Here is a 57,671-nt window from a genome sequence, read left to right as displayed (position 1 = left end):
GCTGCTGCCGAAGCTCTCGCCGCGCCGGGCGGCGATCGTGCATCCGGGCTTCACCGAGCCCGAAGTGGCGTTCCGCGACGCCGGAATTCCGGTGGACCACGTGCTGCTCGACGGCGACTTCCAGCTGCGCGACGTGCAGACGGACGCTGATCTCACCGTCATCGGCAACCCCACGAACCCCACGTCGGTGCTGCACGCGGCCGCCAGGATCAAGCAGTTGCCCGGCCGGCTGGTCGTCGACGAGGCGTTCATGGACGCCGTGCCCGGTGAGCCGGAGTCGCTCGCGCGGGACCCCGATGTGCTCGTGCTGCGCAGTCTCACCAAGACGTGGGGGCTGGCCGGGCTGCGGGCCGGCTACTTCCTCGGCGATCCGGAGACTCTCGAACGGCTGGCGCACGGCCGTCCGCACTGGCCCGTCGGCAGCCTGACGCTCGAGGCGATCACGGCGTGCTGTGAGCCGGAGGCGCTGGAGGCCTCGAAACGGTTCGCCGAGGAGGCCGAGGCGCACGCCGCGTACGCCTTGGAGCAGCTCCAAGATCTGGTCGTGGTACCGCCGAAAGCGCCGTTCCTGCTGATCAGGGCACCGAAGGGCGCGCGGGAGGCGTTGCGGGACAAAGGGATCGCGGTACGCCGCTGCGACACGTTCCCCGGACTCGACGACACGTACCTGCGCGTGGCGATCAGGCCGCCCCGGGAGTTCGCGGTGTTCCTGGACGCGCTGCGGGTAGTGATGGAGGAACTGGCTTGAAGCTCGCCGACGTGATCGCGGTGCTGGAGTCCGCGTATCCGCCGAAGACCGCCGAGAAGTGGGACGCGGTCGGCCTGGTCTGCGGAGACCCGGACGACGACGTCACCAGGGTCCTGGTCTGCGTCGACCCGACGAAGTCCACTGTGGACGAGGCGGTGGCCGCGGGAGCACAGCTCGTGCTGGCCCATCACCCGTTGCTTCTCAAAGGCGTCAACGGTGTTCCGGCCAACGAACCCAAGGGCGCGTTGGTGCACAAGCTGATCCGGAACCGCTCCGCCTTGTATTGCGCGCACACCAACGCGGACAGCGCGTTGCCGGGAGTCTCGGACGCGCTCGCGAAGGCCATCGGACTCACCATCACCGGACCACTCGACGCCGCGCCACGCACCCCGGCGGACGTGCTGACGACCTCAGTGCGAGGAGACGGCGAGCGCGTGATCAAGGCGCTGACCGACGCGGGTGCGAACGTGATCAGCCTCGACGGCACGCGCCTCGAACTGGCCCTGCCGCGCTCATGCCGCAACGCCGTCCTCAACGCCCTGGAAGCAGCCCGCCCGGACGAGGAGACCGGTTTCACCCTGCACGAGATGGCGGACCTGCCGAGCGCCACCGGTCTGGGCCGCATCGGCGAGCTGCCGGCACCCGAACCGCTGAGGGTCTTCGCCCAGCGCGTGGCCGACGCACTGCCCGCCACGATCCAGGGCGTGCGGGCAGCGGGCGACCCGGAACGCCTGATCAAACGGGTCGCGGTGTGCGGCGGCGCGGGCGACAGCTTCCTGGGCGCGGTGCGGCGCGCGGGCGTCGACGCCTACGTCACGGCCGACCTGCGCCACCACCCGGCGAGCGAGCACGTCGAGTCCGGTGGGCCCGCGTTGGTGGACGTGGCGCACTGGGCCAGCGAGTGGCCGTGGTGCGAGCAGGCGGCGGAGATCCTGCGGGATGCCTTCGGCGGTAGGGTCGACGTACTCGTCTCCACCCGCCGGACCGACCCGTGGACCGTCGGTGCGACGAGCTCAGCAGTAGGAGGACATGCGTGAAAGCCGATCCCGCAGTGCAGCGCAGGCTGCTCGACCTGGCGCAGGTCGACGCCGAACTGGCGCGTGTCACCCACCGTCGCCGCACGCTGCCCGAAATCGCGGAGATCGCCGAGGCCGAGCAGCAGCTGCGCGCGAAGCAGGACGCGCTGGTGGCCGTCGAGACGACGCTCACCGACCTCGACCGCGACGTGAAGCGCGCAGAGACCGAGATCGACCAGGTGCGGGCTCGCGGGGAGCGCGATCGCAAGCTCATGCAGTCCGGCTCGGTCGGTGCCAAGCAGCTCACCGAGCTCGAGCACGAACTCGCCACCATCCAGCGTCGTCAGGGCATCCTCGAGGACGACCTGCTGGAGCTGATGGAACGCCGTGAGGCCGTGGACGCCGATGCCTCGTTCGCCCGCGTCGAGCTCGACAAGGCCCGCGAAACCCTCGAGGACGCGAGCCGCCGGCGTGACACGGCCCTCGCCGACCTCGAGACGACCGAGACCAGGCGCGTCGCCGACCGTGCGACGATGGCCAAGGGCTTCCCGGACGACCTGCTGAAGGCCTACGACCGCCAGCGCGAGCAGCGCGGCATCGGTGCGGCCCTGATCCAGTCCCGCCGCTGTGGCGCGTGCCGGATCGAGCTGGACCGCAGCGCGGTGTCGAAGCTGAAGGAAGCCGCGGCGGACGAGGTCGTGCGCTGCGAGGAGTGCGGCGCCATCCTGGTCCGGACCACGGAGTCCGGCCTGTAGTTCTCAACGAGAAAGGGGCTGCCCAGAACGGGCAGCCCCTTTCTCGTCAGTGCAGTGTTACCGGTACCAGAGACCGATCACGCTCGCCTTGAGCGGAACAGCCCAATGGCAGTCGTAGTCCCGGGGATGAATCTTCTCGTTGTAGAACGCCACCAGTCCACACGCCGCTGCGCCGGTCGTGTTGTTGGGCCAGGTGTCACCGGTGAACGTCCAGCCGCCGTCCTGCGCCGTGGCCGCGGACGCGGCCGTCGGTGCCAGCACACCGAGCGCAAGCGCACCCGCGGTCAGCATGCCCGTCAATACACGTTTGGTCATTTCCCCCAGCTTTCTTTCAGCTCGACAATGCGTTTTACCTGTACCAGAGACCGACGACGCCGAGCTTGAGCGGAACAGCCCAGTGGCAGTCGTAGTCCCGGGGAAAATAGATCTCCTCGCGAGCGACGGCCACGGACTGGCACTTCGCTCGACCGAGGATGTCGTCGTTGTAGGTGTCGCCGGTGAACGTCCAGCCGCCGTCCTGCACCGTGACCGCGGATGCGGCCGTCGGTGCCAGCACGCCGAACGCAAGGACACTCGCGGCCACCACTCCGGTCAAAAGCGCGCGTTTGTTCATTTCCCCCAGCTTCCCTTCTGTTTCGAATGTTCAGCCGAACTGTTTTCGGCTCACTGCCAGGACCAGCGGCCCGGCCGGCGGTTGTGGCGGCCGCGGATCAGCAGCACGACGCTGACCGGGACCATCGCGATCAACGGCAGCAGTCCCAGTACCCAGGCCACCTCGATCGGCGGTCCTGGGCGCGGGCCGACCGCGATGTCGACCTCACCGCTGCCAGGGCCCTGCGGACCGTCGAGGGTGAACTGGAACTTCCAGGTGCCCTCGTCCTCCAGCAGGAACGTGTCCATGCCCCAGCGGTCGCGCTGGCGGGGGTAGCGCGCCAGGTCGTCGCCGGGGGAGTTGGTGGCCTCGCCGGCGGGGTTGACCATGAGCAGCTTGCCCTGGTGGCCGGTGATGCCGTCAGCGGGCAGGAAGGTGAAGTCCAGGGACTTGCCCGCCGACAGCGGCCAGTCGCTGAACGAGACCTGCATCGTGTACGGACCGATGACCGCGGTCTCGGAGTGCACCACCGGAACCGGGTCCACCGCGAACGCCGGAGTCGCCGACAGCGTGACCGCGACCATCGCGGCCAGCAGGGCGCCGATGCGTTGGGAGAGACGCATGGTCAGTTCACCTCCGCGCGGGGACCCAGGTTGCGCAACGGGTGCGCGAACCACCAGCCGAGCCAGGCGGCCAGCGCCGCCAGCAGCACGCCGATCGCACCGGCGAGCAGGCCGGGGCTGCGGGTCATGTCGAACATGTGGTCCTGCATGAGGTAGCTGAGCAGCAGTACGACCCCCGCCGCCGCGCCACCGGCGGGCATGACCAGTTGGGGAGACAGCTTTCCCTTGCGGCCCAACATCAGCACCGCGTCGAGTAGGAGAGCGGCCACCGGCAGCAGCATCGGGTACATGATGGCCATCCGGGGGAAGCCGTCCACGCCGTCGCGCAACGGCAGGCCGACGCTGGTCGCGTAGGCCTCCGCGGCCCAGGGTCCGAAGTACCAGTCCACGACGTGCAGCACGCCGAAGCACAGGCCGGTCAGGGTGACCCAGCCAGGACGGCGCACCACCCCGGCCACCAGCACCAGCGACAGCACGTCGACGAAGGTGATGGTCACCGACCTGGGCTGGGCCCAGAACAGCGCGAAGATCACCGTGGCCATGCTGATGGCCACGCTCATGGCGAGGCCCCAGCGCCCGAAGGTGTGATCCCGCTGGGCGGTGAAGGCGAGGATGGTGCCCACGCAGATGCCGACGCCGCCGAGGGCCAGGCCGACGTGCGGGGGCGAGTTCAGGGTCACGTCGAAGCCGTAGATGGAGTGCCACCACAGGTCGCCGAGGCCGTAGAGCAGTTCGATGGCCGAGCCGATCCCGGCGACCAGGAAGCCGACGGGGGCACGGAAGGTGCCGAGCACGGTCACGGCGGCCGCTGCGGTTTCGGAGTCCTCGGTGCCGCGGCGTCTGTCCGCTGTGCGCCGCAGCACGACGTAGAGGCTGGTCAGCCCGGCGATGACCGGGGCCAAGTAGATCAGCAGGTGGGAGGCTGTGAAGAAGGTGTCGGGGCCGACGTCGTCGTGCCACTGCACATCCCACACCACCCCCAGGTTCTCGCAGAGGATCGCGACCAGCAGGATCCAGCTGCCGATCGCCTCCGTCCGGTCTGGGCGGTCGGCCCCGGTGGTGTTCTCTTGCGCCATCACTCGTTCCCTCGGTAGGCGCCGGGCAGGGTTCAGCTCGGTGAAGCGGCCGCGGTCAGGACGCGGCCTGCTGCTCCATCCGCTTGCGCAGGCTCAGCGGGCGCATGTCGGTCCACACCTCGCCGATGTGGTCCAGGCACTCCTGCTTGGTGCCGCGCTTGCCCTCGGCGCGCCAGCCGGCGGGCAGCTCGCGGTGCTCGAGCCAGATCGAGTACTGCTCCTCGTCGTTGAGCACGACCAGGTAGGTGAAGGGGTCGTTCTCGGCAGTCATCTTCTAACCTCCACAGTGGACGGTGTTGTTACTTTCTCGCGGCGGTCTATAGGGGATCTATACAGCGGCGCGCTCGGTCAGTCGTTTCCGCAGCAGTGCGGTGAGCGCGTCGACGGTGGGGTGGTCCCAGGCGAGCGTGGGCTCCAGTTCGAGGCCGTACTCGTCCTCGATCGCGCCGCACAACGTCAGCGCGTACATCGAGTCGAGGCCGTACTCGACCAGCTTCACGTCCGGCTTGATCTCCTCCACCGGGCGTTCCAGGTAGAAGGCGACCTTGTCCAGCAACCAGCCGCGCAGTGCGGCCTCGTCCGGGTTCGGGGTGCTCATGGCAGGTCCTTTCAGCTGAGGTGGCGGCCGGTGAGGTCGAATGCCGTGCCGGACTCCTGGCGGGCCAGCAGTTCGGCGAACAGCCCGGCCGGGGGTTCCGCGGGTTCGTGGCCGAGGCGGGTGGCGATGCGGCCGAGGGCGGCGGGCAGCCAGTCCGTGCCGCCGGGGTGGTGCCGGTGCACGCCCAGGCATGCCGCGGCGGCCAGCAGCAGGGCGTACCGGCGGGCCACGTCGAACGCGACCGGTTCGGCCAGCGGGGTCCGGTTGCGCGGGGACAGCGCCAGGCAGTCCGCGTGCAGCAGGTGCAGCTGTTCCACCAGGAAACCGGCCAGCTCTTCGTCCACATCGGACAGGTAAGCGGGCAGCGTCGCCAGCAGTGGGTCCTCCGGTCCTGCCAGGATCTCCAGGCCGGTGAAGTCCAGTTCTGGCAACGCCTCGCCCAGCCGGAACAGCGCGGCAGGCGCGGGTTCGGCGTCCAGCCAGCCGCGCCGGGCCAGCCGGGGCAGTTGCGGGATGATCGTCGCCTGGCAGACCGTGGCACCGGAGTGCGCCAGCGAGGCCAGCGGCAGGTCGCGCAGGTGCTTCTGGAAGATCGCGTACGGGCCTTCGCGCAGGAACGACCGCGCGCCCAGCACCACGGACAGGTCGTTCAGCAGGTCCTGGGTGAGTTCGGGCACCAGGAACTTGGCCGCCGCGGTGTACACGCTGGTCTGCCGGGGCAGCAGGTGCAGGGCGCGGCAGGCCACGGTGCTCAGGCAGTCCGCCACGAGCAGGTCCGCGAAGGCGTTGGCCAGCGTGGTCCTGGCGTGCGGGAGATCGGCGACCCGGCGGCCGTAGAGCTTGCGCTCCAGGGCGAACCGGGTGACCGTGCGCAGCTGGGTGTCCAGGGCCCCGACGACCGCGCTGGTGAGCGTGGCCTTGGTGACCTGGAAGGCGCGCAGCACGGTTTCCAGTGCGCCGCCGGGATCGCCGAGCACGGTGGACTCCGGCAGCGGGCAGTCGTGGAACTCCACTCCGCCGAGCCGGATCGCGCGCATCCCGCTGGTGCGGTAGCGCGGCAGGAACCGCACGTGTTCACGGGGCAGCGCGGCCATGTCGACCAGCAGAAGGGAATGGCTGCGGCTGCCGGGTTCCGCGCTGGTGCGGGCGAGCACGGTGGCCGCGTGCGCGGCGGAGATGTTGTTGATGACCTCCTTGCGCCCGTTGAGCACCAGCCCGTGGCCGGTCTGCTCAGCGCGCAGTGCCGAGCGGACCAGGTCGTGCCCGGTGGCCAGTTCGGTGTAGGCGCCCGCGCTCTGCCCGCCGCGCAACAGCACCTCGGCCAGCCACTTCTGCTGCGCCGCCGACCCGGAGGTCCACACCGGCACCGAGGCGATCAGGTTGATCGCGCCGTGTCCCAGGCCCAGCGCGGCATCCCGGCGGAACACCGGCCGCAGCGCCAGGGCGAGTTCGTCGGCCTGAGTCAGCCTGCCGCCGAGCGACTTGGGCACGAACTCCGCGCCGAAGCCGGTGTTCTCCAGCAGTGCGACCCCGGCGGGCAGCAGCTCGCCGCGTTCGTCGGCGTCCAGGAAAGCGCGGTGGCCCAGCGGGTTGTCGGGGTCGTCGGGGTTGCCGAGGAGGTGTTCGAGGTCGTTCACGAGGGCTCCTCGGACAGCAGGGAGAACGGCGTTCCGGCGGCGTGCTGCTCGAACAGCAGCCGGGCCAGCCGCTCGTACACCTCGTCGGCGCCGACGGGTTCTGGCCGGGCGGGGCGCAGGCGATGCAGAACGCGCAGCAGCACGGCCTCCAGCCACAGCGTGTCCGTCCACAGTGCACTGTTGGCCAGGAACAGCTGCACGGCGGCGGCACCGGCGTAGCAGGCGGCGTAGTGCTCGGCCAGGGTGAACGCGGCGGCGGGCACCTCGACCGCGGTGGGCCGGTGCGCGGCCATGCCGGCCACCACCCGCTCCAGCGCGGTTAGCAGCTCGCCGGCCAGTTCGGCGGCGGGGCCGGTGAGCCGGTCGAGTGCGGAGGGCAGCGCCTGGACGGGGCTGGCACCGGTGCGGGACAACAGGGTCAGCCGGTCCCGGTCGAACGACGGCAGTGCGGCCGTGAGGTCGGCGGCGGTGGCCAGACCCTCCGCGTTCACCCGGCCGGTGCGGTGGCCGCGGACCAGGTTGGGGAACTGGTTGATCAGCGAGTGCAGGTTGACCACGGTGTTGCCGTCGAAGATGCCGACGATCCGGTGGTCCCGCTGGATCTTCTGGAACCGGCCCTCGCCGAAGACGTCCCCGGTGAGCAGCGCGCGGGAGCCGAGCACCTTGGCCAGCTTCGTGAGCAGACCGTCCACAGTGGTCGGTGCGAGGTACTTGACCACGGCGGAGGACACCGACAGCTCGGCGGTGAGGCTGTGCACCCCGCGCGCCGCCACCAGGGTCAGCGCCTCGGTGAGCAGCAGATCGGCGTAAGCGGTGGCCAGCAACCGGCGTGACTGCGGCAGATCGGCGACCAGGCGGTCGTAGTTGCGGCGGGTGGCGGCGTAGTCAACCGCGAGCCGCAGACCCGCGTCGGCCGCGCCCAGGGAGAGCGAGGCGCACATGGTGCGGGTGAGCTGGAGGCTGCGCACCACGGTCTCCACCCCGTGCCCTGCCTGGCCGATCAGCGCGCCGGCGGGTACTTCGGCGCCGGTGAAGGAGATACCGCTGATGTCCGCGCCCCGGATGCCGTGCAGCTTGGGCGCGGGCAGGGTGCGGAACGAGCCGGGTGACAGCGTCCGCTTGTCCACCAGCAGGACGCTGTGGCTGCGCGGGCCGTCGGCGGGGTCGGTGCGGGCCAGCAGGCACAGCAGCTGCCCGCGAGTGGCGTTGTTGATCAGCCACTTCTCGCCGGTGATCCGGTAGCCGGTCGCGGTGGGCAGGGCCTCGACCTCCCCGGCCAGCAGGTCGCTGCCGTGCTCGCGTTCGGTGAGTCCCCAGGACACCACCGCGCCGTCCAGAATCCGTGCGGCCAGCGCCTGTGCCTGCTCAGGGCTGCCCGCCACCCACACCGACACCGCGCCGAGGAAGGTCTTGCCGTGCGCGATGGCGGTGGTGAGGTCGCGGCGGGCCACCACCCGCATCAGGGCGAGCGAGTCCGGGTACGCGCGCAGTGCGCCGCCGTGTTCGGCCGGCACGTAGTGCGCGGGCAGGCCGAGCACGTCCAGCTCCCGGCAGATCTCGCCGGGGAACTCCTCCCGCTCGTCCAGCGCGGCGATCCGCCGGTGCGAGAACAGGCGGCCGGGATCGTCAGGATCGCCGAGGGCCCGGTCCAGTTCCGCCGCGGACAGCGCGCTCATACCGTTGCCCCAGCGCGGTAGCGGCGGATCAGTTCGGGGTCCAGCTCCTCGTACAGCGGGGTCAGCTCGTCCTTGAGGAACAGTTCGCGCATCAGGGCGCGGCGCACCTTCCCGCTGGTGGTCCTGCGCACCTGGCCGGGGCGCAGGAACACCACGTTGGCCACCCGCAGGCCGAGGTCGGTGGACAGTTCCCCGCGGATCCGCCCGGCCAGTTCCGGCAGGTCCAGGCCGCGGCCGCGCAGTTCGTGCATCACCACGATGGTCTCCTGTGGCGCGGGCACGGTGCAGACGCTGCCGTGCAGGCCGCGGAAGCCGTCGTGCAGGCCGGCCACGCTGCGCTCGATGTCGTGCGGGTACAGGTTGCGGCCGCGGATGATCAGCACGTCCTTGATCCGCCCGGTCACGAACAGCTCGCCGTCGAACAGCACACCCAGGTCCCCGGTGCGCAGGAACCCGCCACGGCCGTCGGTGGTGGTGCCGCGGAAGGAGTGCGCGGTGGCCTCGTCGTTGCCCCAGTACCCGGCGGCGACACTGGCGCCGCGCACCCAGATCTCGCCGATCCGGCCCTCCGGCAGCACTTCCGAGGTGTCCGGGTCGACCACCAGCACGTCCAGCTCCAGCGGCCGGCCGCTGCTCACCAGCACCGGGCCCTCCTCGGCGGGCGTGAAGACCTTCTGCTCCAACGCCGCCGCGTCGACCGGACGTTCTACATAGGACGTTCCTGGAGGTGCGGCGGTGACCATGAGGGTGGCTTCGGCCATGCCGTAACAGGGTTTGAACGCCTCGGCGCGGAACCCGGCGGGGGCGAAGCGCTCGGCGAAGCGGGTCAGCGTGGCCGCGTGCACCGGTTCCGAACCGTTGAGCGCGCACCGCCAGCTGGACAGGTCCAGCCGGGCCAGCTGCTCGTCGGTGACGTTGCGGGTGCACAGGTCGTAGGCGAAGTTCGGTGCGGAGGTACCGGTGACCCGATGCTCGGTCATCAGCTCCAGCCAGCGGTGCGGGCGGCGCAGGAAGTCGGTGGGGGACAACAACACCGTCGTGGCGCCCAGGTGCAGCGGCAGCAGCAACATGCCGATCAGGCCCATGTCGTGGTGCACCGGCAGCCAGCTGCACATCCGGTCGGAGATCACGAGACCGAAGGCGCGCTGGATCAGGTGCAGGTTGTGCGCGAGCGCGCCGTGCGTGACGATCACGCCCTTGGGTTCACTGGTGGAGCCCGAGGTGTACTGCAGGAAGGCCACCGCGTCGTCGCTGGGCCGCGCCGGGGTCCAGTCCACGTCGTCGCGCGGTTCCAGCTCGTCGGTGGCGGCGGCGGGCAGCTCGGCCAGGCCGGACTCGGCCAGTTCGGCGCGCACCGCGTCCAGGTGGCGGGCGTCGGTGAGGGCGAGCACCACCCCGGCGTCGTGAGCGATGCCCAGCGAGCGGCCGTCCTGCCGCTGGTTGACCGGCGCGGGCGCGGGTACGGCGGCGAGTCCGGCGTAGAAGCAGGCCAGGATGGCGACCGCGAAGTCCACTCCGGACGGATAGCGCAACAGCACCCGGTCACCGGGGGCGCAGCGTTCCAGCAGCCACACCGCGAGCGTGCGCACCTCGCGGTCCAGTTCGGCGTAGGTGAGCCCGGTGCTGGTCTGTTCGCGGCCCTGGTCCCGGACGTAGATCAGCGCTTCCTTGTCCGGCAGGTCCTGGGCGTTGCGCCGCAGCCGGCTGACGATGTCGGTGAACATCTGGTTCCTCTCCACCGGCTTCACCACAGCCGGGCCTTGGCGACCGGGCCGTCCGGGTCGGTGACCGCGGCGGTGAGCGCGGCCAGGTAGTGCCCGGCGAGGCGGTCGATGGTCTCGTGGTCGAAGAGCTCGGCGTCGTAACGGAAGTCGGCCACGAAGCTGTCCCGGTGCTGCATCACGTCCACGGTCAGGTCCAGCTGCCCTTCCTGCTGCGGCAACGGGTACGGCCGCAGTTCCAGGCCGCCGAACTCGGTGCTGTCCCCGGTGCGGGTGCTGTCCAGCAACGGTCGCAGCGCCGGGTCCAGGTGCGCGGTGGTCAGCAGGTTGAACGTGATCCGGCAGAGCGCGCCACCGGCACCGACCCGCGCGGCCAGCAGCGAGAACGGGTATCCGGCCGCGCCCACCCCGCTGCGCACCTGTCCGGCCACGGCCAGGGCGGCCTCGCGGAAGGTGGTCTCGGCGGTGAACCGGGCGCGGAAGAGCAGGGTGTTGACGAAGTTGCCGACCACGTCCCGGTCCCGGTTGCCCGAGCGGGTGGTGGTGGGGCAGCCGAGCAGGAAGTCGCGGCGGCGGGTGGTCCGGAAGAGCAGGCCCTGGAAGGACCCGAGCAGCACCGCGAACGGCGTGACGCCCGATTCCCCGGCCAGCTCACGGATCGCGGCGGTGATCTCGGGTGGCACCACGATCCGGCAGGTGCCGCCGGTGAACGCGGGGCGCTGCCCGCGAGGCCGGTCGGTGAGCAGTTCGGCCGCGGCGGAACCGCGGCAGACCTCCTGCCAGTGCGCGGCCAGCTCGGCCCCGCGCGGCCCGTCGACGAGGTCGCGTTCCCGCTGGACGTGCCCGGCGTAGTCGCCGCGCGGCGCGGGCAGCGGGGTGCCGGTGAGCAGGTGCAGCAGATCGCGCAGCAGGACGTAGGCCGAGGTGGCATCGGTGATGATGTGGTGGGCCACGATCAGCAGCACCGCGTCGCCGGACGAGCGGCGCAGCAGGACCACCCGGCACGCGCCCTGGTCCAGCCGCAGCGGTTCGGTGAGCGCGTTGCGGACCTCGGCCGCGAGCTTGTCGTCGTCCGCGCCGGGCAGGTCCCGGATCGTCAGGGCGACCCGCGATTCCGGTCCCAGCACGCGGATTCCGTCGCGGAAGGTGGAGCGCAGGAGTTCGTGCCGCGCGGCCAGCCCGGCCACCGCCGCACCCAGCGCCTCGTTGTCCACAGTGGACAGCACGCGGACCGCGATGCCGGTGTTGTGGGCGGCGCTGTCCGGGGCCAGGCCGTGCAGGAACCTCAGCGCTTCCTGGGCGTGCGCCAGGGGGAGTTCAGGCACGACCCACCGCCGCGCGGCGCGTGATGTGGTGCAGCCGCAGGTCCTCACGCAGGTGTCCGGCCAGGTAGCGGACCAGCTCGGCTTCGCGGTCCTCCAGGTAGAAGTGGTCGCCGGGGAAGCTGCGCAGCTCGAAGCGGCTGGTGGTCAGCTCGGCCCACGCCCGCACGGATTCCGGGGTGCAGTCGGTGTCCTCGTCGCCCACGCAGGCCACGATCGGGCTGCGCACCTTGGCGGGGTTCTCCGGGTGGTAGGTCTCGATCAGCCGGTAGTCCGCACGCAGCACGGGCAGCACCAGCTCGCGCAGGTCGGGGTCGGCGAGGGCGGCGTTGGCCGCCGAACCCAGCGCCGTGGTCTCGGCCAGCAGTTCGGCGTCACTGGCCAGGTGGGTGGAGGTGCGTCGCACCTTGTGCGGCGCCGAGCGACCGGAGAGGAAGAGCCGCAGCGGGGCGATCCCGTGCCGTTCGGCCAGACGCAGCGCGACCTCGTAGGCCACCGCGGACCCCATGCTGTGCCCGAAGAAGGCCAGTGGCAGGTCCAGGAACGGGGTCAGCGCGTCGGCGGCGGCGTCGGCCAGCTCGGTCATGGTCTCGGCGAAGGGTTCGCCGAAGCGGCTGTGCCGTCCCGGGTAGCAGGCGGTGAGCAGCTCGAAGCCCGCGGGCAGGTGGCCGGGCCAGCCGCGGAACAGTGCGGGGGTGCCGCCCGCGTGCGGGAAGCACACCAGGCGCAGTTCGGCACCCTCATCGCGGCCGTGCCGTTGGTACCACGTCATCCTTCGCTCCTTCGAGACCTCGCGAGCATGCTCACCAGGCGATCTATATTCCGGCCATATGGCGCAGTCAGAACCCGACCTGCTCGAGCTGCCGCAGTCGCGGCCACAGCTCGTTCCACGGCCGAACCGGGGCGCTGAGCAGCGACAACGGCTGGGTGGCGTGCTTGGGGTGCTTGATCAGCCCGAGCGGATCGGTGTACACGCCGAGCTCGCGCACCTGTCCGAACTCCGCCCGCAGGAAGTCGGGCACCTCGCCCACGTACAGCACCTGCCGGGTGCCGTCCGCCGGCGCGCCGAAGTACCAGGACCCTCGGAGGTAGCAGTACACCGGCGGGAGGTCCTGGCCGAACTGCTCCAGCGCCCCGGCGTACCCGGACGATCCCGCCATCAGCACCAGACCGTCCTTTTCGGACGGTGAGAGCCGGGTGTACACGTCGGTGACGGCAGGCACGACCGCGGGGAAGTCGTCGCTGACGTTGTTCATCAAGTAGGTGTCGGGCGCCGGTCCGGTCGGCGGGAACGGCAGCAGACCGCGGATGATCAGCAGCGCGGACACCGCGAACGCCGGTGCCGTGGTGGTCCAGCGCCATCTCGGGCTCACGGCGGCGGCCGCCCAGCAGACCGGGAAGATCCCGGCCACGTAGTAGGGCTGCTGGCCGAGCGCGAGCAGTCCGGCGATCAGCACCACGGCGGTCCAGCCGAGATAGCGGTGCGGCCCCTGGAACAACCGGATCAGTCCGAGCACGAACAGGACTCCGCCGACCAGCCCCGCGTAGACGATCACGAACGCCAGGAAACCGACCCTGCCGCCACGTCCGCCCGCCTCCTGGGCCAGCACCGCGCCCATCTCCAGCTGCGGCCAGCCGTGGTGGGCCTGCCACCACAGGCCGGGCAGCACCGACAGCAGCGCGATCCCGGCGCCCGCCCACAACATCGGGCGGCGCAACAGCTCCCGTGGTCCGGAGATCAGCACACCGATCAGCACCGCCAGCCACAGGAACAAGATGAGGAACTTGGCCTGCAGGGCCACCGCCGTGACGGCACCGATGGCCAGCAACAGGCGGTCGTCGCGGGTGCGGTTCCAGCGGGCCAGCAACCAGAGCGCGACCGTCCACAGTGCCCAGTCGAGCGAGGTGGTGTTCAGGTGGTGGCCGTCGGCGACGATCAATGGAGAGATCGCGTAGGAGGCAGCGGCGACCAGCTGCGCCCTGGTACCGCCGCCGAACTCGCGGGCGATCAGTGCGGTGACCAGCACGCCCGCGGTGACCGCGAGGGTGGACGGTAGCCGCAGCACGATCAGCGAGTGCGGGGCGATGGTGTCGGCGAGGTGGGCCAGCAGCGGGATGAGCGGAGGCTGGTCGGCGTAGCCCCAGTCGAGGTGCCGGCCCGCGCTGAGGAAGTACAGCTCGTCGTCGGTGTAGCCGAAACCCGCGCTGGTGATGAGGAACAGCAGGAAGACCGCGGTGGCGAGGAGTGCCAGCGGACGGCGGGCGAGAGGTGTGCCGAGGACGACCGGCTGCGCTGTCGCGGTCATGATCCGGCCGTTCCGCTGATGTCGACCTTCGGCGGGGCGCCGCGCATCGCCCGGCTGCTCGCCGCCGTGATCGTCAGCATCAGCACCATGACGCCGAGCAGCGAGCCGGTCCAGCCGACCCCGGCGTGGTCGAGCAGGTAGCCGCCGATCGGGCCCGCCGCCGCGTTCGCACCCGAGCAGAGGAACCTGGCGGCGCCGTTCACCCGGCCCTGCAGGTGTTCCGGCGTGTTCTGCACCTGGAAGGTCCAGCCCGCCACGTTGAGCACCCCGCCCACCAGCGAGTTGCCGGCGAAGATCGCGGCCAGCAGCACGGGGTCGCGGACGAAGGCGATCGCGGGGATGAGCAGGGTCCAGGTGCCGTAGCCGATGATCCAGGTGGTGCGCATGCTCACCCGGCGGATCCACCAGGGCGCGAGCAGGGCGCCGGCGAACCCTCCGATCCCGCCGACGGCGGTGATCACGCCGACCAGTGCGGGAGAGTTGTTGTTGCCGTGGATGATCAGCAGCACGGTCAGGAACACGATCTGGAAGACGAAGTTGCTGCCGGCGAACAGTCCGATGAGGACCCTGGCGAACTTCTCCTGCCAGGCCCAGCGGATGCCCTCGCCGATCTCCACGTGCAGCCTGCGCCTGGGCTGGGTCTGCTCGGTGCGGAACTCGCGGCGGATGAAGATCACGCACACCACCGCGACCAGGTCCGCGATGGCGGAGAAGGCGAAGGGCATCCAGCGGGTCAGGGTGAACAACGCGCTGCCGATGGGCTGACCGATCAGGCCGATGGCCGAACCGCGCGCCTCGTTCTGGGACAGCGCGGTGGGCAGCTGCTCCTTGGTGACCACGTTGCGCACGGCGGCGCGTTCGGCCAGGTCGTAGAAGATGCCGCGGGTGGACTCGAGGAACGCGGCCACCATCAGGTGCGGGATCCAGATCGAGTCGAAGTACACCGCCACGGCCACACTGGCGATGGCGAACGCACCCATGATGTCGCAGGTCAGCATCAGCTTGCGCCGGTCCCACCGGTCGACCAGGGCGCCGGCGGGCAGCTGGATGAGCAGGGTCGCCAGCTGGCCGGCGAAGGCCACCCAGCCGGTCAGCACCGCTGATCCGGTCTCCCACAGGGCGAGCAGCGGGAAGGCCACCATGCCGACGGTGGCGGCGAAGTGGGACATGCCGGCGCCGAACCAGAGCCGGATGAAGTCCCGGTTCTTGCGCAGCGGCACGGGTTCGGTGGTGGTCTCGGAGTCGGTCGGGGTGCTCATCGAGCAGCTCCTCGGCGGGCTGTGCGCGGATCGGGCAGGGCGGAGCGGTCGAGTTTCCCGCTGGTGTTCAAGGGAATCCTGGCGATGGCCACGAACGTGCCGGGCACCATGTAGTCCGGCAACGCTGCGGACAGATGCGCGCGGATCGCGGCCACGTCGGGGCGGCGGCCGGGTGCGGGCACCAGGTAGCCGATCAGGCGCTGGTCGCCGGGTTCGGGTTCACGGACCGCGGCCACCGCGTCGGCCAGGTCGGGGTGTTCCCGCAGCCGGGCCTCGATCTCGCCGAGCTCGATCCGGTGGCCGCGGATCTTGACCTGGGTGTCCGCGCGGCCCAGGAACTCCAGGCCGTGCGCGGTGTGCCGGACCAGGTCGCCGGTGCGGTAACGCCGGGCTCCGGGTTCGCCGTCGGGGTCGGGCACGAAACGTTCGGCGGTCAGCGCGGGACGGCCGAGGTAGCCGCGGGCCAGGCCGTGGCCGCCGATGCACAGCTCGCCGGTCTCGCCCGCGGGCACGTCGGCCCCGCTGTCGTCGAGCACGTGCAGGCTGGTGTTGGCCAGTGGTTCGCCGAGGGAGATCCGTTCGGTCTGCGGTGGCACCGGCCAGTGCGCGGACCAGACCGTGGTCTCGGTCGGACCATACACATTGGACAGGAACTTGAGCCGTGCGTGCAGCTGCGTTGCCAGTGGGACCGGCAGTGCTTCGCCGCCGACCAGGCCGATCGCTCCTGGCTCGTCGAACCCGGCGGCCAGCAGCAGCCGCCAGCCGGACGGGGTGGCCTGCACATGGGTCAGCGCGTGCGCCCGGATCAGTTCGAGCAGCGCCACGGGGTCCTTGGCCTCGGCATCGGTGGCCAGGGCCAGCTCGCCGCCACTGGTCAGCGGCAGGTACAGCTCGACCGCGGAGATGTCGAAGGACACCGAGGTCGAGGCCAGCCAGCGGCCGCCGCCCGCGCCGACGTCGGCGCCCATCGAGTCGATCAGGTTGGCCAGCGCGCCGTGGCTGACCATGACGCCCTTGGGTTTGCCGGTGGAACCCGAGGTGTAGATGACGTAGGCCAGCTGGTCGGGGCTCAGTTCGGGCAACGGCGTGGGCTCGCCGGAGAGTTCGACCGCGTCCATCCGCACCACGTGCCCCGTGAAGGACTCCGGGATCCGCGGGGCCAGCTCGTCGTGGGTCAGCAGGATCCGCGCGCCGCTGTCGCTGAGCATGTGCGCCAGCCGCGCGGGCGGCAGGTTCGCGTCCAGCGGCAGGTAGGCGGTGCCGGCCAGCCACACGCCGAGCAGCGCGGGCAGCAGGTCGGGGCCTCGACGCAGGCAGACCGCGACCGGGATGTCCGCCTCCGCGCCGAGCCGGCGCAGGTGGCGGGCGATCTGCTGCGCCCGTTCGGTCAGGTCGCGGTGGCGCAGGCGCACTTCGCCGGTGCGCACCGCGATCTCGTCCGGTCGCGCGGCGGCCTGGCTCGCTATCAGCTCAGGAACGAGCGGCGTCAACGGGATCCCTCTTCTCCGGTGGTGTTGGTGTCGCGCAGCAACGTCGCGAGCAGGTCGGTGCATTCGGCGGCCAGCTCGCGCAGCCGTTCGATCTCGTTCGCCCGGAACGTCCACCGCAGCTGTCCACTGTGGACGTCGAACTCGACCGACAGCGGCGCGCCGTCGTGGCCGACCGCGACCTGGGGTGCGCGCTGTGCGGTCAGCTGGTCGGCGACGTCCGGGTGGTTCCGGAGCAGGCCGTAGCCGTCCGGGCTCGGCTCCGCGGCCAGCTGACGGCGCACCGCGCGCAACACCGCGACCGGGTCCCGTCGCCGGGGCAGCCACAGCGGAACCGGCCGGCTGGTCAGCAACGGGCCGACCAGTCGTTCGCCGTTCCGCGGGTCGTGCACGACGTCCACGGTCAGCCGGTCGCCGCCGGTCCAGGCGGTGATTGGGCCGGCCAGTGCGGCGAGCAGCAGATCCGGCCGACCGGTGAACGGCTCGTCCAGCGTGGTGACGTGCGTTTGCGCCGGACCGGGGGTGATCGGCAGCGGCGGGCCGTCGACCCGGCCGAGCCAGTGGTGCGCCTCGTCCAGAAGTTCCGGCTGGGCCGCGCGTTCCGCCTGCCGCCGCAGGACCGCGTGCGGCGATCCCGCCGCGGGCAGCTGAACGGACTCTCCGTCCGACAGCTGCCGGTACGCGGTGGCCAGGTCGGCGCGCAGCACCGGCCAGGAAGCCCGGTCCACGGCGAACCGGCGCACCCGCACCACGTTGCCGGGTTCGGCCTGCAACACCGGACCGTCGGCCGGCAGCCGCAGAGCCTCGTGGTGGGTGATCACCGCCTGCACGGCCTGGTCGAACAGCTCCGGATCCACCGGTGCGGGCAGCGGCACCTCGAGGAGGTCCACGCCTGAGTCCTGCGGTAGCTGGGGTTCGGCCAGCGACGCCAGTTCGGCGAGCGTGCCGGACTGGTAGATCATCCACATCGACAACGGCAGACCGCGTTGCTGTGCCAGGGCGAGCAACCGGGCCGCGCGCAGGGAATCCCCGCCCAGGGCGAAGAAGTTGTCCTGCACGCCGATCTGCTCGATCCCCAGCACTTCCCGCCACAGCTCGGCCACCCGTTGCTCGGCCGGGGTGCGCGGCGGCTCCGGTGCGATGTCAGCGAAGGCGGCGCGGTCCGGAGCGGGCAGCGCGCGGTGGTCGACCTTTCCGTTGGCGGTCAACGGGATCCGGTCCACGGTCAGGATCGCCGAGGGAACCATGTACTCGGGCAGCCCACCGGCCAGGTGCTCGCGCACCTTGACCGCATCGGGTGCGGCACCGGACGTGGTGACGAGATAGGCCACCAGCGTGTTGTTCCGGGCCAGCACCACGGCCTCGCGGACCTCCGGGTACTCCAGCAGCCGGGACCGGATCTCGCCCAGTTCCACCCGGTAGCCGCGGATCTTGACCTGGTCGTCCTGGCGCCCCAGCGTGTCCAGGCTCCCGTCGGGCAGTCGCCGGCCGAGGTCGCCGGAACGGTAGATCCGCGATCCCGGTGCGCCGTAAGGGTTCGGGAGGAACCTTTCGGCGGTGAGCGCGGGCTGACCGAGGTAACCGCGGGCCAGTCCGGCGCCGGAGATGTAGACCTCGCCGGGCACCTCGATCGGCAGCAGATCGCCGTGCGCGTCCAGCACGTGCATGGCGGTGTTCGGGATCGACTCGCCCAACGGCAGCAGTTCGCTGGTCAACGCGTCGACCGGCTGGCCGGAGTTGCCGATGGTGATCTCGGTCGGGCCGTACTCGGTGGCCAGCGGTGTGCCGGTGCCGGCCAGCTCGCGCCAGCGCCGCACCAGGCTCAGCGGGAAGGCGTCGCCGGCGGCGATCACCAGTCCGGCCAGGTCGTGGGCCTGCTGCGGGGTGAGCTGGTGAGTCAGCAGGTCCAGGTGTGCCGGGGTCAGCTTCACGAAGCTGTACGGCCCCCGCGCGGCCAGTGCGCTGCCGAGCTCGGCGGTGTCGAGGCCGGCGGGCAGCAGGTGCGTGGTCTGACCGGTGAGCAGCGGCGTGAACAGGTTCGGGATGCCGAGGTCGAAGGAGATCGGGGAGAACACCGCCGAACCGCCGGAGCCCCGCGCCGCGTACGACTCGGTGGTCCACAGCAGGTAGTTCAGGAGACTGCCGTGGGTGGCCATCACACCCTTGGGACGGCCGGTCGAGCCGGAGGTGTGGATGACGTAAGCGAGCTGGTCGCTCTCGATCCGCCGCGTGGGCGCGGTGTCCGGCAGCTCGGTCAGCGGCTCGGTGTCCAGGTCCACCCGCACGCCCTGGTACTCAGCCGGAATCCGGTCGTGCAGCGCGGTTTCGGTGAGCAGCACCGTGGTTCCGGTGTCGCCCAGCAGCACCGCGATCCGCTCGGTCGGCATCGCCTCGTCCAGCGGCAGGTAGGCCGCTCCTGCCTGCCAGACGCCGAGGAGAGCGGGCAGCAGGTCAGGGCCGCGCCGCAGCAGCACGCCGACCAGGGACTCCGGTCCCGCACCGAGCTGCTGGAGCCGGTGGGCGATCCGGTTGGCCCTGGCCAGCAGCTCGCGATAGGTGAGCTGGTCTTCACCGCTGGTCACCGCCACCGCGTCCGGGGTGGCGGCGGCCTGTTCGGCGATCAGGTCGACCACTGTCTTTTGTGGACGGTCTGCGGCGGACCCGGTGCCCAGAGCGAGCAGGGGTTCGGCAGGCAGGACCGTGCGCACCGGGCCGTGCGGGTCGGCGACCATGGCCGTCAGCACCAACCGGTACAGCTCGGCGAGCCGTCCGGCGGCCTCCTTGCTGAGTGCGGCGGTCGACGTGCCGAGCACCAGATCCTCGCCGCTGGCCAGCACGTTCAGCGCGAAGTCGTTCACGCCGGAGCCGAGCCCGGCGGCGGTGTCCACGCTCTGCTCGTCGACCTGGTGGAAGTCCAGGTAGTCGAACAGCACGGTGATCAGCCGCTCGGCCTCGGCCGCGCGCTGGATCTCCGGCATGGGGAACCGGCGGTGTGCCCAGATCTCCGCCTCGCCGTCGAACGTCTGCCGCACCAGGTCGAGCCAGCTGCGGGCGGAACGGTCGTGCGGCAGCGGCAGGGTGTTGAGGTGCATGCCCAGCACCTGCTCGCCACCGGGTGCTTCCAGGCGGCCGTGCAGCACCAGACCGCTGTGGAAACGCGGTTCCGGGCTGATCGTGGCCAGCACCTGCAGGTGTGCGGCCAGCAGCACGGACTTCAGCGAGGTCCTGGCGGCACGGGCCAGATCGCGCAGCCCCTCGGTCAGGTCGCCGAACGGCACCCGCACCGAGTACGGCTCGTCACCGGTTCCGGCCCAGGCCTCGGGAAGGGTGAACGGGACGTGCTCACCGACCACCTGCTCCCAGTGGCCGCGGTCCACGGCACTGTCCAGAGAGGACAGTTCGGCGGCGATGAAGTCCGCGTACCGCACGCCCGGCGCGGGCAGCGGTTCGGTGCCGCGATAGGCGGACAGCAGCTCCATGAGCAGCGTGGTCACCGTCCAGCCGTCGGTCACCGCGTGGTGGTGGGTGAAGGTCAGTCGCCAGGCGGAATCCGACTCCAGGTGCACGGCCAGCCGGACCAGCGGCGGGCGTTCCAGGTCGAACACAGCCCGGTTCTCCGCCAACAGGAACTCGGTGGCGGCCTGACGCTGCTCGTCCACGTCCAGTCCGCGCAGGTCGTGCACTGTCAACGGCACGCTGACCCCGTTGTGCACCAGCTGTACCGGACCGCGGTACCCGGTCAGTCGCACCGACGTCCGCAGCACCTCGTGCCGGGCGGTGACCAGGTCGAGCGCGGCGCGGAAAGCGGTGGCGTCGAAGGGGTCGGTGTCGGGGATCCGGAAGCTGCCGACGTTGTGGTAGCGGGCCTGCTCCGGCGCGGCCAGGCTCTCCACCACCATGCCGGTCTGCACCTGGGACAGCGGGTAGGCGTCCACCACGTCGGCGGGCAGCGCGGCCCGGTCCGCCGGGTCGAGCAGCGCGAACGGCGCCACCGGGACGAACTCCGCGGCGGGTCGGCCACCGGTGTGCTCTGCCAGTTCGGCGATGCTGCGATGCCGGTAGAGCTCGCGGATGCCGATGTCGAGCCCGGCCGCGCGCAGTGCTGCGGACAGCCGGACCGCGCGGATGGAGTCCCCGCCCAGCTCGAAGAAGCTGTCGTGCACGCCGACCCTGGTCAGGCCGAGCACCTCGCACCAGATCGCGGCGATTCGCTGCTCGGCCGGGTTGCGCGGCGCGACCTGCCCGGTGAGCCGGTGGTCAGGAGCCGGCAGTGCGCGCTGGTCGACCTTTCCGTTGGGGGTCAACGGGAGTTCGGCCAGCCGCACGATCGCGGCGGGCACCATGTAGTCGGGCAACGACTTCGCCAGTTCGGCGCGCAGGTCGCCAGACTCGCCGTCGGCCACCACGTAGGCGATGAGCGCGCCGTCGCGGGCGAGCACGAACGCCTCCCTGACCAGCTTGGCCAGTGCTGTCCGCACCTCGCCGAGCTCGACCCGGTAACCGCGGATCTTGACCTGGGAGTCCAGTCGGCCCAGGAAGTCGAGCGTGCCGTCCTCGTGCAGGTAGGCCAGGTCGCCGGTCCGATAGCGCCGGGATCCGGGCCTCCCCAGGGGGTCGGGCACGAACCGCTCCGCGGTGAGCGCGGGCTGGTTGAGGTAGCCGCGCGCCACACCGACACCGCCGATGTGCAGTTCACCCAGCGCCCCAACGGGAACCAGGTCGCCACTGCCGTCCAGGACGAGCGCCGAGGTGTTCGGGATCGGGCGCCCGATGGGGACGGTGCCCTCGTGGGTGTCCGCGATCGGGTGGACCACGTTGGCGATGGTCGCCTCGGTGGGGCCGAACTCGTTGAGCAGCCGGTCCGGGCCGAGGACGTCCAGCCAGTGGGCCGCGGTCGCCGGGGGCAGCGCCTCGCCGCCGACTACGTAGGTCCCGGCCAGTTCGCTGAGCTGGGTGCCGGACAGCTGGTGGGACAGCAGGTCCAGGTGCGCCGGGGTGAGCTTGACGAAGCTGAACGGACCGGCGGCGGCGAAGGCCTCACCGAGTTCGGCCGGCTCCGCGTCGATCAGGTGCACCGGCTGGCCGGTGATCAGCGGCAGGAACAGGTTGGTGGCGGGCAGGTCGAAGGCGATCGAGGAGAACAGCGGCGCCCCGCCGGTGGCACGCGAGGTGTAGGCGTCGGCCGACCAGCGCAGGTAGTTGACCAGGCCGCCGTGCTCGACCATGACGCCCTTGGGACGGCCGGTGGAACCGGAGGTGTAGATGACGTAGGCCAGGTCGGCCGGGGACACCGAGACCTCCGGCGCGATGGTCGGGCCGTCCGGGATCTCCTCCGGGCGCACCACCGTGCCCGCGTATCCCGCGACGCCGGTCTCGGTCACCAGGATCGGCGCCGCGGCGTCGGCGAGCTGGTAGCGCAGGCGGTCCACGGGCGTGCCGGGGTCCAGCGGCAGGTAGGCGGCACCGGCCTTGAGGATGCCGAGCAGCACCGGCACCAGGGCCGGCCCGCGGTCGAGCAGCACACCCACCGGCGCGTCCGGACCGGCGCCCAACTCGAGCAGGTGGTGAGCGAACCGGTTGGCTCGCTGGTCGAGTTCGCGGAAGGTCAGGCTGACCTCGCCGGAGATCACGGCAGTCGCTTGCGGGGTCGCGGCGACGGCGGCGGCGAAGAGCTCCAGCACCGTTCCCGTCTGCCAGTCCACAGTGGACCCGATGCCGGTGCCGGTGATCAGCTCGCGCTGCGGGGCCGGGAGCACGAGATCCGCGTCGGCGGCCATGGCTTCCAGCACCGCGCGGTAGAGCGCGGCCAGGCGGTCGGCGGCGGGGCGGGACAGGTGCTTGGCCGACGTGGCCAGCACGATCCGTTCCGGGCTCGCGGTGACGTTGAGCGCGAACTCGTTGGTGCCGGTGCCCACCGCCGCCGCGGTGTCGACCAGACCGGTATCCACCTGGTGGAAGTCCTGGTAGTCGAACAGCACCGCGAGCAACCGGTCCGCCTCGGCCAGACGCTGGATCGCGGGCAGCGGGTGCCGCCGATGCGACCACACCGCGGCCTCTGCGGAGTAGGCCTGTGCCACCAACTCCCGCCAGCTGCGGGCCGAGCGGTCGTGCGGCAGCGGGACGGTGTTGAGGTGCATGCCCAGCACCCGTTCACCGCCGGGAACCTCCATGCGGCCGTGCAGCACGAGTCCGCTGTGGAACGCCGGTTCGGGGGTGAGGGTGCCGAGCACCTTCAGATGAGCGGCCAGCAACACGCTCTTCAGCGAGGTCCGCGATTGGCGGGCCAGCGCCCTCAGATCCTCCGCGAGGTCGGCGAACGGCACGGACACGTGGTAGCCGCCTGCCGCCGCCTGGGCGTCGGCCCAGGCGGCGGGCAGGGCGAACGGGGTGTGGCTGGTGACCACTTGCTGCCAGAACCCGACGTCCTCTGCTCTGTCCAGAGAGGACAGTTCGGCGGCGATGAAGTCCGCGTACCGCACCGCGCTGGCCGGTTCGGCAGTGGCGGATCGGCCGTCGCGCAGGCTGCGGTAGAGGTGCAGGAGCTCCATCAGCAGCGTGTTCAGACTCCAGCCGTCGGTGGTGGCGTGCGTCTCGGTGACGGTGAGCCGCCAGGCCCGATCCGACTCCAGGTGCACGGCGACCCGCAGTGCGGGAGCGACCTCGACCGGGACCGGGGTGTTCCGCTCAGCGGCCAGGAACTCCTGGCCGGTCAACGCTTGTGCGTCCTCGTCCAGTTCGCGCAGGTCGTGGACGACGAGCGGGACCTCGGCGGTGGCGTGCACCAGCTGCAGCGGACGGTCGAAACCGTCCAGGTGCAGGGAGGTGCGCAGCAGGTCGTGCCGCTGGGTGAGCCGGTCCACCGCGGCGCGGAAGGCGGTCTCGTCGAAGGGCTGGTCGTCGGGCAGCCGGAAGGAGTTGACGTTGTGGTAGGTGCTTCCGTCGCCGGACAGCATCTCCACCAGCATCCCGGTCTGCACCTGGGACAGCGGGTAGGCGTCGGCGAGACCGGCGGGCAGTGCGGCGCGTTCGGCGTCGGTGAGCAGCGCGAACGGAGCCACCGGCGCGAACTCGGTCACGCTGCCCGACTCCTGCGCGGCCAGCGCGGCGATGGTGCGGTGGGTGAAGACGTCCCGCACGGTCACGCCGAACCCGGCCGCGCGCAGGGCGCCGACCAGGCTGACCACCCGGATCGAGTCGCCGCCGAGGTCGAAGAAGCTGTCCTCGATCCCGATGCCGTCGACCTCCAGCACCTCCGCCCACACCGCGGCCATGCGTGCTTCGGCCGGGGTGCGCGGGGCCGGACCACCGGCGCCGGCGAAGGCGGTGCGGTCCGGGGCGGGCAGGGCGCGCTGGTCGAGCTTGCCGTTGGGGGTCAACGGCAGCCGGTCCAGCAGCACGAAGGCCGAGGGCACCAGGTACTCCGGCAGTCGTGCGGCCAGCTGGTCCCGCAGCGCGACGAGGTCGAGGTCAGTGCCGACCAGGTAGGCCACCAGCTGGTCGTCGCGGACGATCACCGCGGCGGTCCGGACGCCGGGCAGCGCGGTGAGCGCGGCCTGGACCTCGCCCAGTTCCACGCGGTAGCCGCGGATCTTGACCTGGTTGTCCGCGCGGCCGAGGAAGTCGAGCACCCCGTCCGCCCGGCGCACGGCCAGGTCGCCGCTGCGGTAGAGCCGGGAACCGGGCGGGCCGAACGGGTCCGGGACGAACCGCTCCGCGGTCAGCGCCGGGCGGTTCAGGTAGCCGCGGGCCAGGCCGATGCCGCCGACGTTGATCTCACCCGGCGTGCCGACCGGCACCAGGCCGCCGTGCGCGTCCAGCAGGTGCAACTGCTGTCCGTGCAGCGGCAGGCCGATCGGGCTGCCTGCCGAACCGAGGTCGGTCTCGGTGATGCGGTGGTAGGTCGAGGTGATCGCGGTTTCGGTGATGCCGTAGGTGTTGACCAGCGCGGGCCGGTCCAGGCCCAGCCGGTCGGCCCACGGCCGCAGTTCGGCGGCGTCCAGCTTCTCGCCGCCGAAGGTGAGCAGTCGCAACGACAACTCGCCCAGCCGCGGGTCGCCCTCGGCGGCCAGCGCGGTGAGTGCGCGCAGGGTCATCGCGGTCTGCTCGAGCACGGTGACCTGTTCCGCCACCAGCAGTTCCACCAGGTCCTCTGGAGAACGGGCGGTGTCCGTGGGCACCACGACGAGCCGGGCGCCGTGCAGCAGCGCGCCCCACATCTCCCAGACCGAGACATCGAAGGCGTAGGAGTGGAACAGCGCCCACACGTCCGCGGCGGTGAACTCGAAGAAGTCGCGGTTGCGGTGGAACAGGGCCAGCACGGCGGCGTGGCTCAGGCTCACGCCCTTCGGCGTGCCGGTGGATCCGGACGTGTAGATCACGTAGGCCAGCCGGTCCGGGTCGGCGGGGACGCCGGTGTCGTGCGCCGGCCGGGCGGCGATGGCCGAGCGTTCCTCGTCCAGCACCACCGTTCGTCCGCTGTGGACGCCGTGGATCAGCTCGGCGTGTTGGGCGTCGGTGACCACCAGGGAGGCGGCCGTGTCGGCCAGCAGCAGGGCGAGGCGCTCCGGCGGGTTGACCGGGTCCAGCGGCAGGTAGGCGGCGCCCGCTTTGAGGATGGCCAGCAGCGTGGGCACCAGGTCGGGGCCGCGGTCCAGGCAGATTCCGACGATCTGCTCCGGTCCCGCACCCAGTTCGCGCAGGTGGTGGGCGAGTTGGTTGGCGCGGGCGTCCAGCTCGGCGTAGGTCAGCTGGGCGCCGCCCGCGGTGACCGCGACGGCATCCGGAGTTTCCGCCGCTCGCTGCTCGAACACCTCGTGCAGGCACGCGGTGGGCAGGTCGCCAGTAGGGCCGTTCCACTGGTGCAGCAGGAGATCGCCCTCACCTGCGGGCAGCAGGGCGGCGGTGGCGTCGCCCTGAGGATCGGCCACCATCGCGGCCAGCACGGCTCGGTACAGCTCGGCGAGCCGGTCGGCGTTGGCCTGGCTGATCACGTCGGAGCCAGCGTTGAGGATGACGTGCCCGCCGGTGGCGGTGATGTCCAGCGCGAACTCGTTGGGGGAGCTGTGGAACTCGCCGCCGTGGTCGACCAGCCCGGTGTCCACCTGGTGGAAGTCCAGGTACTCGAACAGCACGCTGATCAGCCGGTCGGCACCCGCGGCGCGCTGGATCGCCGGCAGCGGGTGGCGGCGGTGCGACCACAGGGCCGTCTCGGTGGCGAAGGTCTGCTCGACGAGTTCCAACCAGGTGCGAGCGGTGCGCTTGTGCGGCAACGGCACCGTGTTGAGGTGCATGCCCAGCACGCGTTCGCCGCCGGGAGCCTCGATCCGGCCGTGCACCACCAGGCCGGTGTGGAAGGCCGGTTCGCTGGTGAGCAGGCTCATCGTCTTCAGGTGCGCGGCCAGCAGCACGCTGTTGAACGAGGCGCCGGCCGCGCCGGCGAGGGCGCGCAGGCCGGGTTCCAGGTCGGAGAACGGTGCCTGGGCCCGCACCGGTGTGCGCGGGCCGGAGTCGGCCCAGGCGGCGGGCAGGGTGAACGGCTCGTGTTCGGTGACGACCTCACGCCAGAACCCGGTGTCCGCCGGATCGGCCAGTGAGGCCAGTTCGGCGGCGATGAAGTCGGCGAAGCGGACCTCGGGGTGGCTGAACTCCGGCAGGTCCAGGCCGTCGCGCAGGCACCGGTAGAGCTCCAGCAGTTCCACCAGCAGCGAGTGGTAGCTCCAGCCCTCGGTGGTGGCGTGGTTGCTGGTGAAGGTCAGCCGCCAGGCCGAATCCGACTCCAGGTGCACGGTCAGCCGCATCAGCGGTGCCGTGGTCAGGTCGAACAGCCGCCGCTTCTCCTCGGCCAGATAGGTAAGCGCGGCGGTGCGCTGTGCCTCGGCGTCCAGGTGACGCATGTCGTGCACCAGCAACGGAAGCGCGCCCTCGGCGTGCACCAGTTGGAGAGGCTGGGAGTAGCCCTCCAGGTGCATGGAGGTGCGCAGGATCTCGTGCCTGACGGCCACCACTCGTGCGGCCTCCCGCAGCGCGTCCTCGGCGAACGGCTGCTCGTCGGGCACGCGGAAGGAGTTGATGTTGTGGTAGGCAGCTCCGTCCACAGAGGACAAAGCCTCGACCAGCATGCCGGTCTGCACCTGGGACAGCGGGTAGGCGTCCACCACGTCCGCGGGCAGCAGTGCCCGGTCGGCCGCGCTGATCATGGAGAACGGCGCCGCGGTGCGGAAGGGGGCGACCGGGGCCTGCTCGGCGGCGTGCCCGGCCAGGGCGCGGACCGTGCGGAGCTGGTAGATCTCCCGGATGCCCAGGTCCAGGCCCTGCTCGCGGAGCGCGCCGGCGAGGCGGACGGCGCGCATGGAGTCGCCGCCCAGGTCGAAGAAGCTGTCGGTCACGCCGACCTCGCCCAGGTCCAGCACCTCGGCCCACATCGCGGCGATGCGGTGCTCCAGCTCGGTCTCCGGGGCCACCCGGTCCGCGCTGGTGCGGGCCGCGCGGTCCGGGACGGGCAGCGCCCGCTGGTCGACCTTCCCGTTGGCGGTCAACGGGATCGCGTCCAGCCGTACGAAGGCCGACGGCACCATGTACTCCGGCAGCCGCGCGGCCAGTCCGGCGCGCAGCTCGGCGGTGTCCACCGGCTCGCCGGTCAGGTAGGCGACCAGGGTGTCCTCGCGCAGTGCGACCACCGCGTCGGTGACTCCCGGCCAGCCGGTCAGTTCGGCCTGGATCTCGCCCAGCTCGACCCGGTAGCCGCGGATCTTGACCTGGTTGTCCATCCGGCCCAGCGACTCCAGGCTCCCGTCCGGGAGCAGGCGGCCGAGGTCACCGGTCCGGTAACGGCGGCTGCCCGCCTGGCCGTGCGGATCGGGCAGGAACCGTTCGGCGGTGAGCGCGGGCTGACCGAGGTAGCCGCGGGCCAGGCCGGTGCCGGAGATGTAGACCTCGCCGGGCACGCCGATCGGGGCGGGTTCGCCGTGCGCGTCCAGGACGTGCATGGCGGAGTTGGGGATCGACTCGCCCAGCGGGATCAGGTCGGTGCCGGGCAGGTCGTCGATACGCTGGCCGGAGTTGCCGATGGTGATCTCGGTCGGGCCGTACTCGGTGGCCAGCGGCGTGCCGGTGCCGGCCAGTTCGCGCCAGCGGCGGACCAGGCTGGTGGGGAAGGCGTCGCCCGCGGCGATCACCAGACCGGCCAGGTCACGTGCCTGGTCTGCGGTGAGCTGGTGGGTGAGCAGGTCCAGATGGCCGGGGGTGAGCTTGATGAAGCTGTGCGGGGCGGTGGCGGCGAGCTGCGCGCCCAGCTCGGCGGTGTCCACGTCCTGCGGCAGCAGGGTGGCGCTCTGGCCGGACAGCAGCGGGGCGAACAGGTTGGGGATGCCGAGGTCGAAAGCGATCGACGAGAACAACGGGGCGCCGCCGCCACCGCACGCCGAGTAGGCCTCGACCGTCCACAACAGATAGTTGAGCAGGCCTCGGTGGGTGGCCATCACGCCCTTGGGACGGCCGGTGGAGCCTGACGTGTAGATGACGTAGGCCAGGTTGTCCGGCTCGGTCACCCGCGCCGGGGCGGTGGCAGGCTGCGCGCTGAGGTCGGTTTCGCTCAACAGCACCAGATCACCGGTGAGGCGGTCGGCGTGCTGGGGCGCGGTGAGCACCACCGGGTGGCCGGTGTCGGCGAGCATCAGCGCCAGCCGTTCGGTGGGCACGCTCGGATCCAGCGGCAGGTAGCCGGCGCCGGTCTTCCACACGCCGAGCAGCGCGGGCACCAGGTCGAGATCGCGGTCCAGGCAGACCCCGACCAGGGTTTCCGGACCGGCGCCCAGGCCGAGCAGGTGGTGGGCGATCCGGTTGGCGCGCCGGTCCAGCTCGCGGTAGCTCAGCACCTCTGCGCCGAACCGGACCGCGATCGCGTCCGGGGTGGCCAGGACCTGCGCCTCGATCAGGTCGAGCACGGTGGCGTGAGGCAGTTCGACGGTGTCGCCGGTGCCTGCGGCGAGGATCCGGTCGCGTTCGGGCAACGGGCTCGTGGTGGCGTCGCCGAACGGGTCGGCGGCCATCGCGGTCAGCACCGCACGGTAGATCCCGGCCAGGCGGTCGAGGTGGGCCGGGGCGAGCAGGTCGCTGCCACCGGTCAGGGTGACGGCCCCGCCGACCGCGATCACGTTGAGCGCGAACTCGTTGGAGGTGCGTCCGACGCCCGCGGCCAGGTCGGTGACGGCGGCGTCGAGCTGGTGGAAGTCCAGGAAGTCGAACAGCACGTCGAGCAGCCGTCCGCCGCCCGCCTCGCGCTGGATCTCCGGCAGCGGGAAGCGGCGGTGCGGCCAGACCCCGCTCTCCGCGGCGAAGGTCTGCTCGACCAGTTCCAGCCACGTGCGCGCGGTGCCGGTGTGCGGGAACGGCACGGTGTTGAGGTGCATGCCCAGCACCCGGTCTCCGCCCTCGGTCTCCAGCCGGCCGTGCAGGACGAGTCCACTGTGGAACGCCGACTCGTGCGTGAGCAGGCTCAGCGCCTTGAGGTGACCGGCCAGCAGCACGCTCTTCAGCGAGGTTCCGGCTCGTTCGGCCAGCGCGCGCAGACCGTCCAGCTGCGCGGCCAGGTCAACCCGTACGTGGTGCAGCTCCCGCGGGCCCGGTGCGCCCCAGCCGGTGGGCAGGGTGAGCGGTGCGTGCGTCGCTACCACCTCGCGCCAGAACTCGCGGTGTTCCGCACTGTCCACAGCGGACAGCTCGGCGGCCACGTAGTCGGCGTAGCGCACCGGCAACTCGATGGTGGGCAGACCGGTGCCGTCACGCAGAGCGCGGTAGGTGTCCAGCAGCTCGCCCAGCAGGGAGGTGAGGCTCCATCCCTCGGTCACCGCGTGGCAGTGGGTGAAGGTCAGCAGCCAGCCCGTGTCCCCGGTGAGGTGCACCGAGATCCGCAGCAGCGGCGCGGTCTCCGGTTCGAACAGGGCGGACCGCTCGGTGCGCTGGAACTCCAGTCCGGCCTCATGTGCGGCGGCCTGGTCCAGCTCGCGCAGGTCGTGCAGGGTCACCGGGATGGTGCCCTCGGCGTGCACGAGCTGCAGCGGGCGGGAGTGGCCGGTCAGGTGCAGCGAGGTGCGCAGAACGTCGTGCCGCGCGGCCACCACCTGGGTCGCCGCGCGCAGCACGGCCAGGTCGAACGGCTGCTCGTCGGGGATCTGGAAGGAGTTCAGGTTGTGGTACGCACCGCCGTCGCCGGACAGCATCTCCACCAGCATGCCGGTCTGCACCTGGGTGAGCGGGTAGGCGTCCACCACGCCGGTCGGCAGCCGGTCGAGGTCCACTGTGGACAGCAGGGCGAACGGCTCGACGGCCGGTTCGGCATCGGCGGCACCGGGATCGGCGAGCACCAGCGCGGAGATGGTGCGGTGGGCGAACACCTCGCGGATGCCGCTGCCGAACCCTGCCGCGCGCAACGCGCCGACCAGCTGGATGGCCCGGATCGAGTCGCCGCCGAGGGTGAAGAAGCTGTCCTCGACGCCGATCTGCGTCACCGGCAGGCCCAGCACCTCGGCCCAGGCCTCGGCCATTCGCTGCTCGGCGGGGGTGCGCGGGGCGATCCGCTCGGTGGCGGCGAAGGCGGCGCGGTCCGGGGCGGGCAGCGCGCGGCGGTCCAGTTTGCCGTTGGTGGTCAACGGGATTCGCGGCAGCAGCACGAACGCGCTGGGCACCAGGTACTCGGGCAGCGCGGCAACCACGTGCGCGCGCAGTTCGTCGGCGTCCGGAGTGCGGTCCGCAGGGACCAGGTAGGCGACGAGAGCGGGTTCGCCGGTGGCGTCGGGGCGGGCCAGCACCACGGCTTCGCGCACCGCGGGGTGGCTGAGCAGCCGGGCCTCGATCTCGCCGAGTTCGACCCGGTAACCACGGATCTTGACCTGGTTGTCCGCGCGGTCGAGGTAGTCCAGCACCCCGTCCGCGCGCCGCACGACCCGGTCGCCGGTGCGGTACAGCCGGGAACCGGGAGTGCCGAAGGGGTCGGGCACGAACCGCTCGGCGGTCAGCGCCGGCCGGTTCAGGTAGCCCTGCGCCACGCCGACGCCGCCGATGTGCAGCTCACCGGGCACGCCGAACGGCACCAGCGAACCGTGCTGGTCCAGCAGATGCGTCTGCTGCCCCGCCATCGGCACGCCGATCGGGCTGCGGCCGGGTTCGGTGAGGTCGGCGTGGGTGATGCGGCGGTAGGTGGAGTTCACCGTGGTCTCGGTGATGCCGTACATGTTGATCAGCTCTGGCCGGCCCAGGCCCAGCCGGTCCGTCCACGGCAGCAACTCGGCCACGGCCAGCTTCTCGCCGCCGAAGAACACCCGGCGCAGCACCAGTTCGTCCAGCCGGGCATCGCCATCGCCGACCAGCTGGGCCAGTGCGCGCAGGGTCTTCGGTGTCTGGTCGAGCTGGGTGATCCGCTCGCGCACGAGCAGGTCGAGCAGGTCGGAGGGGGAGCGGGTGGCGGCGGTGGGCACCACGACCAGGCGGGCGCCGTGCAGCAACGCGCCCCACAGCTCGAAGACCGAGGTGTCGAAGGCATAGGTGTGGAACAGCGTCCACACCTCGTCCGGGCCCAGGTCCAGCCCGGTGGCGGGGCTGAACATGCGCAGCACGTTGCCGTGGCTGACCGGCACGCCCTTGGGCCGGCCGGTGGAGCCGGAGGTGTAGATGACGTAGGCCAGGTCGTCCTCGGTGGCGCCGCTGTCCGGATCGGTGTCCGGGGTGGCCGGCGCGGCCTCGTCGTCGAGCACCAGGATCGTGCCGTCGTGCACCTCGCGCACCGTTTCCAGCTGTGCGTACTCGGTGACCACAGTGGACAGTCCGGTGTCTTCCAGGATCTGCTGCAGGCGTTGCACCGGGTTGGCCGGGTCCAGCGGCACGTAGGCCGCACCCGCCTTGAGGATGCCGATCAGCGCGGGTACCAGGTGCGCGCCCCGGTCGACGCACAGGCCGACCAGGTCGCCGCGGGTCACACCGCCGGCGCGCAGGCGGTGCGCGATCCGGTTGGCCTCGGCGTTCAGCTCGCCGTAGCTCAGCGTGTGCTCGCCGAAGGTCAGCGCTGGGGCCTGTGGCGGCAGTGCGGCGAAGATGTCGTGCAGGGTGCCGGACACCGGTGCGACGGCGGGCCCGGTGGCCGCGGCCAGCAGTGCGGCCCGCTCGGTCGCGGGCAGGGCGATCGCGGTGGCGTCGCCGTCCGGGTCGGCGGCCATCGCGGTGAGCACGGCCCGGTACAGCTCGCCGAGCCGTTCCAGGTTCGCCCGGCTGAGCACCGCGGTGACGCCGGTCAGGTTGACCTGTCCCGGCTTCGCGCTGATGCTGAGCCCGAACTCGGTGGGCGCGTCGTGGTAGGTGAGGCCCAGGTCCACGCTGTCCCGGTCCACCTGGTGGAAGTCCTGGTAGTCGAACATGGTGTGGATGAGCCGGCCACCGCCGGCCGCGCGCTGGATCGCGGGCAGCGGGTGGCGGCGGTGACCCCAGGCGGCGGCTTCGCGGCGGAAGACCTGGGCCACCAGTTCGTGCCAGCTGCGGGCACCGGTCTCGGCGGGGAACGGCACCGTGTTGAGGTGCATGCCGAGCACGTGCTCGCCGCCCTCGGCCTCCAGCCGCCCGTGCAGCACGAGTCCACTGTGGACGGCCGGTTCCGGGCTGAGTGAGCGCAGCACGGTGAGGTGCGCGGCCAGCAGCACGGTCTTCAGGCCGGTGCCGGCCCGTGCGGCCAGCGCGCGCAGGCCGGGGGCCAGCTCGCCGAAGTGCACCTGGACGTGACTGGCGACGCCTTCCTCTGCGGGGTCGCCGCCCCAGCCCTCCGGCAGCTCGAACGGCACGTGCGTGTCCACGACGTCCTGCCAGAACGCCTGATCGGCCTCGCTGGCCAGCGACTTCAGCTCGGCGGCGACGAAGTCGGCGTAGCGGACCGCGTTCGCCGGGCGCGGCAGCGGAGGCAGGCCGTCGCGCAGGCGCCGGTAGTCGGCCAGCAGTTCCATCAGCAGGCTGTGATAGCTCCAGCCCTCGGTGATGGCGTGGCTCTGGGTGAAGGTCAGCCGCCAGGAGGTGGCCGACTCCACGTGCGCGGTGACCCGCAGCAGCGGCGCGGTGCTCAGCTCGAACACCCGCCCGCGCTCGGCGGCCACGAACTCCTGGCCCAGCCGCAGCTGCTCCTCGTCGTCCAGGTGGCTGACGTCGTGCCAGGTCAACGGAATCCGCACGGACTCGTGCACCAGCTGCAGCGGCTGTGAGTAGCCCTGCAGGTGCATCGAAGTGCGCAGGATGTCGTGCCGGGCAGTCGCCAGGTCGAGCGCGGTGCGCAGCGCGGCCGGGTCGAACGGCTGCGCGTCGGGGATCCGGAACGTGTTGACGTTGTGGTAGGTGTTGCGCTCCGGCGAGGCCAGTTGCTCGACCAGCATGCCGGTCTGGACCTGGGACAGCGGGTAGGCGTCGACCACGTCCGCCGGCAGCCGCTCCCGGTCCGCTGTGGACACGAGTGCGAACGGCGCGACCGGCTCGGCGGCCTGGACCGGGCCGTCCTGGGTGGCGGCGCGGGCGGCCAGCGCGGCCACCGTGCGCAGCTCGAAGATCTCCCGGATGCCCAGGTCGAACCCGGCCTGCCGGAGTGCCCCGGACAGGCGCACCGCGCGGATGGAGTCGCCGCCCAGGTCGAAGAAGCCGTCGGTGACGCTGACCTCGGCAAGACCCAGAACCTCCGCCCAGATCGCGGCGATCCGCTCCTCCAGCGGGTTGCGCGGCGCCACCTGGCCGGCGGTGGTGAAGGCCTCGCGATCCGGTGCGGGCAGGGCGCGGTGGTCGAGCTTGCCGTTGGGGGTCAACGGGATCTCGTCGATGACCACGAACGCGGCCGGGACCATGTAGTCCGGCAGCACCTCGCCCAGGAACGGGCGCAGCTCAGCCGCCTGCGGGGCTTCGGGGGCGCGCAGGTAGGCGACCAGCTGGCGTTCGCCGGTGGCGTCGGCGCGGGCGATGACCACCGCGTCGACGACCGCCGGGTGCTCGCGCAACCGGGCCTGGATCTCACCCAGCTCGATCCGGTAACCGCGGATCTTGACCTGGTTGTCCAATCGTCCCAATGATTCCAGGCTGCCGTCCGGCAGGTGCGTGGCCAGGTCGCCACTGCGGTACAGGCGCGAGCCGGGCGGTCCGAACGGGTCGGGCAGGAAGCGCTCGGCGGTGAGCTCGGGCCGGTTCAGGTAACCGCGGGCGACCGCGGGGCCGCCCACGTGGATCTCGCCCGCAACGCCGTCGGGCACCAGCGCGCCACGCGGGTCCAGCAGGTGGATCGTCAGGTCGGGCAGCGGGCGGCCGACGAAGCTGCGCGTCGGTTCGGCCAGGTCCTCGCCGGTGACCAGGTGGAACGTGGAGTGCACCGTGGTCTCGGTGATGCCGTACATGTTGACCAGCGCGGGCCGCTCGACGCCGAGGCGGTCGGTCCACGGGGTCAGCTCGGCGATGTCGAGCCGTTCGCCGGCGAAGATCACCGACCGCAGCCGCAACTCGTCGATCCGCGGGTCGCCCGCGGCGGCCAGCGCGGTGAGCGAGCGGAACGCGGTCGGGGTCTGGCAGAGCACGGTCGCGCCGTGCTCGACCATCAGGTCGAGGAAGTCCTCCGGCGACCGGGTCACCTCGCCCGGCACGACGACGATCCGCGCCCCGTGCAGCAGCGCGCCCCACATCTCCCAGACGGAGACGTCGAAGGCGTAGGAGTGGAACAACGTCCACACGTCCGACTGTCCGAAGTGGACCTGGTCGGCGGCGGTGGTGAACAGCCGGGCCACGTTGGCGTGGGTGAGCGCCACGCCCTTGGGCCGGCCGGTGGAGCCGGAGGTGTAGATGACGTAGATCAGGTTTTCCGGACCGGCCAGCGGTGCCGGATCGGTGTCCGGCTGGGCCGCGAGTTCGGTGCGGAGGGTGTCCAGCAACAGGACCTGGCCCTGGTGTTCGGCGGGCAACCGGTCGGTGAGATCGGTGGTGCTGAGCACCAGGGGTGCGGCGGTGTCGGTGAGGATGTGCGCCAGCCGGTCCACCGGGTTGGCCGGGTCCAGCGGCACGTAGGCGGCGCCGGCCTTGAGGATGCCGAGCAGCGCGGGCAACAGGTCGGGACCGCGGTCGAGGCAGACCCCGACCAGGGTTTCCGGTCCGGCGCCCAGGGAACGCAGGTGGTGGGCGAGCTGGTTGGCGCGGGCGTTCAGCTCCCGGTAGGTCAGGGTCGCGCCGCCCGCGATCACCGCGACGGCGTCGGGAGTTTCCGCGACCTGCTCCTGGAACAGCTCGTGCACGCACAGCTCCACCGGCACGGTCACCGTGCGCTCGTGCGTGCTGCGCAACCGCAGGTCCTCGGCGAACGGCAGGTGCGCGGCCGTGGGATCGCCGTCGGCGTCCTCGGCCATCGCGGTGAGGACCGCCCGGTACATCTCGCCGAGCCGGTCCAGGTCGGTGCGACTGAAGGCATCCGCGCGTGCGGTGAGCGTGACCTGCCCACCGGACGCCACCACGTGCAGCGGGAACTCGGTGAACCCGGCGCCCATGGTCGCGCCCGCGTCGATCAGGCCGGTGTCGACCTGGTGGAAGTCCTGGTAGTCGAACATGGCGCTGAGCAACCGGTCCCCGGTGCCCGCGGCCCGCTGCACGGCCGGCAGCGGGTAGCGGCGGTGGCCCCAGACCTCGGTTTCGGTGGCGTACACCTGCGAGATGAGCGCCTGCCAGGTGCGCGCGGTCCGTCGTACCGGGAACGGCAGCGTGTTCAGGTGCATGCCCAGCACCCGGTCCCCGCCCTCGGCCTCCAACCGGCCGTGGCAGACCAGGCCGGTGTGGAAGGCCGGTTCGGCGGTGAGCTGACCGAGCACGGTGGTGTGGGCGGCCAGCAGCACCGACTTGAGCGTGGTGTCCGCGCCCAGCTCGCGCAGGCGCGGTTCCAGGTCGGCGTAACGAACCTGGATCCGGTGGTGCCCCTCGGCGTCCTCGCCCCAGGCGGGCAGGACCAGCGGCACGTGGGTGTCCACGACCTGCTGCCAGTAGTCGCGGTCCTCGTCACTGTCCAGAGAGGACAGTTCGGCGGCGACCACGTCGGCGAACCGGGCGCCGGCGGGCTCGATCGCGGCAGCCAGGCCGTCGCGGAGCGCGCGATAGGTGCGCAGCAGCGCCATGAGCAGGCTGTTCAGGCTCCAGCCGTCGGTGATCGCGTGGGCCTCGGTGACGCTGAGCCGCCAGGCCGAGCCGGTCTCCAGGTGCACGGTGAGCCGCAGCAGGGGTGCGGAGGTCAGCTCGAACAGCGCGGCGCCCTGCTCGGCGGCGAACGCCAGCAGGTGCTCGTGCCGGGCCTCGGCGTCCAACTCACGCAGGTCGTGCACGGACACCGGGATCTCGGCCTGTGCGTGCACCAGCTGGAGCGGCTGGGAGTAACCGGTGAGGTGCATGGAGGTGCGCAGCACGTCGTGCTGGGCGGTCACTTCGGCCACCGCGGCCCGGAAGGCGGTCTCGTCGAACGGGCGCTCGTCGGGGATCCGGAAGGAGTTGACGTTGTGGTAGGCGGCCCGGCCGATGCCGGAGAGCATCTCCACCAGCATGCCGGTCTGCACCTGGGTGAGCGGGTAGGCGTCGACCACGTCCGCGGGCAGCGCCTCGCGGTCCACAGTGGACAGGAGCGCGAACGGCTCGGCCGGGACGAACTCGGCGGGGGCGGTGCGGGTGGCGGCCGCGGCGGCCAGCGCGGCGACCGTGCGGTGGGCGAAGACGTCCCGCATGCCCAGGTCGTACCCGGCGGTGCGGAGCTTGGCGGCCAGCCGGACCGCGCGCAGCGAGTCGCCGCCGAGGTCGAAGAAGCTGTCCAGCACGCCGACCCCGGTCAGCTCCAGGACCGCGCCGAACAGGTCGGCGATCCGGGCCTCGTCCGGGGTGCGCGGGGCCAGGTGCACGGCCGTGCCGAACGCGGTCCGGTCCGGGGCGGGCAGGGCGCGGCGGTCGAGCTTGCCGTTGGGGCTGAGCGGAATCCGTTCCAGCGGAACGATCGCGGCCGGCACCAGGTGCTCGGGCAGCCGTGCGCGCAGGGCTTCGCGCAGCGCGGCCGGTCGCACCTCGCCGGTGACGTACCCGATGAGCTGGTCGGCGCGGACCACCACGACCGCGTCGCCGACGCCGGGCTGCTCGCGCAGCACCGTGGCCACCTCGCCGGGCTCGATCCGCAGGCCGCGCAGCTTGACCTGGTCGTCGGCGCGGCCCAGGAAGTCCACCGCGCCGGTGGGCAGCCAGCGAGCCAGGTCACCGGTGGCGTACATCCGGCCCGGTTCGAACGGGTGCGGCAGGAACTTCTCCGCGGTGAGCGCAGGCCGGTTCAGGTAGCCGGTGGCCAGGCCGTCCCCGGCGATGAACAGCTGACCAGGTACGCCGACCGGCACCGGCTCGAGCCGTTCGTCCAGGATCAGCACCCGCAGGTTGTCCACCGGGAAGCCGATCGGCACACGGGCGGACCCGGTCAGTGTCTCCTCGGTGACGTCGCCCGCGGTGACGTCGATGGCCGCCTCTGCCGGGCCGTACTGGTTGACCAGCCGAACATCCATCGTGGACAGGACGCGGGCGGCCAGGTCGACGGGCAGCGCTTCGCCGCCGCTGAGCACGATCCGCAACGAGGGGCAGGCCGCGGCGTCCGGTTCGTCCAGGAAGGCGGAGAGCATGGACGGCACGAAGTGCACCAGCGTGATGCCCTCCGCCGCGATCAGCGCGCGCAGGTAACGCGGGTCGCGGTGGCCACCGGGCTCGGCCAGCACCAGGCGGGCGCCGGTGATCGCGGGCCAGAAGAACTCCCACACCGCCACGTCGAACCCGGCGGCGGTCTTCTGCAGCAGCACGTCGTCGGTGGTGAGCTGGAACATCCGCTGCATGCCGTGCAGGCGGTTCACGGTGCCGCGCTGGGTGTTCAGCACACCCTTGGGGCGGCCGGTGGAGCCGGAGGTGTAGATCAGGTAGGCCCCGTCGTCCGGTGTGGCAACGGGTTCCGGGTTGTGGGTGGGCTCACCGGACCAGGCGTCAGGCGCGTCCAGGAAGAGAGTGCGAGCGCCGGTCTCCGGCAGGTCGAGGTGGCTCTGGGTGAGCAGGACCGGGGCGGCCGAGTCCGTGAGCAGGTAGGCCAGGCGTTCGGCCGGGTAGTCCGGGTCCAGCGGGACGTACGCGGCGCCGGCCTTGATCACGGCGTGCAGCGCGACGGCCAGGTCCAGCGACCGTTCCGCGCAGACCGCGACGAGGGTGCCTGGCCCGGCACCGAGAGCACGCAGGTGATGGGCGAGCCGGTTGGCGCGGACGTTGAGTTCGGCGAAGGTCAGGCTCTCCCCGGCGCAGGTGACCGCGAGTGCGTCCGGCGTGCGGGCGACCTGGGCCGCCACCAGCTCCGCCAGGGTGTGCGGTGCGGGCAGTTCGACCGCGGTGCGGTTGAAGTCGTGCAGCACCTGCGTGCGCTCGCCCTCGTCCAGCAACGAGATCTCGCTCAACCGGCGGTCCGGAGTGGACACCAGGTGCGTCAGCAAGGTCCGGTAGTGGCCGGACAGTCGCTGGATCGTCGCCGCGGTGAACAGCGCGGGCGGGAAGGTGAACTGGGCGGACAGGCCTCCGTCGGCGTTCTCGCGGAGTTCCAGGGTGAGGTCGAACTTGGCGATTCTGTTGCCGGTGAGCGACTCCACCACCAGGCCGGGCAGGTCGAAGGCTGTCGACCGGTCCTCGTGCAGGATGAAGTCGGCCTGGAACAACGGGGTGCGGGACTGGTCGCGCTCCGGCGCCAGTTCGTCCACCAGCCGGGCGAACGGCACCGCCTGGTGGTCGAAGGCGCCCAGCAGCGCGGACTTCGTGGAGGAGAGCAGACCAGTCAGGGTGGGGTCACCCTGCCAGGAACCGCGCACCACCAGGGTGTTGATGCCGTAGCCGAAGACGGACTGCAGCTCAGGGCGGGACCGGGAGGAGAGAGTGACGCCGACCGGGACGTCCGTGCTGCCCGCGTGCCGGGCCAGCAGCAGCTGGTAGGCGGTGAGCAGCACGGTGAACAGGGTGCTGTCCTGACCGGCGGCCAGGTTCCGCGCGGCTGCGGCGAGTTCGGCCGGGATGGTGAACTCCACCGCCTCGCCGTGCCAGGAGCGCACGGCCGGGCGGGGGTGGTCGGTGGGCAGGTCGAGCGGGGTCAGGTCAGCAAGACGATCGCGCCAGTAGTCCAGTTCCGCCGCCAGGACGTCACCGGTGACGTGGTTCCGTTGCCAGGCGGCGAAGTCCGCGTACTGCAGGCCCGGTGCGGCCAGCGTGTCCGCCCGGTTCTCGTGGTGCGCGCGGTACAGCTCGCTCAGCTCGGCGCCGAACAGGCGGACCGAGTGCGCGTCGACGGCGATGTGGTGGAAGGTCACCGCGAGCACGTGATCCTCGGCGCCGTGCCGGACCAGCAGCATCCGCACCGGCCACTGGCTGTGCAGGTCGAACGGTTGGGCCACCTCGTGTTCGACCAGCCGTCGCAACTCGGCTTCGTCGTCGGCTGCCAGCACCCGCAGTTCGGCCGCGGCGGGAGCGTCCACCAGCTGCACCGGGTCCTCGCCCACCAGTGCGTAGCGGGTGCGGAGGACCTCGTGCCGGGCCAGCAGCCCGGTCAACGCGTCCCTCAGCGCGGCTTCGTCGAGCGAGCCGTGCAGTCGCAACACCAGCGGTACCAGGTACTCGGGGCTGTTCGGGTCGAGCTCGTGCAGCAGCCACATCTGCTGCTGCCCGAACGAGAGCGCCAGCGGCCGGTCCCGGTCCGCGCGCGGGATCTCCTGCCTCCTGCCGGTCGCGCGCCCGGCGAGCCGACGACGCAGCAGTTCCGCCCGCAGGTCCGGTGTGGACGTCCTGGTGTCCTCGGCGGTCATGCTCCGTGCTCCCTTGCTGTGGTGGCGTCGTCGACGGCGCGCTGGAAGAGGGTGGTGAGCCTGGCCTGGCTGGGCCAGACCGCGGCGATCACGCGGGTCACCAGCTCGCGCCCGCTGCTGGCGTTGGTGAGCAGGACCGCGCCGAGCCCGGCGTGCACGCGCAGTCCCGCCATGGCCTGGTAACCGGTGGCCTGGCCGCCGTGGCCGAACTCGAGGTCGGCCCCGGAGTCGTCGAGGATCGCGCTCCAGCCGTACGGCCGGCCGGACTGGGCGGTGAGCATCGCCCTGGCGAGGTCCTGCCGCAGCACCGCGTCCGGGTGGCCGAGGTAGGCGTGGCGGACGGCGATCATCAACCGGGCCAGGTCCGCCGCGGTAGTCCACAGACCACCGGCCGCGGCCGCCGGGTTGACCTCGTACCCGCCGGGCAACGGCTTGCCGTCGGCGTCGTGCGCACGGGCCACGGTCGCCGGATCCGGGTTGACGAAGGTGCTCGCGGTCATGCCCAGCGGCTCGAACAGCTCGCGCCGCATCAGCTCCGCGAAGTCCAGGCCCGTGTGCTCGGTCAGGATCTGTTGCAGCAGAACGAAATGCGCCGAGTTGACCCGGAACACCTCGCCGGGCTTGTGCTCCAGCCGCAGCGGCTCGTCGTCCTCCGGCACGGCCAGGCCCGCGGTGTGCGCGAGCAGCTGGCGGATGGTCACCGGGAACTGGGTCAGCTCGCGGTCCAGGTCCAGCTCGCCGCGTTCGGCCAGGCGCAGTACCGCGACCGTGGTGGCGGTCTTGCTGAGCGACCCCGCGGCGAACAGCGTGTCCGCGGTGACCGGTGTGTCGTCGTCTGCGGCGAGGGTGCCGTGCGTGAGGACTCCGGCCAGCTCGCCGTCCCGGATCAGCGCGAGAGCGGCGCCGGGTACGGCGTGCTGGGCCATCGCCTGACTGACCACTGTGGACAGCGCGTCGAGGCTGCGGTCCTCGCTCGGGGCGCGCTGGCCGAGGGCCTCGGTCAGCAGGTCGAGGTGTGCCTGGGCGAGTTCCTGCACGGCGTCGGTGCTGCCCGTCCAACGGAGGTAGAGCCTGTTCTCGTGCAGGTTTGCCCGGACGTCCCAGGGGTGTTCGGGCGTGTGCTCGAGGGTGGCCGGGTGGAACACCAGCGGATCAGGCTGAGTGTCCACAGCGGACAGACTGGCGCTGAAGGCCACCTGCGGACGCGGCAGGTCGGCCAAGTCGGCGGCCAGGTCCGGGTCCGGGGCGTGGTGGCGGAGCAGGCCGTAGTCGGCGGGATCGCCGAGCGCGGCCAGCTGGCGCCGTGCCGAACGCAGCACCGAGGGCAGATCGCGGTTGGGCAGCCAGAGCGACACCGGGTGGCTGGTGCGCAACGGACCGGCCGTGCGGGCCAGCTCCGGGGTGGAGGAGCGGGGATCCGCGCTGACCTCCACGTCGATCCGGTCGCCCCCGGCCCAGCGGGTGAGGGTGCGGCCCAAGGTGATGAGCAGCAGGTCCTCAGGGCGTTGGGCGGCCAGCAGGGCGGCGGTGTGCTCCGGAGACAGGGTGACCGTGACCTCGTGCTGTTCGCCGTCGGTCTGCGGGAGGTCGATACCGGGCGTGCGGGTGAGCCAGTGGTGTGCGGTGTCGGCGATGTCCTCGGCCGCGGCCCGCTCGGCTTCGCGGGTGGACCACTGGTGCAGGGGCAGGGGAATCGGGGGCAGGGCGACGGGACGGGCCTCGGACAGCTGCCGGTAGGCGGTGTTGAGGTCGGTGATCAGGACGGGGAGGGACTCGGCGTCGAGTGCCAGGGTCGAGGTGGTGAGCCAGAGTTCGGGTTGGGCGGAGCCGACCTGGCCGGAGTCCGCGTGTCCGTCGCCGAAGTGGACGAGGGTGGCGCGGAGCACCGGACCGGTGACGGGGTCGACGGCCTGGCGGTCTGCCTCGACGGCTTCGGCGACGACGGTGGCCCGGTCCTCGATGGGGGAGACCTCGATCGCACGGAACGGCACATCGCCCGTTGCGGCGAACACGACCTCGGCCGCGGTCACCCGCAGACGCAGCGCCTCGTGGTGGTCGATGACCGCCGTCAGCGCCCTGGCCAGCAGCTCCGGATCCGGCTGACGGGACAGCGCGAGCCGAGTGCTGCGCACCTGGTACCCGTCGGCCAGCTGGCGGAGCTGATCCGTGGTCAACGGCATCTCGGCCGCTGTGCTCAGAGGCGCGGCCAGTTCCGCCAGTTCCGCGAGGTCGGAGGCCTGGTAGATCATCCACATCGCCATCGGCAGACCGGCCTGCTGGGCGGTGGCCAGCAGCCGGGCGGCGCGCAGGGAGTCGCCGCCGAGCGCGAAGAAGTTGTCGGTGGCGCTGATCTCGTTGACCTGCAACAGCTCGCTCCAGATCGTGGCCAGCCGCTGCTCGGCCGGAGTGCGCGGAGGTACGCCGGAAACGCCCGCGTAGGCGGTCCGGTCCGGTGCGGGCAGGGCGCGGCGGTCCAGCTTTCCGTTGCGGGTCAGCGGGATCCGGTCGATCTGCACGAACGCCGCCGGGACCATGTACTCCGGCAGGACCTCCGCCAGGTGGGTGCGAAGTTCGTCCGCCGGGACCTGGTCGCCGACCAGGTAGGCGACCAGGACGGTGTCCCTGGCCAGCACCACGGCTTCGCTGATCGCCGGGTGGGCGAGCAGGCGCGACTGGATCTCGCCCAGTTCGACGCGGTGGCCGCGGATCTTGACCTGATGGTCGGCCCTGCCGAGGAAGTCGAGGCTGCCGTCGGACAGACGGCGGCCCAGGTCGCCGGTGCGGTAGATGCGGGAACCCGGTGCGCCGCAGGGGTTCGGCAGGAACTTCTCGGCGGTCAGCGCCGGCTGGCCGAGGTAACCGCGGGCCAGGCCGGTGCCGGAGATGAAGACTTCGCCGGGCACACCGGCCGGGGCGAGCTCGCCGGTCGGGCCGAAGACGTGCATGGCCGTGTTCGGGATGGAGTCGCCCAGTGGCAGCAGATCCGCGGCGGGCAGGTCGGTGACCAGCTGCCCGGAGTTGCCGATGGTGATCTCGGTGGGGCCGTACTCGGTGGCCAGCACGGTGCCGTCACCCGCCATCTCGCGCCAGCGGCGGACCAGGCTCACCGGGAACTCGTCGCCCGCGGCGATCACCAGGCCGGCCAGGTCGTGGGCCTGCTGCGGGGTGAGCTGGTGCGTGAGCAGGTCCAGGTGGGCCGGGGTCATCTTGACGAAGGCGTACCTGCCTCCTGCGGCCAGTTCCGCACCCAGTTCGGCGGTGTCCAGGTCCGGCGCCAGCAGGTGCGTCGCCTGGCCGGAGATGAGCGGGGTGAACAGGTTCGGGATGCCCAGGTCGAAGGAGATGGGGGAGAACACCGCGGAACCGCCGTCGCCGTGCGCGGCATAGGCGTCGACCGTCCACAACAGGTAGTTGGCCAGGCCGCGGTGGGTGGCCATCACTCCCTTGGGGTGGCCGGTGGAGCCGGAGGTGTAGATGACGTAGGCCAGCTGGTCCAGGTCGCCCGGCCGCTCGGGCGCGGTGGCCGGGTGGGCGGCGAGGTCGATCAGGTCGAGCAGGACGGTGTGGCCGGGGTGGTCTGCGAAGTCGGCCGTGGTGAGCACGACCTCGGCACCCGCGTCGCGGATCATGTGCTCGCGGCGGTCCGCGGGCAGAGACGGGTCCAGCGGCAGGTAGGCCGCGCCCGCCTTCCACACGCCGAGCAGCGCGGGCAGCAGGTCCAGGCCACGGCCCAGGGCCACGCCCACGATCGACTCGGCGGTGACGCCCAGCGCGCGCAGGTGGTGGCCGATTTGGTTGGCGCGTTCGTCGAGTTCGCGATAGGTCAGCGTGCCCTGGTGGGTGCGTACGGCAAGGGCGCCCGGGGTGGCCGCGGCCTGGCCCTCGAACAGTTCCAGCGTGCTGCTGAGAACGTCCACAGTGGAGCCCGTACCGGCCGCCAGTGCCGCGGGGTCGGCCGGTGCCAGCACTGGGGCGTGCGGGTTCGCGGCCATCGCGGCCAGAGTTTCCCGGTAGCGGGCGGCGAGCTCTTCCGCGGCGGTGCGGCTGAGCACCTCGGTCGAGGTGACCAGGGCGAGGCCAGTGCCGGTGGCGAGCACGTTGAGCGCGAAGTCGTTCACACCGGAGCCGAGCCCGGCGCCGCTGTCCACAGTGGATTCGTCCACCAGGTGGAAGTCCAGGTAGTCGAACAGCACGGTGATCAGCCGCTCGGCCTCGGCCGCGCGCTGGATGGCGGGCATCGGGTAGCGGCGGTGGCCCCAGATCTCCGCCTCGGCCGCGTGCGCCTGACGGACCAGGTCCAGCCAGGAGCGGGCAGTGCGGTCGTGCGGCAGCGGCAGGGTGTTGAGGTGCATGCCCAGGACCCGGTCGCCACCTTCGGCTTCCAGCCGGCCGTGCAGCACGAGTCCACTGTGGAACCGCAGTTCCAGGGTGATGGTGCTGAGCACGTGCAGGTGTGCCGCCAGCAACACCGACTTCAGCGAGGTCCGCGCGCTGCGGGCCAGTTCGCGCAGGTCGGTGCCCAGCTCGGCGAAGGAGACTTTGGCGGTGTAGGTGTCCAGCCGGCTGCCGTTCGGGTCGGCCCAGGCCGTGGGCAGGGTGAGCGGGGCGTGCGTGTCGGTGATCTCCTGCCAGAACGCCTGGTCCTCCTTGCTGTCCAGGCAGGCCAGCTCGGCGGCCACGAAGTCCGCGTACCGCACGGCGGAGGACTCGGGTGCGGGTCGCTGGTGGTAGGCGTCCAGCAGCTCGGCGACCAGGGTGTGCAGCGTCCAGCCGTCGGTGATCGCGTGGCAGTGGGTGAAGGTGAGCCGCCAGGCGTCATCGGACTCGAGGTGCACGGCGATCCGCAGCAACGGTGCGGCGGTCAGCTCGAACGGCCGGGCGTTCTCCGCGGCCAGGAACTCCTCGGCCGCGCTCGTCCTGTTCGCCTGCCCACGCAGGTCGTGCACCGTGACGGGCACCTCGACCCGCGCGTGCACCAGCTGCAACGGCTGCGAGTACCCGGCCAGGTGGAAGCCGGTGCGCAGGATGTCGTGCCGGGCCAGCACCGAGTCCACCGCGGCCCGGAACCGCCCGGCGTCGAACGGCGTCCGGTCGGGCACCCGGAAGGAACCGACGTTGTGGTAACTGTTGCGCCCACCGCCGGCCAGCATCTCGACCAGCATTCCGGTCTGCACCTGGGAAATCGGGTACGCGTCCACCACGTCGGACGGCAGCGCGGCCCGGTCCTCGGCGCTGATCAACGCGAACGGCGCCACCGCGGTCCAGGCCTCCACCTGGTCCGCCCCGGCGGCCAGCTCGGCCAACCCTGCCACCGTGGGCAGGCGGTAGATCTCGCGCAGCCCGAGGTCGATCCCGTTGTCCCGCAATGCTGCGGACAGCCGCAGCGCACGGATGGAGTCCCCGCCGAGGGCGAAGAAGTTGTCCCGCACCCCGATTTCGGCATACCCGAGCACTTCTGCCCAGAGCGCGGCGATCCGCTGCTCCAGCGGAGTGCGCGGCGCGACCTGTCCCGCGAGCTGGTGGTCGGGGGTCGGCAGCGCGCGCTGGTCGACCTTGCCGTTGGGGGTCAGCGGCAGCGCGTCCAGGCGCATGATCGCGGCCGGGATCATGTAGTCCGGCAACGACTCCGCGAGCCGGGCCCGCAGGTCACCGGTCTCGCCGCCGGCCACCACGTAGGCGATGAGCACGCCGTCGCGGGCGAGCACGAACGCCTCCCGCACCAGCTCGGCCAGCGCGGTCTGCACCTCGCCCAGCTCGACCCGGTAACCGCGGATCTTCACCTGGGAGTCGATGCGCCCCAGGAAGTCCAGCACCCCGCCGACCTCGCGGCGAGCCAGGTCACCGGTGCGGTAACGCCGGGAACCGGGCTCCCCCAACGGGTCCGGCACGAACCTCTCGGCGGTGAGCGCGGGCCGGCCGAGGTAACCCCTGGCCACACCGACGCCACCGATCTGCAACTCGCCCAGCGCACCCAGCGGAACCAGGTCGCCGGTAGCGGCGGTCACCTGCGCGGAGGTGTTCGGAATCGGGCGGCCGATGGGCACCGTGCCCTCGTGCGTACCGGTGATCGGGTGCACGACGTTGGCGATGGTGGCCTCGGTGGGGCCGAACTCGTTGAGCAGGCGGTCCGGGCCGAGAATGCCGAGCCAGCGCGCGGCGGTGGCAGGCGGCAAAGCCTCTCCGCCGACCACGTAGGTCCCGGCCAGCTCGGTGATCTGGCTGTCGGACAGCTGGTGGGTGAGCAGGTCCAGGTGCGCCGGGGTCAGCTTGATGAAGCTGAACGGCCCGGTGCGCGCCAGCTCCTGGCCCAGCTCTGCCGGCTCGGCGGTGACCAGGTGCACCGGCTGGCCGGTGATCAGCGGGAGCAGCAGGTTGGTGATGGGCAGGTCGAACGCCAGCGAGGAGAACAGCGGGGCGCCGCCGGTGGCGCGGGTGGTGTAGGTGTCGGCGGCCCAGCGCAGGTAGTTGACCAGGCCGTCGTGCTGGACCTGGACGCCCTTGGGTCGGCCGGTGGAGCCGGAGGTGTAGATGACGTAGGCCAGGTTGGCGGGGTCGAGGTCGACCTCCGGCGCGGCGATCGGCTCGCCGGGGAACTCGCCAGGCCGAGCCGCCGTGCCCGCGTGTCCCGGGATCGAGGCGGGGTCGACCACGGCGCCGGAGAAGCCCGGCTGGTCGGTGTCGGTGACCAGGATCGGGGCGGCCGCGTCGGCCAGCTGGTAGGCGCGGCGGTCGGCGGGTGCGGCCGGGTCGAGTGGCAGGTAGGCCGCGCCGGAACGCAGGATGCCGAGCAGTGCCGGGACCAGTGCCGGGCCGCGGTCCACCAACAGACCGACTGGGACGTCCGGCCCAGCACCCAGCGAACGCAGGTGGTGGGTGAGGCGGTTGGCCCGCTGGTCGAGCTCGCGGAACGTCAGCGTGACCTCACCGGAGATCACCGCGGGGGCATCCGGAGTGGCCAGGACCGCGGCGTCGATCAGGTCGAGCACGGTGGCGGGTGAAGACGGTTCGTGCGCGCCCGTGCCGTTGGCCAGGTGCGAGGTGTGCTCGTCCTCGGTCAGCGGAATCAGCGTCGCGTCGCCGTGCGGGTCAGCGGCCATCGCGGTCAGGACCGCGCGGTACAGGCCGATCAGCCGAGGAGTGGCTGTGCGGGCCAGGACGTCGGTGAAGGTGCCGATGCTCAGGTGGGCGGGGGTGGCGGTGACGTTGAACGCGAACTCGTCCGCGCCGGCGCCGACACCGGCGGCGGTGTCCACCGAGTCGTCGACCTGGTGGAAGTCCTGGTAGTCGAACATCACCTGGATCAGGCGTTCACCGCCCGCGATCCGCTGGATCTCCGGCAGGGGGAAGCGGCGGTGGCCCCACAGTTCGGCTTCGGTGGCCGCGACCTGGCGGACCAGGTCTGACCAGGTGCCGGTGGCCCTGGTGTGCGGGAACGGCACGGTGTTGAGGTGCATGCCCAGCACCTGGTCGCCGCCTTCGGCTTCCAGACGGCCGTGCAGGACGAGGCCGCTGTGGAACTCGGGCTCCGGGGTGAGGGCGCCGAGCACGGTCAGGTGCGCGGCGAGCAGCACGCTCTTGAGCGGGGCCTGGGCCGTGGCGGCCAGTTCGCGCAGCTGGGGAGCGAGATCGGGGAAGGGGACCACGAGGTGGTGCCGTTCCCGTGCCTCTGGGGTTCCCCAGTTCGGCGGGACGAACGGGGCGTGCGTGCCGACCAGCCGCTGCCAGAACTCGCGGTCCTCGGCACTGTCCACTGCGGACAGCTCGGCGGCCACGAAGTCGGCGTACCGCACCGAGGAGGTCGCGTGGGCCGGGACCGGGGTGCCGTCGCGGTGGGCGCGGTAGCGGTCCAGGACCTCCATCAGCAGGGTGTTCAGGCTCCAGCCGTCGGTGATCACGTGGCTCTGGGTGCAGGTGAGCCGCCACGCCTCGGCGGACTCCAGGTGCACCGCGATCCGCAGCAGCGGGGCGGTGGCCAGGTCGAACAGGGTCGCGCGCTCGGCAGCCAGGAACTCGGCGCCGGCCTCCTGCTGGGCCTCGGCGCTCAGGTGGCGGAGGTCGTGCACCGTGACCGGGATGTCGGCGTGCGCGTGCACCAGTTGCAACGGTTCGCCGGTGAGGCGGATCGAGGTGCGCAGAACCTCGTGCCGGGCCGTGACCTCGTCCAGCGCGGTGCGGAAGGCCGTGGCGTGGAACGGCATCGAGTCGGGGATCCGGAACGAGCCGACCATGTGGTAGGCGTGCTCACCGCCGGAGGACAGCTGTTCGGCGAGCATGCCCGCCTGCACCTGGGACAACGGGTAGGCGTCCACGAGGTCGTCTGGCAGGTCGGATCGATCCACTGTGGACAGAAGTGCGAACGGCTCGACCGGGGTGTGCTCGACGGACGTGACAGGGGCGAGCGCGCACAGGGCGGCGATCGTGCGATGGGAGAAGATCTCCCGGATGCTCAGTGCGAACCCGGCCGCGCGCAGGGCACCGGCCAGGCGGACCGCGCGCATGGAGTCGCCGCCCAGGTCGAAGAAGCTGTCCTCGACACCGACCTCGTCCAGACCCAGAACCTCGGTCCAGACCGCGGCCATCCGTGCTTCCACCGGAGTGCGCGGGGCGATCCCGACCACTCCGGCGAAGGCGGCGCGGTCTGGCGCGGGCAGGGCGCGGTGGTCGAGCTTGCCGTTGGTGGTCAACGGGATCCGGTCCAGCTGTACGAAGGCGGCCGGGACCAGGTACTCGGGCAGGCGGGTGGCCAGGTGTGCGCGGAGTTCGGCGAGATCGATCTCTCCGGTGGGCACGACATAGGCGACCAGGGTCAGCACACCGTCCGCGCCGGGCTGGGCCAGCACCACGGCCTCGCGGACCGCGGGGTGCTCGGCCAGCACGGCCTGCACCTCCGCGGGTTCCACCCGGTAGCCGCGGATCTTGACCTGGGTGTCGATGCGCCCCAGGAACTCCACGACTCCGTCCGGCCTCCGCACGGCCAGGTCGCCGGTGCGGTAGTGGCGGGCGCCGCCGTCCTGCGGCAGGAACCTCTCCGCGGTCAGCTCCGGGCGGCCCAGGTAACCGCGGGCCACGCTCGCCCCACCCAGGTGCACCTCGCCGGGCACGCCCAGCGGCACGGGGTTGCCGTGCGGGTCGAGCAACCGCAGGGTCAGGTCCGGCAGGGCGCGGCCGATCGGGCTCGCCGCGGGCCGGTCCAGGTCGGCCGCGGTGAGGCGGTGGTGGGTGGCGTGCACGGTCTCGGTGGGGCCGTACATGTTCACCAGCTCCGGGCGCAGGCCGAAGCGGTCGGTCCACGCCGCCAGCTCGGCCACGTCCAGGCGTTCACCGGCCAGGATCACCGAGCGCAGGGCCAGTTCGGCCACCCGCGGGTCCTCGTCGGCGGCCAGGCTGACCAGGGTGCGGAAGGCGGACGGGGTCTGGCAGAGCACGGTGACCCCGTGCCGCACCAGCAGGTCCAGGAAGTCGGCGGGGGAGCGGGTCAGCTCGGCCGGGACGACGACGAGCGTGCCGCCGCGCAGCAGCGCGCCCCACATCTCCCAGACCGAGACGTCGAAGGCGTAGGAGTGGAACATCGTCCACACCTCGTCCTGCCCGAAGTCGAAGAGGCCGTCGGTGCCGGTGAACAGTCGGGTCACGTTGGCGTGGGTGAGCGCGACGCCCTTGGGACGCCCGGTGGAGCCGGAGGTGTGGATGACGTACATCAGGTCGTCGACGCCGCCGAGCGGTTCGGGATCGACCTGCGGGTGCTCGGTCCTGTCCCCGTCCAGCGTCACCAGATGTCCACTGTGGATGGTTTGCAACAACTCGGTGTGACCGCTGGTGGTGAGCACGATCGGAGCGCCGGTACCGGTGAGGATCTGGGACAGGCGCTCGGCCGGGTTGGCCGGCTCCAGTGGCACGTAGGCCGCGCCGGACTTGAGCACGCCCAGGATCGCGGGCACCAGCTCGGGGCCGCGGTCGAGGCACACGCCGACCAGGGTTTCCGGCCCGGCGCCCAGAGAACGCAGGTGGTGGGCGATCCGGTTGGCCTCGGCGTTGAGCTCGGCGTAGCTGAGCCGGTGCTCGCCGAACACCACCGCGGTCGCGTCCGGCGTGGCCAGGACCTGCTGCTGGAACAACTCGTGCAGCCGCAACGGAACCGGCACCTCGACCGGGGCAGGTTCGGCGAGCAGCGCCAGTTCGGAGGGCGGCAGCACGGGCGCCGTCGGATCACCGAGCGGGTCGGCGGCCATCGCGGTGAGCACCGCGCGGTACAGGCCGGCCAACCGGTCGGCGTGTGCCTGGCTCAGCACACCGGGGGCCGCGTTCAGGGTGATCGCGCCGCCGGAGACGTTGACGTGCAGCCCGAACTCGGTGCGGCCGTCGCTGAGCGTGGCGCCAGCGTCCACCGCGTCGCGGTCGAGCTGGTGGAAGTCCTGGTAGTCGAACATCACCGGGAGCAGACCGGTCGTGCCCGCGGCGCGCTGGATCGCGGGCAGCGGGTAACGGCGGTGCGTCCACAGCTCGAGTTCGGTGGAGAAGGTCTGTTCCACCAGTTCCAGCCAAGTGCGCGCGGTGCGCTGGTGAGGCATCGGCACCGTGTTGAGGTGCATGCCCAGCACCCGGTCGCCGCCTTCGGCTTCCAGGCGGCCGTGCAGCACAAGTCCACTGTGGAACAACTGCTCGGGCGTGAGCAGGCTGAGCACCTTGAGGTGTGCCGCCAGCAGCACGCTCTTCGCCGAGGTCCTGGCGCGGCCGGCCAGGGCGCGCAGCGACTCGTCCAGGTCGGCGTAGCTGCTGCGGGCGATCACGCCGTCGCCACCGGCCCAGGCTTCCGGGAGGCGCAACGGGCTGTGCTCGTCCACCACCGACTGCCAGAACTCCTGGTCCTCCGCACTGTCCACGGCGGACAGCTCGGCGGCCACGAAGTCGGCGTAGCGGACCGGGATCGCGGCCAGCGCACCACCGCGATAGGCGGTGACCAGCTCCATGACCAGGGTGTTCAGGCTCCAGCCGTCGGTGATCGCGTGCGGCTGGGTGAAGGTGATGCGCCAGGCGCTGTCGGACTCCAGGTGCACCGCGATCCGCAGCAACGGGGCCGCGCTCAACTCGAACAGCCCGGCGCGTTCGGCGGCGAAGTAGGCCTCGCCGAGCTCACGCAGCTGCTCGGGTGAGCGGTCGCGGACGTCGTGCACCGCGACCGGGATGTCGGCGTGCGCGTGCACGAGCTGGAGCGGCTGGGAATAGCCGTCCAGGTGCAGTGAGCTGCGCAGGATCTCGTGCCGCTCGCTCAACCGAGCCACCGCGGCGCGGAAGGCGGCCTCGTCGAACGGCTGGTCGTCGGGCAGGCGGAAGGAGTTGACGTTGTGGTACAGCGGCTGCTCGGAGGAGAGCATCTCCACCAGCATGCCGGTCTGCACCTGGGACAACGGGTAGGCGTCCACGACGTCGGCCGGCAGCGCCGCACGATCCGCAGTGGACAGCAGCGTGAACGGCTCCACCGGATCGGCGGTCGCGGTACCGGTCGCGGTGGCGAGCGCGGCGATGGTGCGGTGCTCGAACACCTCGCGGATGCCCAGCGGGAACCCGGCGGCCCGCAACGCGGCGGACAACCGGACCGCGCGCATCGAGTCGCCGCCCAGGTCGAAGAAGCTGTCCTCGACCCCGGCCTCCGGCAGGCCCAGCACCTCGGCCCAGATCGCGGCGATCCTGGCTTCCACCGGGTTGCGCGGGGCCAGGCCGCCGGTGCCGCGCTCCGGATCGGGCAGGGCGCGCCGGTCCAGCTTTCCGCTGGTGTTCAACGGGAACCGGTCCAGGTGCACGAAGGCAGCCGGGATCATGTACTCGGGCAACGTCTCGGCCAGATGCGCGCGCAGCACGGCCGGGGTTTCGGCGGTACCGGTGACGTAGGCGACGAGCTCGGTGCCGCGGACGATCACGACCGCCTCGGCGACCGAGGGGTGGGTGAGCAGGCGGGTCTCGATCTCGGCCGGTTCGACGCGGTAGCCGCGGATCTTGACCTGGTCGTCCATCCTGCCGAGGAACTCGAGCGTGCCGTCCGCCTCACGCCGCACCAGGTCGCCGGTGCGGTAGAGGCGGGAGCCGGGCTGTCCCAACGGATTCGGCACGAAGCGCTCGGCGGTGAGCGCGGGCCGGTTCAGGTAACCACGGGCAAGACCCGCGCCGCCCAGGCACAGTTCACCGGCTAGTCCGGTGGGCAGCAGCACGCCGGACGGGTCGAGCACGTGCACCTGGGTGTTGGCCAGCGGCGCGCCCAGCGACATGTGCGCCGGGTCGGCCGGGATGTCGTAGCTGGTGGACCAGATGGTGGTTTCGGTGGGGCCGTAGACGTTGACCAGCTCGCGGACCAGGGGACGCAGGCGCTGGGCCAGCTCCACCGGTACCGCCTCGCCGCCGATCAGCGCGGTCACCCAGGGCAGGTCGGCGTCGGCGGCCAGCAACAGCCGCCAGCCGGACGGCGTGGCCTGCACGTGGTCCACGTCGTGCTCGGTGATCAACGCGAGCAGCGTGGCCGGGTCCTTGGCCTGACCGTCGGCGGCCAGCACGACACGACCGCCGGTGAGCAACGGCAGGAACAGCTCCAGGCCGGAGATGTCGAACGAGATCGACGTCGCGGCCAGCCACACGCCGGCAGGCGCGAGGCGGTTCCGGAAGGCGCCCAACAGGTTCCGCAACGCGCCGTGGCTGATCATCACGCCCTTGGGGCGGCCGGTGGAACCGGAGGTGTGCAGCACATAGGCCAGCGCGTCGGCGGCCTGAACCCGGACGGGCGCGGTGTCCGGGTAGGTGGCGAGCCCGGACAGCCAGGACTCGGTGATCACGACGGAGGCCTGGGCGTCCTCGACGATGTCGCGCAGCCGGGCCTCGGGAGTGCCGGGATCCAACGGCAGGTAGGCCGCGCCGGCCTTCCACACCGCGAGCATGGCGGGCAGCAGGTCGAGCGTGCGGGGCAGGTTGACCGCGACCAGCGTTTCCGCGCCCACACCAAGGGAAAGCAGGTGGTGCGCGATGCGGTTGGCCCGCCGGTCGAGTTCGGCGTAGCTGAGCGCACCGGAGCCCGCGACGACCGCCACGGCGTCCGGGGTGAGCCGCGCCTGCGCCTCGACCAGGTCCAGGGTGAGGGCTTCCGGCCAGGTGACCTCGGGTCCGGCGGCCAGAGCGAGTTGGCTGTCGAGTTCACCGGGCGGCAGGGCCTCGGCCGGGCCGTGCGGGTCGGCGGCCATCGCGGTGAGCACGGCGGTGTAGAGGGTGCCGAGCGCGGTGAGGCGTTCCGGCGAGAGCACGTCGGTGAAGGTGGACAGCTCGAATCCGTCCGGGCCCGCGATCACGTTGAGCGCGAACTCGTTCACCGCGGCTTCGCCGGTGTCCAGACCGGGGTCGGCGTCGCCGTCGACCGAGTCGTCGACCTGGTGGAAGTCCAGGTACTCGAACAACACCGAGACGAGCCGGTCCGTCCCGGCCAGCCGCTGGATCGCGGGGAGCGGGTAACGGCGGTGCGCCCAGACGGCGGTTTCCGCTTCCAGGACCTGGGAAACCAACTCCGCCCAGGTCGTAGCGCTCCGGCGGTAGGGGAGCGGGACGGTGTTGAGGTGCATGCCGAGGACCTGGTCGCCGCCTTCGGCTTCCAGTCGCCCGTGCAGCACGAGTCCGCTGTGGAACGACTCTTCGTGGGTGAGCAGGCTGAGCACCTTCAGGTGCGCGGCCAGCAGGACGCTCTTCAGTGCCGCGCCCGAAGTAGAAGCCAGGGCACGCAGGCCCGGAGTCAACATACGCAACGGCAGTTGGACCCGGTGCGGCGTCCGCGGGCCGGCGGTTCCCCACTGCGCGGGCAGCGTGACCGGCGAGTGGTCGTCCACCACGCCGGTCCAGAACCTTTCGTCGTCCTCGTCGGCCAGTGAGTCCAACTCGGCGGCCACGAAGTCCGCGTAGCGCACCGAGGCCGGCTGATGTGCGGGAACCGGTTGCCCGTCACGGACCGCGCGGTAGACCCCGAGCAGCTCCATGAGCAGCGTGTTCAGGCTCCAGCCGTCGGTGATGGCGTGGCTCTGGGTGAAGGTGACGCGCCAGGCGCTGTCGGACTCCAGGTGCACCGCGATCCGCAGCAACGGGGCCGCGGTCAGGTCGAACAGGGTCGCGCTCTCCGCGGTGAGGAAGGCCATCCCGGCCGCGCGCTGGGCGCTCTCGTCCAGTCCGCGCAGGTCGTGCACGGACACCGGGATCTCGGCGCGCGCGTGCACCAGCTGGATCGGCTGGGAATACCCGTCGAGGTGCAGCGAGGTGCGCAACACGTCGTGGCGCGCGGTCACCAGGTCCAGGGCTTGACGCAGGGCGGGCAACGAGAACGGCTGCTCGTCGGGGATCCGGAACGAACCGACGTTGTGGTAGGCCGCCGAAGCGAGCATCTCCACCACCATGCCGGTCTGCACCTGGGACAGCGGGTACGCGTCCACCACCCCGTCGGGCAGGATCGAGCGATCCACAGTGGACAGCAGTGCGAACGGCTCGGTCGCGGTCACCTCGGGCGCGGGTTCCTCCTGCTCCGCCACCAGCTCCGCGAGTTCGGCCAGCGTGCGGTACCGGAAGACGTCCTGGATGCCCAGGTCGAACCCGGCGCTGCGGAAGGCCCCGATCAGCCGGACCGCGCGGATGGAGTCGCCGCCCATGTCGAAGAAGTTGTGCGCCACGCTGACCTGGCCGGCGTCGTGGCCGAGCACGTTCGCCCAGATCGCGGCCATCTCACGCTCGGTCGCGGTGCGCGGGGCGATGTGCGCGGCGGTGGTCAGCGCGGTGCGGTCCGGTGCCGGCAGGGCGCGCTGGTCGAGCTTTCCGTTGGCGGTCAACGGGATCCGCTCGATGGTGGTGAACGCGCTGGGCACCATGTAGTCCGGCAGCGTGGCTGCAAGGTGCGCGCGCAGTTCCTCCAGCGACGGCGCGGACGCGGCGACCAGGTAGGCCACCAGCTGTCGGCCGTGCTCGGACTCGTAGGTGGTCACCACGGCGTCGTCGACCGCGGGATGTTCGGTGAGGCGGGCCTGGATCTCGCCCAGTTCGATCCGGTAGCCGCGGATCTTGACCTGGGTGTCGATGCGGCCCAGGAACTCCAGCGCGCCGTCCGGGCGGCGGCGGGTGGCGTCACCGCTGCGGTACAACCGCGTTCCGGCCGGGCCGTGCGGGTTCGGCGTGAACTTCTCCGCCGTCAACGCGGGCTGGCCGAGGTAGCCGCGGGCCAGGCCCAGTCCGCCGAGGTGCAGTTCTCCCGGCACGCCGAGTGCCACCGGGTCGCCGGTGTGGTCGAGCACGTGCGCGGTGGTGTTGGGCAGCGGACGGCCCAGCGGCACGGTGCTGTCGTGCGGCTCACCGACCGGGTGGATGGTGGCACCGATGGAGGTTTCGGTGGGGCCGTACTCGTTGATCAGCCGGTCGCGGCCGAGCAGCGCCAGCCAGTGGTTGGCGGTGGCGGGAGGCAGGGCCTCGCCCGCCACCAGCACGATCCCTGCCAGCGCGCGGGCCTGCTCCTCGGACAGCTGATGGGTCAACAGGTCCAGGTGGCCGGGGGTGAGCTTGATGAAGCTGTACGGCGCTCCTGCCAGCAGCTGCGAGCCCAGCTCGGTGAGATCCAGGTCCTCCGGCAGCAGGTGCGTGGTGCGGCCGGTCATCAGCGGCACGAACAGGTTGGTGGCGGGCAGGTCGAAGGCGATCGAGGAGAACAGCGGCGCGCCGCCCTCGGTGCGCACCAGGTCCTCCGCGGCCCAGCGCAGGTGGTTGGCCAGGCCCTGGTGGCTGATCATCACGCCCTTGGGGCGGCCGGTGGAACCGGAGGTGTAGATGACGTAGGCCAGGTGCGCCGGGTCGGTGGCCCGTTCCGGCGCGGTGTCCGGGCAGGACTCGAGACCGGTCTGGTCCAGCGCGACCCTGGTGCCCGCGAACGACGCGGACCGATCGAGGTGGCGCGACTCGGTGAGCAGCACCGCCGCGCCGCCGTCGGTCAGGGACAGGGCGAGGCGTTCGGCCGGTGCGGACGGGTCCAGCGGGACGTAGGCCGCACCGGCCTTCCACACGCCGAGCAGCGCGGGCACCAGGTCCAGCCCGCGGTCCAGGCACACGCCGACCAGCACGTCCGGTCCCGCGCCCAGCGTGCGCAGGAGGTGGGCGATCCTGTTGGCGCGCCGGTCCAGTTCGGCGTAGGAGAGCCGGTCCGCGCCGAAGCGGACGGCGACCGCGTCCGGCTCGGCGGCGGCCTGCGCCTCGATCAGGTCCAGCACGGTGTGCGTGCCGGCGAACTCGCGGTCGGTGGCGTTCCAGCGGATCAGCAGCCGGGCCCGCTCCCCCTGCGGCAGCGGGGCGCCGGTGGCGTCACCGCGCGGGTCCGCGGCCATCGCCTCCAGCACATACCGGTACATCCCGGCCAGTCGCGCGGCGTTGCGGCGACTGAGCGCGCTGGTGTACGACGCCAGTTCCAGGTGGCCGCCGACCGCGATCACGTTGAGCGCGAACTCGTTCACCGCGGCGGTCAGGTCCGTGCCCAGGTCGGTGCCGGCATCGGCGGTCAGGTCGACGAGCTCACCGTCCACCTGGTGGAAGTCCAGATAGCTGAACAGGACCGTGAGCAGCCGGTCCGCGCCCGCAATGCGCTGGATCTCCGGCAGCGGGTAGCGCCGGTGCGCCCAGATCGCCTGTTCTGCGGCGAAGGCCTGCTTGACCAGTTCGGCCCAGGTGCCCGCGCCGCGGGTGTGCGGCAGCGGCAGGCTGTTGAGGTGCATGCCCAGCACCCGGTCTCCGCCTGGCACGTCAAGGCGGCCGTGACAGACGAGTCCACTGTGGAACGCTTCTTCGGTGGTGAGCGCCGACATCACCTTGAGATGGGCGGCCAGCAGCACGCTCTTGAACGAGGTGCCCGCCGCGGTCGCCACCCGGCGCAGGCCGGGCTCCAGGTCGGAGAAGGGCACCCGGACCACGTGGCGCTCGGCCTGGCCCTTCGCGCCCCACGAGGCCGGGAGGGTGAGCGGGGAGTGGCCGGTGACCAGGCCCTGCCAGAACTCCCGTTCGGCCGCACTGTCCACAGCGGACAACTCGGCGGCGACGAAGTCGGCGTAGCGGGCTGCCGGTGCGGTGTAGGAAGGCAACGGCAGGTCGTCGCGGAAGCAGCGGTAGGCGTCCAGCAGTTCGACCAGCAGGGTGTGGTAGCTCCAGCCCTCGGTGACCGCGTGCGAGTGCGTGAAGGTGAGCCGCCAGGCCGCGTCGGACTCCAGGTGGACGGCGATGCGCACCAGCGGCGCACTGGTCAGCTCGAAGCCGCCGGCGCGTTCCGCGATGGCGAACTCACGTCCGGCCCGCTGCTTCTCCGCCTGGCTGAGCGCGCGCAGGTCGTGCACCAGCAACGGGATCTGGGCCTGGGCGTGCACCAGCTGCAGCGGGCGGGAGAAGCCGTCCAGGTGCATGGAGGTGCGCAGCACGTCGTGCCGGGCGGTGACCAGGTCCACGGCCTGGCAGAACGCCGGCAGGGAGAACGGCTGCTCGTCCGTGATCCGGAAGGAGTTCAGGTTGTGGTAGGCCACACCGTCCACTGAGGACAGCGTCTCCACCAGCATGCCGGTCTGCACCTGCGACAACGGATAGGCGTCCACGACGCCACCGGGCAGTGCGGTCCGGTCCGCGGCGCTGAGCAGCGCGAACGGCTGGACCGGGGCGAACTCCTCGGTGGGAGCGGCCTCGGTGACCGGATGCGCGCACAGTTCGGCGATGGTGCTCCACTGGTAGAGATCCTTGACCCGGTAACCGAAACCGGCCGCGCGCATGGCGGCGACCAGCCGCAGCGCGCGCATCGAGTCGCCGCCGAGGTCGAAGAAGCTGTCGGTGACGCCGACCCGCGGCATGCCCAGCACCTCGGACCAGATCTCGGCCAGCCGGGCCTCCTCCGCGGTGCGCGGCGCCACCTGCGCGGAGCTGGTGAGCGCGTCGCGGTCCGGGGCGGGCAGGGCGCGGTG

19 protein-coding genes (2 of these 19 cut by a window edge) are annotated in these 57,671 nt (G+C 71.7%); 3 read left to right on the top strand and 16 right to left on the bottom strand.

Translation table 11 applies throughout. The annotated features are described in order from the left end of the window. The 3 genes in view from cobC to ACWGE0_RS26465 are tightly spaced (each overlapping or abutting the next) and all read left to right on the top strand, a layout consistent with a single transcriptional unit that may run on beyond the window. Positions 1-748 carry the 3' portion of an Rv2231c family pyridoxal phosphate-dependent protein CobC gene (cobC, locus tag ACWGE0_RS26475; protein ID WP_452263591.1) on the top strand. It extends 248 nt beyond the left edge of the window, so 748 of the gene's 996 nt are visible here — the last part of the coding sequence; the start codon falls outside the window, past its left edge; it ends in the stop codon at positions 746-748. Further along, on the top strand, positions 745-1,785 hold the full coding sequence (locus ACWGE0_RS26470) for a Nif3-like dinuclear metal center hexameric protein (RefSeq protein WP_452263590.1): 1,041 nt from the start codon (positions 745-747) through the stop codon (positions 1,783-1,785). The genes cobC and ACWGE0_RS26470 overlap by 4 nt, the downstream gene beginning before the upstream one ends. Continuing rightward, on the top strand, positions 1,782-2,519 hold the full coding sequence (locus ACWGE0_RS26465; RefSeq protein ID WP_452263589.1) for a zinc ribbon domain-containing protein: 738 nt from the start codon (positions 1,782-1,784) through the stop codon (positions 2,517-2,519). The genes ACWGE0_RS26470 and ACWGE0_RS26465 overlap by 4 nt, the downstream gene beginning before the upstream one ends. A 57-nt stretch (positions 2,520-2,576) precedes the next feature. Here ACWGE0_RS26465 and ACWGE0_RS26460 read toward each other — a convergent pair whose 3' ends face one another. From ACWGE0_RS26460 to ACWGE0_RS26385, 16 genes are all read right to left on the bottom strand, one after another. Beyond that, positions 2,577-2,834, bottom strand: a complete 258-nt coding sequence (locus ACWGE0_RS26460) for a hypothetical protein (protein ID WP_452263588.1) — start codon at positions 2,832-2,834, stop codon at positions 2,577-2,579. Between the two features lie 34 nt (positions 2,835-2,868). After that, positions 2,869-3,132 carry a hypothetical protein gene (locus ACWGE0_RS26455; protein WP_452263587.1) on the bottom strand — a complete coding sequence of 88 codons (264 nt, stop codon included), beginning with the start codon at positions 3,130-3,132 and terminating at the stop codon, positions 2,869-2,871. Between the two features lie 50 nt (positions 3,133-3,182). After that, complete coding sequence (locus tag ACWGE0_RS26450) at positions 3,183-3,734, bottom strand: hypothetical protein (protein WP_452263586.1); 552 nt, start codon at positions 3,732-3,734, stop codon at positions 3,183-3,185. Positions 3,735-3,736: 2 nt separating this feature from the next. Beyond that, positions 3,737-4,810 carry a hypothetical protein gene (locus tag ACWGE0_RS26445; protein WP_452263585.1) on the bottom strand — a complete coding sequence of 358 codons (1,074 nt, stop codon included), beginning with the start codon at positions 4,808-4,810 and terminating at the stop codon, positions 3,737-3,739. Between the two features lie 55 nt (positions 4,811-4,865). Beyond that, a complete protein-coding gene (locus ACWGE0_RS26440) occupies positions 4,866-5,081 on the bottom strand; it encodes an MbtH family protein (protein ID WP_452263584.1) in 216 nt (71 codons plus the stop codon). 57 nt (positions 5,082-5,138) lie between these two features. Next, the gene (locus ACWGE0_RS26435; RefSeq protein ID WP_452263583.1) at positions 5,139-5,408 is read right to left on the bottom strand and encodes an acyl carrier protein; all 270 of its coding nucleotides are present in this window, start codon (positions 5,406-5,408) and stop codon (positions 5,139-5,141) included. An 11-nt stretch (positions 5,409-5,419) separates the two neighbouring features. After that, the gene (locus ACWGE0_RS26430; protein ID WP_452263582.1) at positions 5,420-7,045 is read right to left on the bottom strand and encodes an acyl-CoA dehydrogenase; all 1,626 of its coding nucleotides are present in this window, start codon (positions 7,043-7,045) and stop codon (positions 5,420-5,422) included. Next, positions 7,042-8,721, bottom strand: coding sequence for an acyl-CoA dehydrogenase family protein (locus tag ACWGE0_RS26425; RefSeq protein WP_452263581.1), 1,680 nt, complete (start codon positions 8,719-8,721; stop codon positions 7,042-7,044). The genes ACWGE0_RS26430 and ACWGE0_RS26425 overlap by 4 nt, the downstream gene beginning before the upstream one ends. Beyond that, positions 8,718-10,460 carry a fatty acyl-AMP ligase gene (locus ACWGE0_RS26420; RefSeq protein ID WP_452263580.1) on the bottom strand — a complete coding sequence of 581 codons (1,743 nt, stop codon included), beginning with the start codon at positions 10,458-10,460 and terminating at the stop codon, positions 8,718-8,720. The genes ACWGE0_RS26425 and ACWGE0_RS26420 overlap by 4 nt, the downstream gene beginning before the upstream one ends. A 5-nt stretch (positions 10,461-10,465) precedes the next feature. Continuing rightward, positions 10,466-11,767 carry a condensation domain-containing protein gene (locus ACWGE0_RS26415; RefSeq protein ID WP_452263579.1) on the bottom strand — a complete coding sequence of 434 codons (1,302 nt, stop codon included), beginning with the start codon at positions 11,765-11,767 and terminating at the stop codon, positions 10,466-10,468. Next, entirely contained in the window at positions 11,760-12,536 is a 777-nt protein-coding gene (locus ACWGE0_RS26410) for a thioesterase II family protein (RefSeq protein WP_452263578.1), read from the bottom strand. Before ACWGE0_RS26410 ends, ACWGE0_RS26415 begins: the two co-directional genes overlap by 8 nt. Before the next feature lie 67 nt (positions 12,537-12,603). Beyond that, a complete protein-coding gene (locus tag ACWGE0_RS26405) occupies positions 12,604-14,070 on the bottom strand; it encodes an ArnT family glycosyltransferase (protein WP_452263577.1) in 1,467 nt (488 codons plus the stop codon). Continuing rightward, entirely contained in the window at positions 14,067-15,329 is a 1,263-nt protein-coding gene (locus ACWGE0_RS26400) for an MFS transporter (RefSeq protein WP_452263576.1), read from the bottom strand. The genes ACWGE0_RS26405 and ACWGE0_RS26400 overlap by 4 nt, the downstream gene beginning before the upstream one ends. Continuing rightward, entirely contained in the window at positions 15,326-16,819 is a 1,494-nt protein-coding gene (locus ACWGE0_RS26395; RefSeq protein WP_452263575.1) for an amino acid adenylation domain-containing protein, read from the bottom strand. The genes ACWGE0_RS26400 and ACWGE0_RS26395 overlap by 4 nt, the downstream gene beginning before the upstream one ends. Beyond that, positions 16,816-39,690, bottom strand: coding sequence for a non-ribosomal peptide synthase/polyketide synthase (locus ACWGE0_RS26390; RefSeq protein WP_452263574.1), 22,875 nt, complete (start codon positions 39,688-39,690; stop codon positions 16,816-16,818). The genes ACWGE0_RS26395 and ACWGE0_RS26390 overlap by 4 nt, the downstream gene beginning before the upstream one ends. After that, positions 39,687-57,671 carry the 3' portion of a non-ribosomal peptide synthase/polyketide synthase gene (locus tag ACWGE0_RS26385; RefSeq protein WP_452263573.1) on the bottom strand. It continues 5,976 nt past the right edge of the window, so only the last 17,985 of its 23,961 coding nucleotides appear in the window; its start codon lies off the right edge, out of view — the gene reads right to left on this strand; the stop codon is at positions 39,687-39,689. Before ACWGE0_RS26385 ends, ACWGE0_RS26390 begins: the two co-directional genes overlap by 4 nt.

This window comes from Lentzea sp. NPDC054927, from assembly GCF_053610285.1.
Note: the sequence above shows the minus strand (reverse complement) of the source record. Positions and strands in the feature narration are given on the sequence as shown.

Bases quoted from the DNA above. Each gene is read 5' to 3' on its own strand.
- ACWGE0_RS26435 (WP_452263583.1), bottom strand. From the start codon at position 5,408: ATGAGCACCCCGAACCCGGACGAGGCCGCACTGCGCGGCTGGTTGCTG.
- ACWGE0_RS26390 (WP_452263574.1), bottom strand. From the start codon at position 39,690: ATGACCGCCGAGGACACCAGGACGTCCACACCGGACCTGCGGGCGGAA.
- ACWGE0_RS26460 (WP_452263588.1), bottom strand. From the start codon at position 2,834: ATGACCAAACGTGTATTGACGGGCATGCTGACCGCGGGTGCGCTTGCG.
- ACWGE0_RS26440 (WP_452263584.1), bottom strand. From the start codon at position 5,081: ATGACTGCCGAGAACGACCCCTTCACCTACCTGGTCGTGCTCAACGAC.
- ACWGE0_RS26405 (WP_452263577.1), bottom strand. From the start codon at position 14,070: ATGACCGCGACAGCGCAGCCGGTCGTCCTCGGCACACCTCTCGCCCGC.
- ACWGE0_RS26445 (WP_452263585.1), bottom strand. From the start codon at position 4,810: ATGGCGCAAGAGAACACCACCGGGGCCGACCGCCCAGACCGGACGGAG.
- ACWGE0_RS26410 (WP_452263578.1), bottom strand. From the start codon at position 12,536: ATGACGTGGTACCAACGGCACGGCCGCGATGAGGGTGCCGAACTGCGC.
- ACWGE0_RS26400 (WP_452263576.1), bottom strand. From the start codon at position 15,329: ATGAGCACCCCGACCGACTCCGAGACCACCACCGAACCCGTGCCGCTG.
- ACWGE0_RS26425 (WP_452263581.1), bottom strand. From the start codon at position 8,721: ATGAGCGCGCTGTCCGCGGCGGAACTGGACCGGGCCCTCGGCGATCCT.
- ACWGE0_RS26455 (WP_452263587.1), bottom strand. From the start codon at position 3,132: ATGAACAAACGCGCGCTTTTGACCGGAGTGGTGGCCGCGAGTGTCCTT.
- ACWGE0_RS26450 (WP_452263586.1), bottom strand. From the start codon at position 3,734: ATGCGTCTCTCCCAACGCATCGGCGCCCTGCTGGCCGCGATGGTCGCG.